The 57,392-nt window shown below is 39.3% G+C and carries 65 protein-coding genes and 4 pseudogenes (1 of these 69 running past the window's edge); 6 read left to right on the top strand and 63 right to left on the bottom strand.

Features of this window, described 5'->3' with window-relative positions:
* Positions 1-125, bottom strand: the 5' portion of a protein-coding gene (locus tag F601_RS0104915; RefSeq protein WP_018164555.1) for an alpha-galactosidase. 2,143 nt of this gene lie to the left of the window's left edge; 125 of the gene's 2,268 nt are visible here — the first part of the coding sequence; it begins with the start codon at positions 123-125; the stop codon falls past the left edge of the window.
* 279 nt (positions 126-404) lie between these two features.
* Between F601_RS0104915 and F601_RS0104910 the strand changes: the two genes are divergently transcribed.
* Together F601_RS0104910 and F601_RS0104905 are read left to right on the top strand one after the other, a co-directional pair.
* Positions 405-1,406 carry a LacI family DNA-binding transcriptional regulator gene (locus tag F601_RS0104910; RefSeq protein WP_018164554.1) on the top strand — a complete coding sequence of 334 codons (1,002 nt, stop codon included), beginning with the start codon at positions 405-407 and terminating at the stop codon, positions 1,404-1,406.
* A 7-nt stretch (positions 1,407-1,413) separates the two neighbouring features.
* Positions 1,414-2,019: a sugar O-acetyltransferase gene (locus F601_RS0104905; RefSeq protein ID WP_018164553.1), complete on the top strand. Its 606-nt coding sequence runs from the start codon at positions 1,414-1,416 to the stop codon at positions 2,017-2,019.
* Between the two features lie 206 nt (positions 2,020-2,225).
* Here F601_RS0104905 and F601_RS0104900 read toward each other — a convergent pair whose 3' ends face one another.
* The 10 genes and pseudogenes from F601_RS0104900 to lacA all read right to left on the bottom strand — a co-directional run bounded on the left by F601_RS0104900 (position 2,226) and on the right by lacA (position 11,327).
* A complete protein-coding gene (locus F601_RS0104900) occupies positions 2,226-3,836 on the bottom strand; it encodes a glycoside hydrolase family 53 protein (protein ID WP_018164552.1) in 1,611 nt (536 codons plus the stop codon).
* Positions 3,837-3,866: 30 nt separating this feature from the next.
* Positions 3,867-4,181, bottom strand: a pseudogene (locus F601_RS13685) (lactose/cellobiose PTS transporter subunit IIB); the annotation flags it as partial.
* A gap of 71 nt (positions 4,182-4,252) precedes the next feature.
* A pseudogene (locus tag F601_RS0104895) lies at positions 4,253-5,525 on the bottom strand (PTS transporter subunit EIIC); the annotation flags it as partial.
* Positions 5,526-5,617: 92 nt separating this feature from the next.
* Complete coding sequence (locus F601_RS0104890) at positions 5,618-5,929, bottom strand: PTS sugar transporter subunit IIA (RefSeq protein ID WP_018164550.1); 312 nt, start codon at positions 5,927-5,929, stop codon at positions 5,618-5,620.
* Between the two features lie 14 nt (positions 5,930-5,943).
* Positions 5,944-7,344: a 6-phospho-beta-galactosidase gene (lacG, locus tag F601_RS0104885; RefSeq protein WP_018164549.1), complete on the bottom strand. Its 1,401-nt coding sequence runs from the start codon at positions 7,342-7,344 to the stop codon at positions 5,944-5,946.
* A 9-nt stretch (positions 7,345-7,353) separates the two neighbouring features.
* Positions 7,354-8,190, bottom strand: coding sequence for a PRD domain-containing protein (locus F601_RS0104880; protein WP_018164548.1), 837 nt, complete (start codon positions 8,188-8,190; stop codon positions 7,354-7,356).
* A 243-nt stretch (positions 8,191-8,433) separates the two neighbouring features.
* Complete coding sequence (gene lacD, locus F601_RS0104875; protein ID WP_018164547.1) at positions 8,434-9,399, bottom strand: tagatose-bisphosphate aldolase; 966 nt, start codon at positions 9,397-9,399, stop codon at positions 8,434-8,436.
* A 6-nt stretch (positions 9,400-9,405) separates the two neighbouring features.
* Positions 9,406-10,338 (bottom strand): tagatose-6-phosphate kinase, encoded by a 933-nt coding sequence (locus F601_RS0104870; protein ID WP_018164546.1) that lies wholly within the window; start codon positions 10,336-10,338, stop codon positions 9,406-9,408.
* A gap of 25 nt (positions 10,339-10,363) precedes the next feature.
* Positions 10,364-10,879, bottom strand: a complete 516-nt coding sequence (gene lacB, locus F601_RS0104865; RefSeq protein ID WP_018164545.1) for a galactose-6-phosphate isomerase subunit LacB — start codon at positions 10,877-10,879, stop codon at positions 10,364-10,366.
* Positions 10,880-10,901: 22 nt separating this feature from the next.
* On the bottom strand, positions 10,902-11,327 hold the full coding sequence (gene lacA, locus F601_RS0104860) for a galactose-6-phosphate isomerase subunit LacA (protein ID WP_018164544.1): 426 nt from the start codon (positions 11,325-11,327) through the stop codon (positions 10,902-10,904).
* Positions 11,328-11,563: 236 nt separating this feature from the next.
* On the opposite strand from lacA, the gene F601_RS0104855 reads away from it, so the two are divergent.
* Positions 11,564-12,328 (top strand): DeoR/GlpR family DNA-binding transcription regulator, encoded by a 765-nt coding sequence (locus F601_RS0104855; RefSeq protein WP_018164543.1) that lies wholly within the window; start codon positions 11,564-11,566, stop codon positions 12,326-12,328.
* A 397-nt stretch (positions 12,329-12,725) separates the two neighbouring features.
* Here F601_RS0104855 and F601_RS0104850 read toward each other — a convergent pair whose 3' ends face one another.
* The 7 genes from F601_RS0104850 to treP form a co-directional block, all read right to left on the bottom strand.
* Positions 12,726-13,031 (bottom strand): type II toxin-antitoxin system RelE/ParE family toxin, encoded by a 306-nt coding sequence (locus F601_RS0104850; protein ID WP_018164542.1) that lies wholly within the window; start codon positions 13,029-13,031, stop codon positions 12,726-12,728.
* The gene (locus F601_RS0104845) at positions 13,031-13,333 is read right to left on the bottom strand and encodes a type II toxin-antitoxin system RelB/DinJ family antitoxin (protein ID WP_018164541.1); all 303 of its coding nucleotides are present in this window, start codon (positions 13,331-13,333) and stop codon (positions 13,031-13,033) included. The genes F601_RS0104850 and F601_RS0104845 overlap by 1 nt, the downstream gene beginning before the upstream one ends.
* Before the next feature lie 87 nt (positions 13,334-13,420).
* Positions 13,421-15,019 carry a glucan 1,6-alpha-glucosidase DexB gene (gene dexB / locus F601_RS0104840; RefSeq protein WP_018164540.1) on the bottom strand — a complete coding sequence of 533 codons (1,599 nt, stop codon included), beginning with the start codon at positions 15,017-15,019 and terminating at the stop codon, positions 13,421-13,423.
* A 319-nt stretch (positions 15,020-15,338) separates the two neighbouring features.
* The gene (locus F601_RS0104835; RefSeq protein WP_018164539.1) at positions 15,339-16,472 is read right to left on the bottom strand and encodes an ABC transporter ATP-binding protein; all 1,134 of its coding nucleotides are present in this window, start codon (positions 16,470-16,472) and stop codon (positions 15,339-15,341) included.
* Positions 16,473-16,682: 210 nt separating this feature from the next.
* Positions 16,683-17,540 (bottom strand): helix-turn-helix domain-containing protein, encoded by an 858-nt coding sequence (locus tag F601_RS0104830; protein WP_018164538.1) that lies wholly within the window; start codon positions 17,538-17,540, stop codon positions 16,683-16,685.
* Between the two features lie 93 nt (positions 17,541-17,633).
* Entirely contained in the window at positions 17,634-19,259 is a 1,626-nt protein-coding gene (treC, locus tag F601_RS0104825; protein ID WP_018164537.1) for an alpha,alpha-phosphotrehalase, read from the bottom strand.
* A gap of 94 nt (positions 19,260-19,353) precedes the next feature.
* Complete coding sequence (gene treP, locus F601_RS0104820; protein WP_018164536.1) at positions 19,354-21,375, bottom strand: PTS system trehalose-specific EIIBC component; 2,022 nt, start codon at positions 21,373-21,375, stop codon at positions 19,354-19,356.
* A gap of 333 nt (positions 21,376-21,708) precedes the next feature.
* Here treP and treR point away from each other — a divergent pair, with 333 nt between their 5' ends.
* Positions 21,709-22,419, top strand: a complete 711-nt coding sequence (gene treR / locus F601_RS0104815) for a trehalose operon repressor (RefSeq protein ID WP_018164535.1) — start codon at positions 21,709-21,711, stop codon at positions 22,417-22,419.
* A 647-nt stretch (positions 22,420-23,066) separates the two neighbouring features.
* On the opposite strand, the gene rplQ is transcribed toward treR, so the two are convergent.
* The 45 genes from rplQ to purD all read right to left on the bottom strand — a co-directional run bounded on the left by rplQ (position 23,067) and on the right by purD (position 55,612).
* The gene (gene rplQ, locus F601_RS0104810; protein WP_018164534.1) at positions 23,067-23,453 is read right to left on the bottom strand and encodes a 50S ribosomal protein L17; all 387 of its coding nucleotides are present in this window, start codon (positions 23,451-23,453) and stop codon (positions 23,067-23,069) included.
* Between the two features lie 14 nt (positions 23,454-23,467).
* The gene (locus tag F601_RS0104805; protein ID WP_018164533.1) at positions 23,468-24,406 is read right to left on the bottom strand and encodes a DNA-directed RNA polymerase subunit alpha; all 939 of its coding nucleotides are present in this window, start codon (positions 24,404-24,406) and stop codon (positions 23,468-23,470) included.
* A 47-nt stretch (positions 24,407-24,453) separates the two neighbouring features.
* Entirely contained in the window at positions 24,454-24,837 is a 384-nt protein-coding gene (gene rpsK / locus F601_RS0104800; RefSeq protein ID WP_001118387.1) for a 30S ribosomal protein S11, read from the bottom strand.
* Positions 24,838-24,854: 17 nt separating this feature from the next.
* Positions 24,855-25,220 carry a 30S ribosomal protein S13 gene (gene rpsM / locus F601_RS0104795; RefSeq protein ID WP_018164532.1) on the bottom strand — a complete coding sequence of 122 codons (366 nt, stop codon included), beginning with the start codon at positions 25,218-25,220 and terminating at the stop codon, positions 24,855-24,857.
* 17 nt (positions 25,221-25,237) lie between these two features.
* Positions 25,238-25,354, bottom strand: coding sequence for a 50S ribosomal protein L36 (gene rpmJ, locus F601_RS12880; RefSeq protein WP_000868345.1), 117 nt, complete (start codon positions 25,352-25,354; stop codon positions 25,238-25,240).
* A gap of 25 nt (positions 25,355-25,379) precedes the next feature.
* Positions 25,380-25,598: a translation initiation factor IF-1 gene (infA, locus tag F601_RS0104790; RefSeq protein ID WP_001040189.1), complete on the bottom strand. Its 219-nt coding sequence runs from the start codon at positions 25,596-25,598 to the stop codon at positions 25,380-25,382.
* 116 nt (positions 25,599-25,714) lie between these two features.
* Entirely contained in the window at positions 25,715-26,362 is a 648-nt protein-coding gene (locus F601_RS0104785) for an adenylate kinase (protein WP_018164531.1), read from the bottom strand.
* Between the two features lie 132 nt (positions 26,363-26,494).
* Positions 26,495-27,799: a preprotein translocase subunit SecY gene (gene secY / locus F601_RS0104780; protein WP_018164530.1), complete on the bottom strand. Its 1,305-nt coding sequence runs from the start codon at positions 27,797-27,799 to the stop codon at positions 26,495-26,497.
* A 15-nt stretch (positions 27,800-27,814) separates the two neighbouring features.
* Positions 27,815-28,255: a 50S ribosomal protein L15 gene (rplO, locus tag F601_RS0104775; protein ID WP_018164529.1), complete on the bottom strand. Its 441-nt coding sequence runs from the start codon at positions 28,253-28,255 to the stop codon at positions 27,815-27,817.
* A 216-nt stretch (positions 28,256-28,471) separates the two neighbouring features.
* Positions 28,472-28,654 (bottom strand): 50S ribosomal protein L30, encoded by a 183-nt coding sequence (rpmD, locus tag F601_RS0104770; RefSeq protein WP_018164528.1) that lies wholly within the window; start codon positions 28,652-28,654, stop codon positions 28,472-28,474.
* Between the two features lie 14 nt (positions 28,655-28,668).
* The gene (gene rpsE, locus F601_RS0104765; protein WP_018164527.1) at positions 28,669-29,163 is read right to left on the bottom strand and encodes a 30S ribosomal protein S5; all 495 of its coding nucleotides are present in this window, start codon (positions 29,161-29,163) and stop codon (positions 28,669-28,671) included.
* A 17-nt stretch (positions 29,164-29,180) separates the two neighbouring features.
* Positions 29,181-29,537: a 50S ribosomal protein L18 gene (rplR, locus tag F601_RS0104760; protein ID WP_026183112.1), complete on the bottom strand. Its 357-nt coding sequence runs from the start codon at positions 29,535-29,537 to the stop codon at positions 29,181-29,183.
* A 103-nt stretch (positions 29,538-29,640) separates the two neighbouring features.
* Complete coding sequence (gene rplF / locus F601_RS0104755) at positions 29,641-30,177, bottom strand: 50S ribosomal protein L6 (RefSeq protein ID WP_018164525.1); 537 nt, start codon at positions 30,175-30,177, stop codon at positions 29,641-29,643.
* Positions 30,178-30,354: 177 nt separating this feature from the next.
* Positions 30,355-30,753: a 30S ribosomal protein S8 gene (gene rpsH, locus F601_RS0104750; protein ID WP_002952146.1), complete on the bottom strand. Its 399-nt coding sequence runs from the start codon at positions 30,751-30,753 to the stop codon at positions 30,355-30,357.
* A 209-nt stretch (positions 30,754-30,962) separates the two neighbouring features.
* Positions 30,963-31,148: a type Z 30S ribosomal protein S14 gene (locus F601_RS0104745; RefSeq protein ID WP_001085697.1), complete on the bottom strand. Its 186-nt coding sequence runs from the start codon at positions 31,146-31,148 to the stop codon at positions 30,963-30,965.
* Between the two features lie 17 nt (positions 31,149-31,165).
* Positions 31,166-31,708: a 50S ribosomal protein L5 gene (gene rplE, locus F601_RS0104740; RefSeq protein WP_018164524.1), complete on the bottom strand. Its 543-nt coding sequence runs from the start codon at positions 31,706-31,708 to the stop codon at positions 31,166-31,168.
* 23 nt (positions 31,709-31,731) lie between these two features.
* Positions 31,732-32,037, bottom strand: a complete 306-nt coding sequence (gene rplX, locus F601_RS0104735) for a 50S ribosomal protein L24 (protein ID WP_018164523.1) — start codon at positions 32,035-32,037, stop codon at positions 31,732-31,734.
* Positions 32,038-32,115: 78 nt separating this feature from the next.
* Entirely contained in the window at positions 32,116-32,484 is a 369-nt protein-coding gene (gene rplN / locus F601_RS0104730; protein ID WP_018164522.1) for a 50S ribosomal protein L14, read from the bottom strand.
* 24 nt (positions 32,485-32,508) lie between these two features.
* A complete protein-coding gene (gene rpsQ / locus F601_RS0104725; protein WP_002885836.1) occupies positions 32,509-32,769 on the bottom strand; it encodes a 30S ribosomal protein S17 in 261 nt (86 codons plus the stop codon).
* A gap of 27 nt (positions 32,770-32,796) precedes the next feature.
* Complete coding sequence (gene rpmC, locus F601_RS0104720) at positions 32,797-33,003, bottom strand: 50S ribosomal protein L29 (protein ID WP_018164521.1); 207 nt, start codon at positions 33,001-33,003, stop codon at positions 32,797-32,799.
* A 9-nt stretch (positions 33,004-33,012) separates the two neighbouring features.
* On the bottom strand, positions 33,013-33,426 hold the full coding sequence (rplP, locus tag F601_RS0104715) for a 50S ribosomal protein L16 (RefSeq protein ID WP_018164520.1): 414 nt from the start codon (positions 33,424-33,426) through the stop codon (positions 33,013-33,015).
* A 3-nt stretch (positions 33,427-33,429) separates the two neighbouring features.
* A complete protein-coding gene (gene rpsC, locus F601_RS0104710) occupies positions 33,430-34,083 on the bottom strand; it encodes a 30S ribosomal protein S3 (protein WP_018164519.1) in 654 nt (217 codons plus the stop codon).
* A gap of 12 nt (positions 34,084-34,095) precedes the next feature.
* On the bottom strand, positions 34,096-34,440 hold the full coding sequence (rplV, locus tag F601_RS0104705; protein WP_018164518.1) for a 50S ribosomal protein L22: 345 nt from the start codon (positions 34,438-34,440) through the stop codon (positions 34,096-34,098).
* A gap of 15 nt (positions 34,441-34,455) precedes the next feature.
* A complete protein-coding gene (rpsS, locus tag F601_RS0104700) occupies positions 34,456-34,734 on the bottom strand; it encodes a 30S ribosomal protein S19 (protein WP_000533765.1) in 279 nt (92 codons plus the stop codon).
* An 86-nt stretch (positions 34,735-34,820) separates the two neighbouring features.
* Positions 34,821-35,654, bottom strand: coding sequence for a 50S ribosomal protein L2 (rplB, locus tag F601_RS0104695; protein WP_018164517.1), 834 nt, complete (start codon positions 35,652-35,654; stop codon positions 34,821-34,823).
* A 17-nt stretch (positions 35,655-35,671) separates the two neighbouring features.
* Positions 35,672-35,968 carry a 50S ribosomal protein L23 gene (locus tag F601_RS0104690; protein WP_018164516.1) on the bottom strand — a complete coding sequence of 99 codons (297 nt, stop codon included), beginning with the start codon at positions 35,966-35,968 and terminating at the stop codon, positions 35,672-35,674.
* Complete coding sequence (rplD, locus tag F601_RS0104685; RefSeq protein WP_018164515.1) at positions 35,968-36,591, bottom strand: 50S ribosomal protein L4; 624 nt, start codon at positions 36,589-36,591, stop codon at positions 35,968-35,970. Before rplD ends, F601_RS0104690 begins: the two co-directional genes overlap by 1 nt.
* A gap of 23 nt (positions 36,592-36,614) precedes the next feature.
* Positions 36,615-37,241: a 50S ribosomal protein L3 gene (rplC, locus tag F601_RS0104680; protein WP_018164514.1), complete on the bottom strand. Its 627-nt coding sequence runs from the start codon at positions 37,239-37,241 to the stop codon at positions 36,615-36,617.
* Positions 37,242-37,348: 107 nt separating this feature from the next.
* Positions 37,349-37,657 carry a 30S ribosomal protein S10 gene (gene rpsJ, locus F601_RS0104675; protein ID WP_018164513.1) on the bottom strand — a complete coding sequence of 103 codons (309 nt, stop codon included), beginning with the start codon at positions 37,655-37,657 and terminating at the stop codon, positions 37,349-37,351.
* Positions 37,658-37,932: 275 nt separating this feature from the next.
* On the bottom strand, positions 37,933-39,213 hold the full coding sequence (locus F601_RS0104670) for an MATE family efflux transporter (protein WP_026183111.1): 1,281 nt from the start codon (positions 39,211-39,213) through the stop codon (positions 37,933-37,935).
* 81 nt (positions 39,214-39,294) lie between these two features.
* The gene (thrC, locus tag F601_RS0104665; RefSeq protein WP_018164511.1) at positions 39,295-40,779 is read right to left on the bottom strand and encodes a threonine synthase; all 1,485 of its coding nucleotides are present in this window, start codon (positions 40,777-40,779) and stop codon (positions 39,295-39,297) included.
* A gap of 405 nt (positions 40,780-41,184) precedes the next feature.
* Positions 41,185-43,833 (bottom strand): bifunctional acetaldehyde-CoA/alcohol dehydrogenase, encoded by a 2,649-nt coding sequence (gene adhE / locus F601_RS0104660; protein ID WP_018164510.1) that lies wholly within the window; start codon positions 43,831-43,833, stop codon positions 41,185-41,187.
* A 517-nt stretch (positions 43,834-44,350) separates the two neighbouring features.
* Positions 44,351-46,135: an acyltransferase family protein gene (locus tag F601_RS0104655; RefSeq protein WP_018164509.1), complete on the bottom strand. Its 1,785-nt coding sequence runs from the start codon at positions 46,133-46,135 to the stop codon at positions 44,351-44,353.
* A complete protein-coding gene (locus F601_RS0104650) occupies positions 46,132-46,512 on the bottom strand; it encodes an MORN repeat-containing protein (protein WP_018164508.1) in 381 nt (126 codons plus the stop codon). The genes F601_RS0104655 and F601_RS0104650 overlap by 4 nt, the downstream gene beginning before the upstream one ends.
* A 10-nt stretch (positions 46,513-46,522) precedes the next feature.
* The gene (locus F601_RS0104645; RefSeq protein WP_018164507.1) at positions 46,523-46,957 is read right to left on the bottom strand and encodes a low molecular weight protein-tyrosine-phosphatase; all 435 of its coding nucleotides are present in this window, start codon (positions 46,955-46,957) and stop codon (positions 46,523-46,525) included.
* A 182-nt stretch (positions 46,958-47,139) separates the two neighbouring features.
* Entirely contained in the window at positions 47,140-48,141 is a 1,002-nt protein-coding gene (gene ruvB, locus F601_RS0104640; protein ID WP_026183110.1) for a Holliday junction branch migration DNA helicase RuvB, read from the bottom strand.
* A gap of 64 nt (positions 48,142-48,205) precedes the next feature.
* The gene (locus tag F601_RS0104635) at positions 48,206-48,454 is read right to left on the bottom strand and encodes a hypothetical protein (RefSeq protein WP_018164505.1); all 249 of its coding nucleotides are present in this window, start codon (positions 48,452-48,454) and stop codon (positions 48,206-48,208) included.
* 53 nt (positions 48,455-48,507) lie between these two features.
* On the bottom strand, positions 48,508-48,612 hold the full coding sequence (locus F601_RS13375; protein ID WP_018164504.1) for a quorum-sensing system DWW-type pheromone: 105 nt from the start codon (positions 48,610-48,612) through the stop codon (positions 48,508-48,510).
* 87 nt (positions 48,613-48,699) lie between these two features.
* On the bottom strand, positions 48,700-49,611 hold the full coding sequence (locus F601_RS0104625; protein WP_018164503.1) for a helix-turn-helix domain-containing protein: 912 nt from the start codon (positions 49,609-49,611) through the stop codon (positions 48,700-48,702).
* 214 nt (positions 49,612-49,825) lie between these two features.
* Positions 49,826-51,124 (bottom strand): adenylosuccinate lyase, encoded by a 1,299-nt coding sequence (purB, locus tag F601_RS0104620; RefSeq protein ID WP_018164502.1) that lies wholly within the window; start codon positions 51,122-51,124, stop codon positions 49,826-49,828.
* Positions 51,125-51,420: 296 nt separating this feature from the next.
* Positions 51,421-52,122: a hypothetical protein gene (locus tag F601_RS0104615; RefSeq protein WP_248678594.1), complete on the bottom strand. Its 702-nt coding sequence runs from the start codon at positions 52,120-52,122 to the stop codon at positions 51,421-51,423.
* A gap of 57 nt (positions 52,123-52,179) precedes the next feature.
* Complete coding sequence (gene purK / locus F601_RS0104610; protein WP_018164500.1) at positions 52,180-53,262, bottom strand: 5-(carboxyamino)imidazole ribonucleotide synthase; 1,083 nt, start codon at positions 53,260-53,262, stop codon at positions 52,180-52,182.
* Positions 53,249-53,737, bottom strand: a complete 489-nt coding sequence (gene purE / locus F601_RS0104605; protein WP_026183109.1) for a 5-(carboxyamino)imidazole ribonucleotide mutase — start codon at positions 53,735-53,737, stop codon at positions 53,249-53,251. Before purE ends, purK begins: the two co-directional genes overlap by 14 nt.
* 164 nt (positions 53,738-53,901) lie before the next feature.
* On the bottom strand, positions 53,902-54,357 hold the full coding sequence (locus F601_RS0104600) for a 2-thiouracil desulfurase family protein (protein WP_018164498.1): 456 nt from the start codon (positions 54,355-54,357) through the stop codon (positions 53,902-53,904).
* Positions 54,347-55,612, bottom strand: coding sequence for a phosphoribosylamine--glycine ligase (gene purD, locus F601_RS0104595; protein WP_018164497.1), 1,266 nt, complete (start codon positions 55,610-55,612; stop codon positions 54,347-54,349). The genes F601_RS0104600 and purD overlap by 11 nt, the downstream gene beginning before the upstream one ends.
* Positions 55,613-55,889: 277 nt before the next feature.
* Here purD and F601_RS12340 point away from each other — a divergent pair.
* Positions 55,890-57,119 (top strand): annotated as a pseudogene (locus F601_RS12340) (ISL3 family transposase).
* Positions 57,120-57,225: 106 nt separating this feature from the next.
* Positions 57,226-57,392 (top strand): annotated as a pseudogene (locus F601_RS13080) (IS5/IS1182 family transposase); the annotation flags it as partial.

Below are 57,392 nucleotides of genomic sequence, written 5' to 3'. Positions count from 1 at the left end.
ACTTTTTTACCAAAATATAAATGGCTGACTAGGCCACCGTCATCTATGGATAGTAGATAAGAAATATTATTGTTACTTAGGTGAAAGACCTTATTTTCTGAATCAAATCTAATCAAATCAGACATAGCACACCTCATTTTCTTTACTTAATTTTTTCACTAATTATTTTACTTTATTTTTACTAATAATTCAAGGCTGTTTTGCCTGTTTTTCCCCTTCTATTAAATCAGAGCCAATTAAAATTCCCTACTCTTAGCTTCTAACACCTCTTAAAGATACTTTAATCATCTGATATTTTTAAGTTTTTCACTTCATATCAATAGGTAGAATCCCTTCTTTTGTGATATAATAAAAGCAACAAGTATTTTTACTAAAATTCTGTTTTTTCTAAGGAGAGGATGAAAATGGCAACAATCAAGGATATTGCAGAACATGCAGAGGTTTCTATCGCAACAGTTTCTAGAGTTCTAAATAACGATGAGTCTATGTCTGTCAGTGAAGCGACACGCGCTAAAATTTTTAAAACCGCAGATCAACTAGGCTACACACGTTATAAAAAAAATCTCATTGCTAAAAACGAAAATAAAAAAGTCGCTATCATCCAATGGTACACAGAATCTGAAGAGATTAATGACCTCTATTATTACTCTATACGTATTGGTATTGAACGTCGTGCCATTGAGCTTGGCTATGAAATCATCCGACTCTTTAACGACTCTCCTTTAGATGATGCTCGATCAGCCGACGGAGTTATTGCCATCGGAAAATACAGCAACTCACAGATTAAAGATTTGGAGAAAATCAGCGATAACCTTATTTTCGTTGATAGTGATACGCTGAGCAGCGGTCATACCTGTGTGACTACTGATTTTACCAATTCTGTTATTAGCGCTTTGGATCATTTTATTAACAAAGGACAAACTAAGATTGGCATTTTAACAGGTGAAGAGATGACAGCTGACCATGAATTTCCTCTCATTGATCCTCGTTTCTATACTTTTAAGAATTACCTAACACAACAAAAACTCTATAACCCCGATTATGTTTTTATCGGTAAATTCTCTACAGATGACGGCTACCAATTGATGAAAAATGCAATTGAGACTTGTGGAGACAACCTCCCAGAAGCCTTCTTTATTGCAAGTGATGCCTTAGCTATCGGCGCCCTCCGTGCCCTACAAGAAAAGGACATCAAAGTCCCTGACCGCGTCAGCATTATTTCCTTCAACGATACCGTCGTAGCTAAACAAGTCTACCCACCGTTAAGTAGCGTCACTGTCTTTACCGAGGAAATGGGAATTCTCGCTATGAATACCCTCAATCAACAATTAGAGAGCTTCACACCTGAAATCCCAGTAATGATGAAACTAGCAACTGTTTTAACACTTCGCAGCAGTAGTAAATAAGAAGCTTATGAGAAATCCACTTCATTCCGGCGAACTCTACTTACCATCCGACCCTGACATTCTCAAGGAGCAAACACTTTGCCAGGAATTACTCTATGATTTCAATCAAACCAGACCTTCTGAGGGAGAAAAGCGCCAAGAACTCCTAGAGAAGATGTTTGCCCAGGTCGGAGAAAACGTCTATATTGAACCTCCCTTGCACGCTAATTGGGGCGGTAAATTCTGCAAAATCGGCAAAAATGTCTACGCTAATTTCAACCTAACTTTAGTCGATGATACCCAGATCACTATCGGCGACTACACTATGATTGGCCCAAATGTGACAATCGCTAGCGCAGGCCACCCTATTCTTCCAGAGCTGCGCCAAAAAGGTTACCAGTACAACCTTCCCGTGAGCATCGGTAAGAATTGTTGGATTGGAGCAAACAGCACCATCTTGCCCGGTGTGACCATCGGTGACAATAGTGTTATCGGTGCAGGCAGCCTTGTTACCAAAGACATCCCTGCAAATGTTCTAGCCTTTGGCAGCCCAGCCAAAGTTATAAGACCAATCAATGAAAAAGACCGAAAATATTATTATAAAGACAGGAAAATTGATTGGGAGTCAATCTGATTGCCATCATTTATCGGATTGATACGTCCCATTTGTAACAGATTATTGAAAAACAGTTCCAAGATTTTGTTTCAAAATAGCTCTTGTGCTCACTTAAAAATAGATGCAATAATAATCTCTTCAAAAAACAAAAAATCGAAAAAAAACATATAAGAAATAAACTATTAAAAAAAACATTCCCAAAATTTCTTTGGGAATGTTTTTAACTAGTCAACTTTAACAAGTCTAATATTATCAATCGAAACCCACTTGTTGGCAGATGATTTCACATAAACACCTACCTCACATTGTCCTTTTGTAATTCGAATATTATCAATGGTGTAGGTTTTCCATATAAGAGATTCTTTAAGAGAAATCTTTTGCTCACTACCTCCATAATTCTTTATATATAGTTGTGCAGTCTCAATATTAACATCCCCCATAGCATCTATACTTAATTTATAGGTCCCTGAACTGAGATTAAAAACATTTTGATAAACTGAACTTTCGAAGGCTTTATCTGACCAGAATGTAAGCTTATGACGAGAATCATCATATATTTCTGTTTTTATTCCAGCATTCTTATTGGCAGTCCATTTGTTCCAATTTGATGGACTTTCGGTATAACCATCCCATTCAAAGCTATTGTTTTGTATGAGATTTGTTAAATTAGAATAATTAAAAGCTTTTATACCGCGCAAAGCATTTCCTGAAAAATCAAAGACAGCTTGATTTTCCCATTCGTTTCCTGTCAAATCTGAAACACCAAGATAAGACATTCCTGCCTGTGTCGCCCAGGAAACATTAGCATTATACCAAAGAGGCTCCCAATAAAAGAAACCTAGGCCATTGTTTTTTTTAACATCTTTTATCTTATCGACTAAATCCGTCAAAAATTGGTACTGCCCATCTTGATTAGCCTTATAGCCACCACTATCTTCTTCATTTTTAGTGAATGCATTTATTTTTTGATCGAGGTTATTAAGTGTATTTGCATAAGCTGTTTCAACAACGACAACTTTTTTGTTGTAACGTTCACTAATGTTGTCCATGTTTTCAGCAAGATCAGCCAATGATCCATGCCAATATGGATAATAAGAAATTCCCACGATATCAAAATCAACTGATTGATTAGTAATCTCATATAACCACCATTGAAAAACTGATTTATCTCCGCCATCTGCTAAATGAAGCATTATCGGAATATCACTATTTTGTGTATCTTTTACAGCTTTCACTCCCGATTTTAAAAAAGTAGCTAGTCGGATAAACTCTTGACCATCCCCACCCCAACTTTTTCCATAAGGCCATAGTAGACCACTGTTCAATTCATTTCCTATCTGAATCATATCCGGATACAAACCTTGACTTTTCATCTTATTAAGAACATCAACCGTATAATGGTAAACACTCGAATTCAATTGCTCAAAAGTTTGATTTTCCCAAGATTTTGGAAGAGTTTGTTTTCCTGGATCAACCCAGAAATCACTGTAATGAAAATCTAACAAGACTTTCAACCCATTAATTTTGGCCCTTCTGGCAAGTTTAATAGTTTTGCTTAAATCATTTGTTCCAGCACCATAAGGATTTCCCGAGCTATCATAAGGATCAACCCAAAGTCGCAAACGAACATAGTTAACACCATTATCTTTTAATATGGTTAGGGGATCTTTTTGTTTACCGTTAACTTTGTATACAGCACCACTTTGTTCCATTTCATCTAGAATTGAAATGTCCGCTCCATTAATAAAGTCATCAGCCCTAACTATCTGAGTACTTACTGAGGTAAACCCAATAATTACCAAAACAAAAGTAATAATTTGTTTAAGTTCTTTCATAATTTATCCTAGCTTTATCCATGAAAATATTTAAGCAAAATATGACATTACAAATGCAACTGCACCTTTTGGATCGCGTGTTAATTTAATATATTCGGCACCTTTGGTTGCTGCTAGCTTAATACCTAAAGCATCAGTATCCTTCTTGATATCTTCATAGAAAGAGTTAACTTGCGGTGCCAAAACAACCATATCAAAGTTCTTCATAATTTCATAATGAGAGCCATAGGCACCAGCAGAAGCTGTAATCTTAGCACCTGTTTCTTGAGCACCTTCTGTTAGTGCATTAGCCAACATAGCACTTGTTCCAGCACCAGCACAAAGAACTAAAACATTAACATCTTTATCTGTTGTAACTTTAATTTCATCTTCTAATTTTTTTACTGGTGCTACTTTTTCTTCAAGAGTCTCTTTAGCTGCATTCTCTGCTTCTTCTTCCAAAAGAACTGCATCATAAGCTTTAACAAATGGGAAGTAAATGACAATATCAATAGCTAACAGAACAAACATCAAAACAATCGCTAGAAGGCTAACTCCTGTACCTAAAATAAGACCAATTGGTGCAGGAGTTGCCCAAGGAAGGACGTACATAAAGCTATTCATTTTCAAAACATCAACAAAGAATTTGAAGATGCAGACATTAACAATCGGAGTTAATAGAAATGGAATGAAGAAATATGGGTTTAAAATAATTGGCGTTGCAAACAAAAGTGGTTCATTTACCGCAAAACAGACTGGAATGAAAGAAGCTTTACCAACCGCTTTCAATTGTTTTGATTTAGCAAAAGCTAAGAAGATAAATGGTACAACAAGTGTTGCACCTGTCCCTCCCATCGTACCTACAAAGTTTCCAAGACCAGCCGTTAAGACGTTTGAAGCATGTTCCCCAGCTTTCATCAATTGCAAGTTAGCTTCAACATTTGTATAAATAACTGCTACAATTGCAGGCTCCACAATCGATGGACCATGAACACCTACAAACCAGAAGAGAGCCATTGCTCCCCAAATTATTGCAATTCCAAGATAACCATCAGCCGCTGTGAACAGTGGTTGCATCAAAGAGATGATGGCTTCCGCAAAGGAATGACCAAAGAAATAACGAATTAATGTATCAAGAAGAACAGCAGCAAATACTGCAAATGAGAATGGAAAGATATCTCTAAAAGTTTGCGAAATGGTACCTGGAACCTCTTTAGGCATCTTAATCGTAATATCTTTCAAAACACAGAATTTATACATGTTTACAGTGATGAAAGCTGCAACAAAAGCTGCAAGAATCCCTTTTGTTCCCATGTAGCCATTAGCAAAGCCACCATCAATTTGATCTGCACTTAGCAAAAGGAAGCTAGTGATAGAAGCCAACATAACTGAAACTGCATTGATTTTTTTATTAGATGGCATTTGTCGATTCATTGATTCTGCCAAACAGCGAGCTGTCGTAGCTGAAACAAGCAATGCTACAATTCCCATTGAATAGCCATAAACCTTCCATAACCATGTTGAAAAAGCAGCCGGCAAAGTAATTCCAAAAATCTCAGGAATAGCAGCAATCAAGATAAAGATACTTGAGAATAGAATAGCTGGCATAGCAGCTAAGAAACCATCACGAATGGCCCCGAGGTAAATATTGCGTGAAATTTTTTCAAAAAAAGGTTTCCCTTTTTCAATCTGTTGAATGAGTTTGTTCATGATAAAACTCCCCAAGAACCGAAGACTTAGTATATTAAGAGGAGATTGTGCTTCTACCAAGTCCGGTCCAAATCCTTTCTTCTTTTTAAAAATTAACGATTTTTATATAACTCAATAAAATCCTGAATTAAGTCACGTAATAACAAAGTTGTCATCAAATGGTCTTGACCATGAATGAAGATAAAACCTAGTTCCAAGTCTTCCCCAGCTGCTTCCTGAGCTAAAAGCTTGGTCTGTGCATTATGTGCTAAAGCCAAATTATCATCGGCTTCTTTCACAGCTGTTTCAATATTGTCAAAGTTACCAGATCTCACTTCTTTTAATAGATGCAACAAAGTGCTTCTTGCATCTCCAGAGTAGGCTACAATTTCAAATCCTAACATTTGTAATTCTTTTTTATCCATCTTTATAAATCCCCCTATTCTACTATTTTTGTATCACTAATATGTTTATACCAGTAAGCTGATGCTTTTGGATAACGCTTTTGAGTCTCAAAATCAACATAAAACAAACCATAGCGTTTATTATACCCATTTGACCATGAGAACAAGTCCATCAAAGACCAAAGAAAGTAACCTTTAACATTAACCCCTGCATCAATTGCTTTAGCAAGAGATTGCAGGTAAACTTTCAAATAATCAATACGTGGTTGGTCCATGATGATACCATCATCAAATTCGTCTTTATAGCCCATACCATTTTCCGTGATATAGATTTTATTATAATGTGGATAATCTGCTTTGATTCGAAGAAGCAAGTCATACAGACCTTCTGGGTAGATAATCCAATCCCAGTCCGTTCTTGGAATACCTTCTTTGTATATGCGTTCCCCGATGCCCTTGACTTTATATACTGATGTCCCCTTATCACCTGTACCGTTGTGATGAATGTCATTTTCACCATTATAGGCTTTGACAAAGTGACATTGGTAATGATTGATACCAAGATAATCGTTGCGGTGGCTGGCTTTTTTCATTTCCTCAAAGTCACCATCAAGGAATTCGTAGCTGGCATTGTTAGCTGCACAGATTTCGTTAAGCGCTTCCATTGTTTGCTTTGAATAATAACCTAGATAAGTTGCATCTAGTAAGAAACGAATAGATAGGGCATCATCTAAGAAAGCTGCATGTTTATCCTCTTCGCTATCACTAGCTTGGTATTTAGTTTCAAGGGAATGAACCACACCAATTTCGCCCTGATAACCACCATCTTTAAACAAATTAACTACACGCGCATGAGCATACATCATATTATGTAAACATTGGATAATCTTAGTAAAATCATATTTTATCCCTGGTGGAAAAATACCCAACAAATACTGATTAGTTGCGACTGGATAGATTTCATTAAAAGTGCTCCAATGACGAACTTCTGTAAATTCTTCAAAACAGAATTTAGCATAGTTAACAAAAGCTTCAATGGTATCGCGGTTTAAGAAATCACCGTTATCAAACAAAACTTTTGGTGTATCAAAGTGGTGTAAGGTTACAAAAACAGTTACATTTCTCTTCTTGCACTCAGCAAAAACATTATGATAGAAATCCACACCTTCCTGGTTCACTTTTCCACTGCCTTCTGGAAAAATACGGCTCCAAGCAATAGAAAGACGAAGTCCGTTGACACCAAATTTTTCACAAAGTTCAATATCTTGTGGGTATTGATGATAGAAATCACTTGCAGGATCTGGACTAAATCGACCTTGTTCTGCTAAAAACTCATCCCAAGCTACAGGTCCTTTACCGCCTTCTTTAGTAGCTCCTTCAACTTGGTAGGCTGCTGTTGCCCCACCAAAAATAAAATCTTCTGGTAATTGATACATTTTTTCTCCCTAATTTAATAAACGTTGAATATGCAAAACTAGATAAACACGCTCACTTCGTGATAAGTCTAGTTTAAATTCTTGTTCCAATATTCTATGAATAGCTTGTCCAATTCGAAATGCTTTTGGATAATCAGATTTTACAAAGTCTTCCATATTAACCAAAGAAGTCTCGTCTTGTTGACTAGTTTGCAATCGATTAATCAGATAGGTCAAATGGATCATCAAACGGTCATACAAGTTACTATTTTCGGCATTACGCCTAATACCATTCCTTGATAATTCCTCTTCAACTAATTCTAAAACTCGTTTTCTAGCACTTTCTTCTTGATTAGATGAAATCTCATAGTCTCCTTTGGCATTAATGAAATGCAGAGCCATACGTCCAATTTCATCATCTGGAAAGTTCACTGATAACTTATTACTTAAGATTTCAACTGCCTCTCTTGCCATAGAAAATTCAGTCACATATTCCTTGGAAATATCTGGTAAACGACTTTCCTGATAAGTTCCTTTTAGAAGCTTCTGATAAACTGAGTAAACATGATCAGTAAGTGTGACATACAAATATTCTTGAACAGGAAATTGATGATTTTGCACTAGTTTATCAATCATGTTGTAGGTCACCGTCAGGATATCAAGCGGAATATTTTTCAAAAGCATTAAAAAGTTTTCTTTCGATTCTTCGGTTTTCAAAGAAAATATTTTTTCCACCTGTTCTGGTCTAATGAGATCACCCTTTTTCTTTCGAAAAACGATTCCAAGTCCCATAACAACCGCTTGTTCTCCCTGCTCATTTTTAACTAAAGCTACATTATTATTGAGCGCCTGTATAATGCGGAACATTTTTACCTCCTTGAATATTTTTAGACAAATAAAAACCGCAAACAAACTAGGGTCTTCTCCCTAGATTATTTGCGGTCTTGCCTAATATCTTAGTTACAATCCACTCTTATTGAATTTCTACATTTTCATTATAACACGTTATTTTAAAATGTAAACCCTTTCTTTATGTTTTTTTGTTTATTTTAAACATTTTTAAAAAATCAAACATTTTAACCTTTTATGTTTTATAATTCAAATTTCTTCCTACCATGAGCTTGCTGTTTTTTCCAAGACTTTATTGAGCTCATTGATGTTCTTGAAGCCTTCTGTACGAAGCCAGTTGCGCGCTGCTTCTTCACCTTCTTCAATATAAACTTTGACAGAACCAGCCCAAGTAGCACGTCCACAGAGGACACCATTAAATTTCGCACCAGACTCTGCTGCAAAGACTAGAGTGTCTTGGAAGAGTTTGGCAGAAACACCTGCACTGAGGTAGATGTATGGCAAGTGACTAGCTGCTTCTTGGTCACGGAAGGCTTGTGCTGCTTCTTCTTTTGTGTACACAACCTCACCCTCAGCAAAACCTTCAACATATTTCATATTAACTGGCACTTCAACTTTGAGGACATCGATGCCAAAGCGTTCATCTGAGAAAACTTTCATGGCTTCATTGACTTTATGAGCTTTGACCTTGGCAAATTCCACGCTACCATTGTCAGCGATATTCTCATCGTAAGTTAAAATTTCAAGGAAGAAAGGAATATCTTCTGCTTTACATTCTGAACCGATACGTTCGATATAAGCTTTTTTCTGGAGGTTAACATAGTCATCTCCATCCACATCGTAATAGAGCAAGAACTTAACGGCATCTGCTCCTTCTTCTTTTAGCCGTTTGGCAGACCACTCAACCAAGCAATCTGGCAAGCGACTAGTTGTTGTCGCATCGTATCCAGTCTTTTCATAGGCTAAGAGAAGCCCTGCTTCTTGATCGCGAACTTTACTTGCTGGCAATCCATATTCTGGGTCGAGCAAGATTGATGAAGCGTACTTTGTCAATTCTTCAGAGACGAGAACTTTCAATTGTTCAATTTGCTCAACTGTTGGTTCTTCGGTTTGATATTGTGCCATCATGCGTTTGAGAGCACCGCGTTGGTCAAAGGCCAAGGCTGAAATAACGCCATTGCGACTAAGTTTTTCAAGATAACTTTGTTTTGCTTGTGTTAGTACCATTTGTTTTTATACCTCTTCTACTTGGATTTGATTGAATAACGTTTCGTAGCTTGACATATTGACATGCCCCGTCATTTCTTCTTGAGCATTTAACATACCTAGAACATTGGCTCGCTTGAGCAAATCAGCATCGGAGAAACCTTGAACCAAGGCTGATGCAATGCCTGCCACAGTGGAGTCCCCTGAGCCTACAGGATTGACGACCTCAATCTTAGGGATACGCACTCGATAAAACTTATCTCCATGCTTGGCAAAGGCACCTTTAGCACCTAGGGATACAATAATCCACTCAATACCATCAAATAAATCTTGGTTTAAAGTCGCCTTTAAATCCTCGATGTCATCCGTCACCTCTCGTCCCACTAATTGAGCGAGTTCTTCAGTATTGGGTTTGATGACGAATGGTTTTTCAGATTGGTCTAGGACATCCTGTAAGGCCTGGCCTGAACAATCCAAGACAACTTTTGTCTGGTTAGCATTGGCTAAGCTTATCACTGTAGCGTAATAATCTGATGGTAAGCCGGCGGGTAAGCTACCCGAAATAGCAATAACATCAAAGTCTTTGCTCAGTTCCTTAAAATGCTGAAGGAAGGCCGTCGCCTCATCAGGGGCTATGCTAGGCCCAGCTTCTAAGATTTCTGTTTGTAAACCTTCATGTAGGATAGCAATGCAGTTGCGCGTGTCTCCACGGATATCAAAGAATTGGTTACCAATCTTGGCTTGATCCAATTTTTCTTTGATGAAATCGCCAAGCTTTCCGCCTACCAAGCCAGTAGCAACAACATCTTCCCCAACCTCTGAGAGTACGCGGGTCACATTCAACCCCTTACCACCTGGTGTTTTACTAACCGTCGAGACGCGGTTAACCGTATCGAGCTTCAAGGCATCCAAGGGGTAAGAGATGTCAACCGAAGGGTTCATCGTTACTGTAAGAATCATCTTTCTTCTCCTTAAGCTTCAAGATTTAGTCGTGGTATTCTCCACGATCCCATTTTTCAAGGAATTCATCGAAGAAGTTTTGATCGGTTTGATTTTCGTTTACACTTTCAACTTGAGTGATTTTAGCAATCAATTTTTCATTTTCTGCTGTTGGTTTATACTCAGCTGCTATGAAGGCATCAATGATATCACACATGAGCAACTCACCTGTGATTTTGCCACCAAAACCAATCACATTGGCATTTAGTTCTTCTTTAGCATAGACAGCACTTGTCATGTCGCGGACAAGGGCTGAGCGAATGCCTGGCACTTTGTTGACAGCATTGTTAATGCCTACGCCTGTTCCGCAGATACAAACACCGAGGTCAACTTGACCACTGGCAACTGCTTCACCAACCCTTTTTCCGTAGATAGGATAATGCGTTCTCACATGGTCATAGGTTCCGCAATCAAGAACTTCATGCCCTTGACCCTTTAAGTAATCTACAACAGCCATTTTTTCATTTGTTACGATGTGGTCACATCCGATAGCAACTTTCATCTTATCTTCCTCTCATCTTTTCTTAGCACATTTTATTTAGCATATCGACACGAATTTGGTGACGGCCAGCATCATAATCAGCAGTCACAAATCCTTTGACAATATTCTTGGCAACTTCAACTCCGACGATTTCAGAACCAACTGTAATCGTGCGTGAGTTGTTGTGAGCGCGGGTCATGTAAGCTGACCGCTCGTCTGAAACCTCTGCCGCTACCATACCTTTGAGTTTGGTTGCCACCATGAAAGGTCCTGCGCCGTAAGCATCGATTACAATACCGAGATTTCCTTCTGATGCATTAACTGCATCGGCAACCGCTAATGTAATATCCACAAAATCTTTGCTTGTGTCAGTTACATCCACGACATCATAATCGTTTTCCAGAAGATAATCTTTGATGATTTCTTTGAGTTTACTTCCCTGTGCATCTGCACCAATAACAATAGCCATAAAAGTCTCCTTGTTTATATTTGTTTGTCTTTGATAAAAGACTAAACCTAAACAAACACTTTGTCAAGTTATTTTTGTTTAAAAATGTTTATTTTGTGCATTTTTTAAAAAACCAACCTTAACATACGTTAGTTTTTGGTAAATATCCCATATTAATGTGCGTTTTTTGTTTAAATTCAGTGCTATTTGTTTGTTTTATGTTATAATAGCATCATAAGCTATCAAGGGAGTAAGTCATGATAAAGAAAGAACGGTTGAATTGGATTCTAAATCGCCTTAAATACCAAAAAATTATTACAGTAAATGAAATTATTGAAGAATTAAACGTTTCTGACATGACTGTTCGTCGGGATTTAACTGAACTTGAAAAAGAGCACCTACTTATTCGTATACACGGAGGTGCCCAAAGCGTTGATACTTTAAATGTTGAAGAAAAATCAAATACTGAGAAATTATCACAACAGGTACCCGAAAAAAGAGAGATAGCCTCTCTTGCATCAAAAACAATACAAGATGGAGAAACTATTTTTATTGGCCCTGGGACTACTCTAGAGTATTTTGCAAAAGAGTTACGATATAAAAGCCTAAGGATTGTTACCAACAGTCTCCCTGTATTCAATATTTTAAAAGATTGTACAAATATTGATTTACTATTAATCGGTGGAGAATATCGTCCTATCACCGGTGCTTTTGTTGGAACATTAGCTAGTTCAAATATAAAATCCTTGAAATTTTCAAAAGCATTTATTAGTGCAAATGGTATCTTTAAAAATTCAGTCGCAACCTATAGTGAGTCTGAAGGAATTATTCAACAGCTTGCTTTGGATCAATCTCTAGAGAAAATCCTTTTAGTCGATCACCAAAAATTTGATGCCTATGATTTTTATGTTTTTTATGACACCAATAAATTTGATAAAATAATCACTGATTCAATACTTTCAGATAATAAATTGGAATCATATAGTAGCTATACAAAAATCATTAGAGCTTCCAATAAGTAAGTTTATAAGGTTCATTATCCATCCGATTCTCAAACAATTTTAAAAGTGAGCAGATTTCTTTTTCTGCTCACTTTTTAAGTTATAAAAATATTGGAAAACTAGTTTCGTTTCACACAAAAGGCATCCCAAGCTTTCCCAAAAGATTAGTACAATTTTTCTGTACTAATCTTTTTATTTATACTTTTAAAACCAACTATAGCTTAACTATTGAATGACACTACTGCAGTTAATACTCTTTGAAAATCAAAATGATACATCGTTAAGCCTCCTTGCCTACCTCCAGGTATGCCTTTGTCAGCTTGCCTTGTCTGATTTTGATTTTCTTTGAGTATAAGCTAAAATCCTAACTTTTTAAGCACAAAATAGCACCTCGCTACTAAGCAAGGTGCCAAATATTTTACCAATTATCCAAGTGACGTGAACCGTAAACAATACTTACGATTATCGCTTCATTACCGATAACATGGTAGATGATACGATATTTTTTTACAATTAATTGTCTAAAGGTATATCCACGATTTAAAAGTGCTTCTATGACTGAACAACGTTCTGGAAAAATAGTTAAAGATAGCATAGCTTTAGATAAACTTTCCATTAGACTTTCTGCTGCTACGGGGGCACAAAGTTCATTATGAATATAATTATAAATGTCTAATAAATCTTTTTTGGTCCCATCAGAGATACTTACCTTATATTCTTTCATCACTCACTTACCTTAAAGCTCGATAAAAACTCTTTCAATTCTTGGCGATTCCCAGATTTAGCATCTTCAAAACTAGAAATAAGTTTATCAAAATATTCATCTTTCGTCATGAAATCAGCATTAACATCTCGTGGTGCCTCAGGTAGAGAAACATCAAAAGGAATCCCACCTGTCATAATAACCTGATTCAAAAACATATCAATAGCAGTTGACATAGGGATACCCAAACGTTTTAAAATATCATCTGCCGCACGTTTCACATTATCATCTACTCTTAAATTTAAAGTTCCTGTTTTAGCCATGATCGCCCTCCTTATTGTAACGACATTGTACCACTTTTGCAAAGACGATTCAACTGAAAGATGGTAATGTCAAAAGTTACAAGAATATCACTCCACCTTCACACAGAAGGCGTCCCAAGCTTCCAATTTTCCTGAAGCAAAGATTGCTTCAACATCAGTATTGCTAATTATAATTTCCTTATAGTCACCAGCAAAATCTAAAGCTTGTTCTTCACCTGACAGATTAACAACAATCAGATAGTTGTCACGTTTATAGGCGAAAACTTTGTCAGCTGTATCCAAGAGTTCAAAACCTGCATCAACCAGCCAGTCATTGTCCTTGCGCAGCTGAATGAGTTTCTGATAGGTGTAGAAGATAGAATCTGGGTCAGCCAGCGCAGCTTCAACATTAATATCAGCATGGTTTGGATTGACTGGGAGCCAGGTCTGAGTGCTGCTGGAGAAGCCAGCATTAGCGTCAGCATCCCATTGCATAGGGGTTCTAGCGTTATCACGGCCAATCATTCGAATACTGTCCATAACCTGCTCTTGAGCTCTGCCATTTTCCATAGCTTCATGGGCATAGTTAAGGGATTCGATATCATTAAGCTGACTCAGGTCCTCAAAAGGATAGTTGGTCATGCCGATTTCCTCACCCTGGTAGATATAGGGAGTGCCCCTCATGAGGTGGAGGGCAATGGCTAGCGCTTTGGCTGATTTTTGGCGGTAAAGGCCTGTATCTCCCCAGATTGAGAGGACACGTGGCAGGTCATGGTTATTCCAGAAAAGAGAGTTCCAACCCTGACCCAACTCCAGTTCTGTCTGCCATTTGTTAAAGATTTCCTTGAGTGCGGACACATCTAATTCTTTAATATAATCCCATTTAGGAGCATCAGGCTTGTGCTGAAGTCCAATATGTTCAAATTGGAAGACCATGGAGAGTTCTTTTTCAGCAGGACTAGAGTACTGTTTGGCAATTTCTGGCGTTGCTCCCCAAGTCTCACCAACAGTCAGTAAGTCCTTGCCTGCAAGAGTAGCCTGGTGCATTTCTTTGATGTAGTCATGTAGTTTTGGACCATTCTCCTTGATTTTTTGATCCGGAATCTTACCAATAAGGTCTATGACATCCATGCGGAAGCCAGCAACCCCCTTATCAATCCACCAATTCATCATGTCATAAATCTTCTGACGCAGCTCCGCATTTTCCCAGTTCAAATCTGGTTGCTTCCTGCTAAAAAAGTGGAGATAGTACTGGCCAGACTTGTCATCATACTGCCAAGCAGAACCACCAAAGACAGAAACTAAGTCATTTGGCTGGTCTCGCCAGATATAGTAGTCTCTCTCAGGGCTATCAGGATTCTCACGCGCTTCAACAAACCAAGCGTGCTCGTCAGAAGTATGATTGACCACTAAATCCATGATAATTTTGATATTGTGTTCTTCTGCTTGAGCTAACAGTTCCTCCATATCTGCCATATCACCAAAAATATCAGCGATATCCTGATAATCAGAGATATCATAGCCATTGTCATCCATAGGACTCTTATAAACAGGAGATAACCAGATTGCTGTTATTCCAAGTTTTTGAAGATAATCCAACCTGCTAGTAATTCCCTTCAAATCTCCAATACCGTCACCATTTGAATCCATAAAGGATTTTGGATAAATTTGATAAATTGTAGCACTGTGCCACCACTGTTTTTCCATTATGATGTTCCTTCTTTCTTTACAAAATACACTGAACCTCAGACAAATCGAAAGATGTAATCATTTGAATTATCTTTGATCCATCGTCACTCTCGGCTTGCTATACCCCTGTTGAGAGAAAGATATTTCTTTAAATTCAAAACTCCAAGAATCTATCCCGGAGCATTGGAGATGTTTGCACCTCCGCTCCTTATCTGAATGCTAATTCAGTCGACCATAAATTTAGAAATAAGATTCTCTTTTTTGTTATGCAATCGATTGCACATCTTTTCAAAAGAAAATCCTCAAAAAACTTGAGGATTCCATTCTTTAGGAGAACTTAGCGAATAGCTTTTTCACTTTCAGCATCGAAGAAGTGTCCTTTTGCCACATTGAAAGTGAGAGATACTTTTTCACCTGGATTATGATAGTCACGCGCATCTACTCGAGAAGCAAATTCCGCGTTACCAGCTTTTACATAGAGCATAGTTTCAGAACCAAGCAATTCAGACACCATAACTTCAGCTGTTACAGTTGCATCTGGATATGTTTCTCGAACAACTGGATTGCTTGAGATGTCTTCAGGACGAATACCAAAGATAACTTTTTTACCGATGTAACCTTGTGCTTCAAGAACCTTAGCTTGTCCACCAGGAAGAGCCAAGCTGAAACCTTGATCGCTAACAAGACGATCTTTTTCAACAGTCATGTTAAAGAAGTTCATAGCTGGACTTCCGATAAAGCCGGCAACAAATTTATTAGCAGGTTGGTTATAGAGCTCTTGTGGAGTACCAATTTGTTCTACACGTCCAATAGTTCCTGAACCATCAGGGTTTTTAGTTGAAGACATGATAACGATACGGTCTGCAAGCGTCATAGCTTCTGTTTGGTCGTGAGTAACGTAGATAGTTGTTGATCCGATACGACGGTGAATCTTAGCAATTTCAGAACGCATTGACACGCGCAATTTAGCATCCAAGTTTGACAAAGGCTCATCCATCAAGAATACTTTTGCATCACGGACAATAGCACGACCCATGGCAACACGTTGACGTTGACCACCAGAAAGATCAGCTGGTTTACGTTGCAAGAATTCAGTCAAACCAAGAATTTGAGCAGCTTCTTTAACACGTTTATCAATATCATCTTTAGAGTATTTACGCAATTTAAGACCAAAGGCCATGTTATCATAAACAGTCATGTGAGGATAGAGGGCGTAGTTTTGGAAAACCATGGCGATATCACGATCTTTTGGTGCTTTATCATTAACAACTTCACCATCAATCTTGAGTTCACCCTCAGTGATATCTTCAAGACCAGCTACCATACGAAGAGTCGTTGATTTACCACAACCTGAAGGACCTACGAAAACGATAAATTCTTTGTCTTTGATATCCAAGTTGAAGTCTTCAACAGCGTAGTGAGTTGCATTTGGATATTTTTTGAAAATGTGATTTAGATTTAATTCAACCATGATCGGCTCCTTTATTTTTGGCTCCACACTTTTTCTTTTGGAAAATAGCAGAGCTTCTTTTCTTATTTGATGGTTTCATTGTATCAAAGATAGCGTTTTCACGATATAGGCAGCCCTGCCAAAAAAAATTGTGCAAGGTGACCAAAATGACACAATTATCTCAACTGACCAATCAAAACTAGAAAAACTCTTCAATCTATCTCCAAAAAATCATTCTGTCAAAATCAAAAGATAGCAAAAAGCCAAATCATCCAATTTCTTTAAATTTAAGCCTGAGAGGGCTAAAAACTTATCCAACTTATATTGCAAGGAATTACGGTGGATAAAGAGCTTCTGAGCAGTCTGCACAAGATTGCCATGTTCTTCCCACATGGCTATGACAATATCTCGAATATCCTTGGTATCATTGATATAAGAAAGCATCTTATTCTTCACCAAAGTGAGGTCGCTCTGCCTTGCCATTCCCCAGAGCAGAACCTGAGAAAAAGCAAACGTATTATCAACCGCCTTATAATTAATAACATCTGAGAACAGCCTATTCTCACTATCAAAATAAGCAGGTAATTCATCATCCTTGAGCTTAGCCCAGCTATTACCAAAGAAAATCGTTAACTTCATATCAAAGTCATTCTCAATAGTAGGCAAAATATCTTTGATCAAATCTTGAGCATCAAAGGACATATCCTGATTAAGCAAGAGAACTGTTCGTGTTGATGAGACTTCAACAATAGCTTCAAGATTAACTAAAAGACTAGCAAAAAAATCCTTTAAGTCTTTGGATAGAGGCAAGAGATGGTCTACATAAATAAACTGAACCTTGTCAAAGAGCTGAGGGGCATGTCCTTTCTTTTGAACAAGATAAGTTTGCCAGACATTTTTTTCTGCCTGCTCTGCTATTTCCAAAACCTCTGTAGACAGGCCTGAAAGCAAGAGCTCACGCTCAGATAAGCTCTCTTTTGGAAGGTAAAGATAAGACCCATTCAAGGTTAATTCTAGGTATTCTGAGGTTAGCTCCAGATTTCGCTCTTCCCGTACCAGACCCTCCGGAAACAATTGATTAATTTTCATAACGACTCACTTCTTTGAAAGATATGATTCCATTATAGCACAGTCTGTGAAAATTAAAGCAAGCCAAAACACAGGGTTTCAGCTTGTTATCTATTAATCAACTAAAATTGCTAATGTTTGGTATGGCATCAAGCGAATTTTTTGTGCCAACTCAGGAGCATCATAGTTGCTAATCAAGACTTGCCCAGCTTCATATCCAGCAAGCAAATCAAGCTCAACTTCTTGGCCAAAGAAATTATTCAGCACCAAGAGTTTTTGCCCATTCAGCTCACGCTCAAAGGCATAAACCTTATCACTATCCTTATAGGCCACCTTATAAGATCCTTCAGCAACAATTGGAGTTTCCTTACGAAGAGCAATCAATTTTTGATAAAAAGTAAAGATTGGTCCCTCTTTTTCATTGGCTACATTAATCTCTTGATAAGATTTACCCGCCTTTAGCCATGGTGTCCCTGTTGAGAAACCTGCATTGAGACTGTCATCCCACTGCATTGGTGTCCGTGAGTTATCGCGTGATTTTGCTTGGATAATAGCAAAGCTTTCCTCAGGCGACTTGCCTGCTGCAAGCAACTCATCGTAAGCATTAATGGACTCCACATCCACATAATCTGCCATTGAATCATAATCAGGATCAATCATCCCAATCTCTTCACCCATGTAGATGTAAGGTGTTCCACGTGACAAATGAATGCTGGCAGCTAACATTGTAGCCCCTTCATTACGGAAATTCTCGATGTCCACAAAACGGTTAAGGGCACGTGGCTGATCATGATTATTCCAGAAAAGAGCATTCCAGCCATTACCTAGGCTCATTTCCTCACCCCAAGTATGAAAGAGATTCTTGAGCTCTTCAAAATCAAAAGCCTTGCGGGTCCATTTTTGACCATTGTCATAATCAACCTTAAGATGGTGGAAATTGAAGACCATAGACAACTCATGATTATCTGGATTACTGTAGCCAATACAATTCTCAATAGTTGTCGAACTCATTTCCCCAACAGTCATGCTGACTTGATCTTGACCAAAAGTTGCTGCATTGAGCATCTTAAGGTAGTCATGAGTAATTGGTTTATCTGTGTAGGCTGGTTTGCCATCATCAACAGGACAGTCTTCCAAGACCTCATCTTTACCAATAACGTTGATAACATCGAAGCGGAAGCTATTGACCCCCTTATTACGCCAGAAATTAACCACTTTGAAAAGTTCTTCGCGTACATGAGGATTACGCCAATTCAAATCTGCCTGAGTTTTATCGTAAAGATGTAGGAAATATTTACCAGTATCCCCAAAAGGAGCCCAAGCATTTCCACCAAATTTAGAAAGCCAGTCAGTCGGTTCATCACGCAAGATAAAGAAGTCTTGATAGAACTTATCTCCTGCTAAAGCTTTTTGAAACCACTCATGTTCAATAGAACAGTGATTAAGAACCATATCTAGCATCAAATCAATGCCATGACTTTTAGCTACGGCAACAAGTTCTTCAAAATCTGCCATGGTTCCAAATAGCGAATTGATAGCAGTATAATCTGAAATATCATAACCGTTGTCACGCTGAGGACTTGGATAAAAAGGATTAAGCCAAATCACATCTACTCCTAATTCCTCAAGATATGGAAGTTTCTCAATGATTCCACGCAAGTCTCCAACACCATTACCTGTTGTATCTTTATAAGACTTTGGATAAATTTGATAAACTACTTTTTTCTTGTCGAAAGCCATTATCTCTCCTTCTCATTTTTATTCTAAGACTATTATAAAGCATTACTTTATGAAAACAAGCCCAGCTCATTTTTCCTACTGGGCTTATCATTTATTATAATTTTGTAGCTGTCATTAACTGACTACCACGACTAACATCTGCTGGAAGAGTAATCATATCAGTTGGCATGTAAGTATCTTGATTAGTCACGATTACTGGTGTCTCTACTACATAGCCTGCGGCTTTAATTGCAGCAATGTCAAAGCTAATCAACTTATCACCAGCTTTCACGTGGTCACCTTGAGCAACATGGGCTATAAATCCTTCTCCTTCGAGGTTTACAGTATCCATACCAATATGCATCAACAATTCCACACCATCACTAGAAACAAGTCCTACGGCATGTTTTGTTGGGAATAGAACAGACACAATACCATCAACAGGCGAAACCAACTCACCTTCCGTCGGATCAATAAGGACACCTTGTCCCATAACACCTTGTGCAAATACTGGATCATTTGCAGTACACAATTCACGCGCATTACCAGTTAATGGGCTTAGGATTGCAACTTTTGAACCAGATGCTGCTTCTTCAACTACTGGAGCTGAAGAAGTTGATAATTCCTCAGCACTTTCAAGAGCTTCATCCTCTGCCTTTGTCAAAATACCAGATTTACGGAAGAAGAATGTCAAGAACATTGGAACTATGATAGCTACAGCCATACATAGGAAGAATGGCACCATGTATTTAACATTGATAGCCATAAACCCAGGAAGACCACCAACACCGATTGAGTTTGCTTGAACATTAAATGTTGTAGATAAGAGACCTGCTACACCTGAACCAATCATCCCTGCAACAAATGGGTAAACATATTTCACATTAACCCCAAAGAGGGCAGGCTCAGTGACACCAAGATAAGCAGAGATAGCAGCTGGAAGAGAAATCTCGGCAGCACGTTCGTTTTTACGATTCATCAAATAATATGCAAATACTGCCGAACCTTGAGCAATATTTGAAAGAGCAATCATTGGCCATAAACCAGTTGTATGTGTTGCTGTATCAGCAATCAATTGTGTATCAATGGCATTTGACATATGGTGCAAACCAGTGATAACAAGTGGTGCATACAAAGCACCAAAGATAGCACCGAAGAGCCATTTAACAGGACCAGTCAAACCAGCAAGAACGACAAATGAGATACCCTTACCGATTGTCCAACCAATAGGACCAAGAACAGTATGAGCAAGGATAAGAGCTGGAAGCAATGACAAGAATGGAACGAAAATCATTGATACCACTTCTGGAATACGTTTACGCCAGAAGATTTCCAAATAAGAAAGACTCAAACCTGCCAAGAGTGCTGGGATAACTTGAGCTTGATAACCAATACGATTAACAGTAAAGTAACCAAAATCCCAAACCCAATTCTCAGCAATTTCAGCAGCTGATGTTCCTGCAACAGAATAAGCATTGAGCAATTGTGGCGACACCAGACAAATCCCCAAAACAATACCAAGAATTTGAGTAGTCCCCATTTTACGAGTTACAGACCAAGTAATACCTACTGGCAAGAAGTGGAAGATTGCTTCACCAGGCAACCACAAGAAATGGTTCACCCCATTCCAGAAAGTAGATACATTTGTGATAGTATTCCAAACTGGTTCTCCAGCAGCATCAAACTGTTTAACCCCGTCAACCACTTTTTGACCTAAGAACTCAAATCCAACACCTTCCAAAATATTACGAAAACCTAGAATAAGCCCCCCAACGATGATAGCTGGAATAATAGGTGTGAAAATCTCAGCCAACATAGTCATAACACGCTGGATTGGATTTTGATTTGACTTAGCTACAGATTTGGCAGCTTCTTTAGATACACCTTCAATGCCTGATACAGCAGTAAAGTCATTGTAGAAAATAGGAACATCATTACCAATAATAACCTGGAATTGACCAGCATTGGTAAAAGTACCCTTTACAGCAGAAATTTTTTCAATCCTCTTAATATCTGCCTTACCCGTATCATTCAAAACAAAACGCATACGTGTCGCACAGTGCGTTACAGCAGCAACATTTCCTTTACCGCCAATAGCTTCTAACATCTCGCGGGCTTCATTTTCAAATTTTCCCATGAGCGAACTCCTTTTCTTTTCTCTTGAGTGACCTCAAGTTTTTAGTTTGCCCTATGAAAATCAAAACTTAAAAGTTCAAGAGTTAAACATTTCTTGTTTATAAACAAATCTAGAAATATTTAACTTTATTAGTTAGTTACTATCTGTAACGAGATCTTAGTATTGACTTGCAAAGAGCGATGACTGTAAAATGGTCATAGCGACGCGATTCACAAGTATATTGTAAGCGTTTTTTGATTTGTAGGCAAGTTGTTTGCAAAAAATAATTTAAAAATATGGTAAAATATAAGTAGTTGTATGATAAAACAAAAACAACTTTAGAAGAAGTAAACTATGAAGAAATACGAAAAAATTTTTAAAGATCTTGAAGAACAAATTCTTAGAGGTGACTATCTGCCAGAAGACTATCTGCCAACAGAGAACGAACTATCCAAACATTATCAAGTAAGTCGAGATACAATTCGTAAAGCCTTATCCCTATTATCTGAAGCTAATCTTATCCAAAAACGCCACGGTTCTGGTTCTCAAGTCTTAAAACATGAGCAAATCAATTTTCCAGTATCAGAACTCACCAGTTATCAAGAACTCATAAATCAACTTGGTATCAATTCAAAGACAAACGTGATAAGCATTGATAAAATCATCGTTGATGACAAATTATCTCAACTCACAGGTTTTAAAACTAATAGCTTAGTCTGGCGTATCACACGACAGCGAGTCGTTGATGGAATTGCCTCAGTGCTTGATATTGACTACCTTTGTAAGTCAACAGTTCCAAATATTAGCCGAGAAATAGCAGAGCAGTCAATCTATAAATACCTTGAACAAGACCTCAATCTTGATATTTCTTACGCTCAAAAAGAAATCACAATTGACCAACTAACCGAGCAAGATAAAATCCTCTTAGACATTGGACCAGAACACCATGTCGTATCTATCAAATCAAAAGTATACCTAGCAAACAATCAACAATTTCAATTCACAGAGAGCCGCCATAAGCTTGAAAAATTTAAATTTGTAGACTTTGCCAGACGTAAAAAATAAAAATCAAATATATTCAATATAATCATATATTAACTGATTCTACTACATAGAATAATTAAAAAATTACTTGGACCCTAATCCAAGTAATTTTCAATTTAACCCATTAGACAGAGATGTGACTTAGTCCCATAAAAAGTACTACTGAAGCTACATTTTCCAAGTCATGACTAACATGCTTAGAACTATCCACAAATCGACTACACTGCGGAAGATGAGTCAGGGTAAAAGAAAAATTAGTAACCACCTAAAATATCATAAATAAGACCTCAATTCAATTGAGACAAAGCCTAATACTCTTTTAAAATCAAAATGACACACGGTAGTTTCGACTTGCCGTACCCTAGCACTTCCTCGTCTGATTTTGATTTTTTTGAGCATAATAAGTCAACTACTTAAGAGAAGACCAAACTAGACTGGTCTTCTCTAGATTTTAGCTATAAGTCACCCCACTACAGTTGACAAAGAAGCCTTAAGACGACAAAAAACGCCTGCTTATGAAGTGTTTCTAGACATAGAGACATTTCGTAAACAAGCGTTAATCATTACCAATATGATGAGTGTTACCGCCGAAAAAATCGGCGGTAGACCAGAGCTAGACTAAGGGTAAAACACCCCATCATCATAACACTCAACAAAATTGATAAAAATTATACTAATTCGATGATTGCCATTGGAGCAGCATCTCCACGGCGTGGTTCTGTTTTAAGAATACGAGTGTATCCACCGTTACGTTCAGCATAACGAGGTGCGATTTCATCAAAAAGTTTTTGAAGAGCAGTTTGTGATGTGTATTTATCAGTTGCTTCATCATAGTTTTCTGATGCGATTTCATTACGTACGTAAGCAGCTGCTTGACGACGAGCATGAAGATCACCACGTTTACCAAGAGTAATCATTTTTTCAACTGTTTTACGGATTTCTTTAGCACGAGCTTCAGTTGTTACGATTGATTCGTTGATCAAAAGATCTGTCGTCAAATCACGAAGCATTGCTTTACGTTGTGAGCTAGTACGTCCTAGTTTACGGTAAGCCATTTTGTCCTCCTATATTATTTATCGTTTTTTAATCCGAGACCAAGGTCAGCAAGTTTAACCTTAACTTCTTCAAGACTCTTACGTCCAAGGTTACGGACTTTCATCATTTCAGGCTCAGTTTTTTCTGTCAAATCAAGTACAGTATTAATACCTGCACGTTTCAAACAGTTATATGAGCGCACTGACAAATCAAGTTCCTCGATAGTACGGTCAAGCACTTTCTCATCGTTCACTTTTTCAACTTCCTTCATTACATCAGTTGCTTTAGCAACATCTGTCAAGTCAGTAAAGAGATTCAAGTGTTCAATCAAAACACGCGCAGAAAGACCTAGTGCATCTTCAGGAATGATTGTGCCATTTGTCATGATTTCAATAGTCAATTTATCAAAGCCATCATTGCTACCTACACGAGCAGGTTCAACTTGATAATTAACTTTATTTACTGGTGTGTAAATAGAATCTACTGCCAGTGTACCAACAGGTGCATCATCTTTTTTGTTTCCTTCTGCTGGAACGTAACCACGGTTAGTGTTTACAGCCATTGTAGCTTTTAAGCTATGACCTTCAGCAATAGTGAAAAGATAATGATCTGGGTTAACAATTTCGATGTCGCTATCTGTCAAAATATCACCAGCGCTAATTTCAGCAGGTCCTTCAACATCTAATTCGATAATTTTTTCGTCTTCGACATACGATTTTACAGCAAGACCCTTAATGTTAAGGATGATTTGCATCACATCTTCACGTACACCTGGGATAGTATCAAATTCGTGGAGTACTCCATCAATCTTAATTGATGTTACTGCAGCACCTGGAAGTGATGACAAAAGTACACGACGAAGAGAGTTACCTAGAGTTGTACCATAACCACGTTCAAGTGGTTCGATGACAAATCTGCCGTAATCTTTATTTTCATCAATTTTTGTTATTATTGGTTTTTCAAACTCAATCATTTATATACTCCCTCGAAACGAATCTTGTGTACTATTGACAATAATGATTACACACGACGACGTTTTGGAGGACGAGCACCATTATGTGGTACAGGAGTAACGTCACGGATAGCAGTTACTTCAAGACCAGCGGCAGCAAGAGCACGAATAGCAGACTCACGGCCTGAACCAGGACCTTTAACAGTAACTTCAACCGTTTTAAGACCATGTTCTTGTGCAGATTTCGCAGCAGCTTCAGCAGCCATTTGTGCAGCAAATGGTGTAGATTTACGAGAACCCTTGAATCCAAGAGCACCAGCTGATGACCAAGCAAGAGCGTTACCGTGCACATCTGTAATCATAACAATAGTGTTATTAAATGTAGCGTGAATATGAGCAACACCAGATTCGATGTTCTTTTTCACACGACGTTTACGTGTTGGTTTAGCCAATTTTTTAACCTCCTATTTTATTTTTTCTTACCTGCAATCGCAACAGCTTTACCTTTACGAGTGCGAGCATTGTTTTTAGTGTTTTGTCCACGGACAGGAAGTCCACGACGGTGACGGATACCACGGTATGAACCGATTTCCATCAAACGTTTGATGTTCAAGTTCACTTCACGACGAAGGTCACCTTCAACTTTGATTGCATCTACTTCGCGACGGATAGCGTCTTCTTGATCTGATGTCAAATCTTTAACACGGATATCTTCTGAAATACCTGCAGCAGCAAGAATTTTTTTAGATGTTTGAAGACCGATACCGTAGACATAAGTAAGTGAAATTACTACACGTTTATCGTTTGGAATATCAACTCCAGCAATACGAGCCATTTTTTCTCCTTTCTATCTTATCCTTGACGTTGTTTGTGTTTTGGATTTGTTGGACAAATAACCATAACACGACCGTTACGACGAATAACTTTACAGTATTCGCAAATTGGTTTAACCGATGGTCTTACCTTCATGTTTTAATCCCTCCAATTATTTCGATTATTTAAAGCGGTATGTGATACGTCCACGTGTCAAATCATATGGACTCATTTCAACAGTAACGCGGTCTCCAACCAAAATACGGATATAGTTTTTACGGATTTTACCCGAAACAGTCGCCAAGATTTGGTGTCCATTTTCCAATTCAACAGTAAACATTGCATTCGGCATAGTCTCAACAACTTTACCTTCAATTTCAATCACATCTTCTTTTGCCACGCAAAAGCACCCCCTAAATTTCGATTTGATTTCCTCTGAGCACAGAGGTAACAATTATAAGCCAGACTAGCCTATTATATCACGAGTTCTTAGCTTACGCAAGCTTAAAATACTATTTATTTTAATCCTGTGATTGCTTTTTCGACATCAGCAAAAACTGCATCGATTTCTTGATTACCTTCGATATCTGAAACAATACCAGCTTTACGATAGTGTTCAAGAATTGGTTGGCCTTGAGCAATATTAACATCTAAACGACGTTTAACTGTCTCAGGTTTATCATCCTCACGTTGGTAATAGTCATCTTCATTGTAGTTTTCATCTTTAACAGGTGGGTTAAAGACTTTATGGAAGGTTTCACCAGTCTTACGATTAATGATACGACCACTTAAACGTTCCAACAAACATGATGGATCTACATCAATATTGATAACACCATCCAACTTAATTCCCAAGTTTTCAAGAGTTTCATCTAAAGCATAAGCTTGTTCAATCGTACGTGGGTAACCATCAAGCAAAAAGCCTTTTTCAGCGATATCAGCTTGAGCAAGACGTTCTTTAACAATACCGTTTGTTACTTCATCAGGTACAAGCTCTCCCTTATCAATATATGATTTAGCAAGAACACCCATTTCAGTTTGATTAGCCATTGCTGCACGGAACATGTCGCCTGTTGAGATGTGTGCCACACCAAATTTTTCAACGATTTTAGCTGCTTGAGTTCCTTTTCCAGCTCCTGGTAAACCCATGATTAAAAGATTCATGATAGTCTCCTTATTTTGTTTTTAAATCAGTCAAGCAAATAACTGCTAAACTGATTTAAAAACAAAATAGAAGAACAAGGATATTTCCCCGATCCTCAATTTTGTGTTGTTAAGCTCTGAGCAATAGCTGCCCTAGTCTGCTGTATTCATAAATCCAACATACTGTCTCTTCAAGAGATATCCTTCAAGTTGTTTCATACCTTCAATTCCTGTAGAAATCAAGATAAGAAGACTTGTTCCTCCCAAGGCAATGCTAGAAGATAAATTTAATACCTGCTGTGCCATGATAGGAGTTAAGGAAATAAATGCAAGGAATACTGAACCAACCGTTGCCAATTTTTTCAATAACGATGACATATACTCTTCAGTTTCGCGTCCAGGTCTAACTCTTGGAATATAGGACGAACTCTTTTGCAAGTTTTCAGCTGTTTTTTCCGGATTTACTTGCACAAAAGTATAGAAGAATGAGAAGAGAATAATAAGAATAGCATAAATGACCATTCCTGTTGGTGTCTGGTAGTTAAGTAAATTTTGCAAAGTGGTTAACCAAGGAATCTCTTTTCCGTGTTGAAAGAATGGAATAATCGTACTTGGAATAGTTGTAATCGAGCTGGCAAAGATAACGGGAATAACGCCGGCTGGATTAACTTTCAACGGAAGATAAGAACTCGTTGGAGCACCTTGAACAAGTTTTGTATATTGAATTGGAATTTTATACTCTGCTTGTTGAACAAATGTCGTAAAGAAGACAATGGCCAATACAGCAAAGATTAGAATACCAACATAGATGTATGATGACAACATGTCTGTAGAACGCACATTAACAAAGAAGTCTTGATAAACGGTTGAAATAGCACTTGGAATAGATGAAATGATACCCGCAAAGATAATCATTGATACACCATTACCAAAACCTTTATCAGTAATTTGTTCTCCGAGCCATGTAACAACCATACTACCGGTTGTAAGCAAAGCACCAATCAATAGATAGGTCTTAATATTTGGAGTTTGTACCAATGCCACTGATGACAAAGTATTAAATCCAGCAGTAATCCCCATTGATTGAATAAAAGCTAATACAAGTGAAATGTAACGAGTTGCCTGATTAAGCTTACGACGTCCAACTTCACCTTGTTTACCCCATTCAACAAACTTAGGTAAAATATCCATCTGTAAAAGTTGAACAATGATTGATGCTGTAATGTAGGGGCTAACACCCATAGAGAACACAGAAAAGTTTCTCATAGCATTTCCAGACACCAAATTCAACATATTTAGAAATGGTAAATCACTAAGTTGTTCTAGGCTTTTCACGTTGATTCCTGGAACTGTAATATGAGTTCCGATTCGGAATACGAGAATAATGAACAATGTGTAGAAAATTTTATTTCTAACATGTTTCACTTTTAAAGCATCTTTTAGTAGTTTAAAGAACATCTCGAGTCCTCCATATTAGATGACTTCGACAGAACCACCTTTTGCAACGATAGCTGCCTCTGCAGATTTAGAGAATTTAGCTGCTTTAACAGTCAATTTCTTAGTCAACTCACCATTACCAAGAATTTTAACGCCTGATTTTTCTGCGCGAACGATTCCAGCTTCTTTAAGAACAACTGGAGTTACTTCAGCACCATCTTCAAAAACGTTCAATTGATCAAGGTTAACAAGTGCATATTCTTTAGCGTTGATGTTTGAGAATCCACGTTTTGGAATACGACGGAACAATGGAGTTTGTCCACCTTCAAAACCAAGACGAACACCGCCGCCTGAACGAGCTTTTTGACCTTTTTGACCACGACCAGAAGTTTTACCGTTACCTGATGAAGTACCACGACCTACACGGTTACGAACTTTACGTGAACCTTCTGCTGGTTTCAATTCATGAAGTTTCATTATTTATTTTCTCCTTATTTGTAAAATGCTAGCGCCCTTATGAGGGGAAAGGACTCCCCATAAGAACTCGCCTATACTTTTTTGTTTTGCCCATTAAAAATGGACAAGTCTTTTTATACGCATTAACCGACTGGCAGTTTGCAACTGAATGTTTGCAAGCAAGCTAGTCGGCTTAGCGAGGTTTAACAAGATGTACTATACTTCCTGTTTTACCAATTATTTAACATCTTCAACAGTTACCAAGTGAGATACTGTGTTAACCATACCACGGATAGCAGGAGTATCTTCTTTTACAACTGAAGAGTTCAATTTACCAAGTCCAAGGGCAACAACTGTTTTACGTTGTGCAGGAATGCGACCGATTGGAGACTTAGTCAAAGTAATTTTAATTTGAGCCATTATTATCCCCTTTCTTATGCCAAGTCAGAAACTGAGATGCCACGAAGAGCAGCTACTTCTTCTGCACGTTTAAGTTGTTTCAAACCTTCAACTGTTGCACGAACAATGTTGATTGGAGTGTTTGAACCAAGTGATTTAGATGTAACATCTGCAACACCTGCCAATTCGATGACGGCACGAACAGCACCACCAGCGGCAACCCCAGAACCTTCTGCAGCTGGTTTCAACAATACTTTAGCTCCACCAAATTCTGAACGAACTTCGTGAGGAATTGTTGTACCAACCATAGGTACTTCAATCATGTTCTTTTTAGCAGCTTCAACTGCTTTACGGATAGCTTCTGGTACTTCTTGAGCTTTACCAGTACCAAAACCTACGTTACCGTTACGATCACCAACAACTACCAAAGCTGCGAAACGAAGACGACGTCCACCTTTAACAACTTTAGTAACACGGTTAATCGCAACAACGCGTTCTTCAAGTTCAACTGCGTTATCTTTAAAAGCCATTTCTTAGTGTCCTCCTATTAGAATTTCAATCCGTTTTCACGAGCTGCATCAGCCAAAGCTTTAACACGTCCGTGATAGAGATATCCACCGCGGTCAAAGACCACTTCAGAAATACCTTTAGCTACTGCGCGTTCAGCAACAAGTTTGCCGACAACAACGGCTTGTTCTGTTTTAGTTCCTTTAGAAACTTCTTTATCAAGAGTTGATGCACTTGCGAGCGTTACACCCGCTACGTCATCAATAACTTGAGCGTAGATGCCTGTATTAGAACGGAATACGTTCAAACGTGGGCGTTCTGCAGTTCCAGAGAGTTTACCGCGCACACGACGATGGCGTTTTTGGCGGATTTTGTTTTTATCTGGTTTCGAAATCACAATTTTCACCTCTTAAATATTTATTAAACTTGTCTAATGACAAGGTATTAGTTTAAATAGCCTACACCAGCGAGAATAAATCTCGCTAAGCAGATACAAACTATTATTTACCTGTTTTACCTTCTTTACGGCGTACGTATTCACCAACGTAGCGGATACCTTTACCTTTGTAAGGTTCTGGTGCACGAAGGCTACGGATGTAAGCTGCTGTTTGACCAACAACTTCTTTGTTGATACCTTCAACTACGATTGAAGTTGGGTTAGCCAATACAAAAGTGATACCTTCTGGAGCTTCAACTTCATCTTGGTGAGATTTACCAACTGAAAGAACAAGTTTTGTACCTTGCAATTGAGCACGGTAACCAACACCCTTCATTTCAAGTGCTTTTTTGAAACCTTCAGAAACACCAATTACCATGTTGTTCAAGTTAGCACGTGAAGTACCATGGATAGTTTTCATTTCTTTTGAGTCGTTTGGACGGTGAAGACTAACTTCAGTTCCTTCAACTTTGATTTCAATGTTTTTGTTGAACTCACGAGTGAGTTCGCCTTTAGGTCCTTTTACAGTAACAACATTGTTGTTGTTAGTGATTTCAACACCAGCAGGCAATGTAATTACTTTATTACCAATACGTGACATTTTATTTTTTCTCCTGTTAGATTGTCAAGCCGCTATGAGCGACAAGTTTTCACGGGGCCGATGATAATTTTGTGGGTTTCAAGTCCTAAATATATGTCTAGGCAGAAGGTCGTAGACAGTACTGACGTACGATAAGACCTTCTAACGAAGACAGATGACGAAATTGAAAGTCACAAATTACCAAACGTATGCGATAACCTCACCACCAACGTTCTTTTGACGAGCTTCTTTATCTGTCAAAAGACCTTCTGATGTAGAGATGATTGCAATTCCAAGTCCGTTAAGAACTTTAGGAATATCTTCACGTTTTGAGTAAACACGAAGACCTGGTTTTGAGATACGTTTCAAGTTAGTGATAACACGTTCACCGTTTTGTCCGTATTTCAAGAATACGCGGATGATACCTTGTTTGTCATCTTCGATAACTTCAACGTTTTTTACAAAACCTTCACGTTTAAGGATTTCAGCAATCCCTTTTTTGATGTTTGATGCAGGTACTTCAAGTACTTCGTGTTTTGCTTGGTTAGCGTTACGAATACGTGTTAAAAAGTCTGCAATTGGGTCAGTCATAACCATTTTATAGTTTCTCCTCTTACTAGTAGTTTGCAAGTTGCACTTGCTAGTTAATGTGCCCCTAGGGGCGGTTTGTTCTCACAGCAACATGATGTGCCAATTTGAACTCGGACTACGGCCTGTGTGAAAATGATACATCCACCTAGAACGCTTGCGTTCTTCGCTGGATTTCCTATTTTCACTTGGTCCGTTACGTCCTTAGTATCATAATCTTACCAAGACGCTTTTGTTACGCCTGGGATTTGACCTTTGTATGCTAATTCACGGAAGCAAACACGGCAAAGTTTAAATTTGCGGTAAACTGAATGTGGACGTCCACATTTTTCGCAACGTGTATAAGCTTGCGTAGAGAACTTCGCTGGGCGTTTGTTCTTAGCAATCATAGATTTTTTAGCCAATTTATTTACCTCCTAGATTATTTTGCAAAAGGCATTCCAAGGCCTTTAAGCAATTCGCGTCCTTCTTCGTCAGTGTTAGCTGTTGTAACGATAACGATATCCATACCGCGTACTTTATCAACATCATCGAAGTTGATTTCTGGGAAGATCAATTGCTCTTTCACACCAAGTGTGTAGTTTCCGCGTCCATCAAATGATTTTGTTGGAACACCGTGGAAGTCACGTACACGTGGAAGTGAAACAGTAACCAATTTATCCAAGAATTCGTACATACGTTCACCACGAAGGGTAACTTTTGCACCGATCGCAACACCCTCACGAAGACGGAAGCCAGCGATTGATTTCTTAGCTTTAGTGATAAGTGGTTTTTGACCTGAGATAAGTGCCAACTCAGCAGCAGCTTTTTCAAGGTTTTTAGCGTTTGAAACAGCATCACCAACACCCATGTTAAGAACGATTTTCTCAACTTTTGGCACAGCCATTACAGATGTGTAGTTAAATGTTTCTGTCAACGCAGGAACTACTTCTTTAGTATATTTTTCTTTTAAGCGATTTGCCATTATGCTTCTCCTTTCCTTCGTGATTAATCAAGCACTTCGCCTGATTTTTTGTTGTAACGAACTTTTTTGCCGTCTACAACTTTGTAACCAACACGTCCTGCAACACCGTTCTTGTCAAGAACTTGAACGTTTGATGCGTGGATTGCAGCTTCTTTCTCAACGATTGCTCCTTGAGGGTTTTCGCTATTTGGTTTTTGGTGTTTTTTGACGATAGCAACGCCTTCAACAACAACTTTGTTAACTTTTGGAAGAGCTTTAAGAACTACAGCTTCAACGCCTTTGTCCTTACCAGCAATAACGCGAACTTTGTCGCCTTTTTTTACAAACATTTGAGTTATTCTCCTAATTTTTTCTTACGCCCTTAAGGGCACCCTGACCAAGGCCAGGGGACTGAGTTTGTGTTTAGATTAAAGTACTTCTGGTGCAAGTGACACGATCTTCATGAAACCACCGTCACGCAATTCACGTGCAACAGGGCCGAAGATACGAGTTCCGCGAGGGTTTTTATCTTCACGGATGATTACAGCAGCATTGTCGTCAAATTTGATGTATGAACCGTCTGGACGGCGAGCACCAGTTTTTGTACGAACGATAACAGCTTTAACCACGTCACCTTTTTTAACTGCTCCACCAGGAGTAGCTTGTTTTACAGATGCAACGATGATGTCACCGATGTTAGCGAATTTACGTCCTGAACCACCAAGTACTTTGATAGTAAGGATTTCACGGGCACCGCTATTATCAGCAACTTTCAAGCGAGTTTCTTGTTGAATCATTCCAATATTCTCCTTTTAGTTTGATTAGATAATAACAGCTTCTTCCACAACTTCTACAAGACGGAAGCGTTTTGTAGCTGAAAGTGGACGAGTTTCCATGATACGTACGATATCGCCTTCTTTGGCAACATTGTTTTCATCATGTGCTTTGTATTTTTTAGAATAGTTGATACGTTTACCATAGACTGGGTGGTTACGTTTTGTTTCAACTACAACTGTGATTGTTTTATCCATCTTGTCAGATACTACGCGTCCAACAAGGGTTTTACGTTGATTACGTTCCATTATTAGAATTGCTCCTTTCCCAATCTATTATTTAGTTTCAGATTGCACAGTTTTAACACGTGCAATTTGTTTTTTAACTTCGTTCAAACGAGCAGTTTGATCAAGTTGACCTGCTGCAGCTTGGAAACGAAGATCAAAAAGTTCTTTCTTAAGTTCGTTTTCTTTCTTAGCAAGTTCTTCTTGAGAAAGTCCACGAAGCTCAGCAACAAAATCTTTAATTTCTTGAAGTTTCATGTTTTCTCCTTATTCTGCTTCACGTTTTACGAATTTGCATTTAACTGGCAATTTGTGGCTAGCAAGACGAAGTGCTTCACGTGCGATTTCTTCAGAAACGCCAGCAATTTCAAACATAACTTTACCACGTTTAACTGGTGCTACCCAACCTTCAGGTGCCCCTTTACCAGAACCCATACGTACACCGATAGCTTTAGCAGTGTATGATTTGTGTGGGAAGATTTTGATCCAAACTTTACCACCACGTTTCATGTAACGCGTCATAGCGATACGGGCAGCTTCGATTTGGCGGTTTGTAATCCATGAGCTAGTAGTAGCTTGAAGACCATATTCTCCAAAGTCTACTTGTTTTCCACCTTTTGCTTCACCGCGCATTTTTCCACGGAATTCGCGACGGTGTTTAACACGTTTAGGTACTAACATCTGTTATTTGCCTCCTTTAGTGTTTTTGCGAGCTGGAAGAACTTCACCACGGTAGATCCAAACTTTAACACCTAGTTTACCGTAAGTAGTATCAGCTTCTTCCCAAGCATAATCGATATCTGCACGAAGTGTGTGAAGTGGAACAGTTCCTTCTGAATAACCTTCAGCACGAGCGATATCTGCACCGTTCAAACGACCAGATACTTGAGTTTTGATACCTTTAGCACCTGCACGCATTGTACGTTGGATAGCTTGTTTTTGAGCACGACGGAAAGCAACACGTTGCTCAAGTTGACGAGCAATGTTTTCACCAACAAGGTGTGCATCAAGATCAGGTTGTTTGATTTCAACGATGTTGATGTGTACTTGTTTTCCAGTCAATTTGTTAAGTTGAGCGCGAAGAGCGTCAACGTTTGCTCCACCTTTACCGATAACCATACCTGGTTTAGCAGTGTGAAGTGAAACAATAACTTTGTTTACAGCGCGTTCGATTTCGATAGTTGAAACTGAAGCGTCTGCCAATTCTTTGTTAATGAATTTACGGATTGCAAGATCTTCATGAAGGTAATCCGCGTATTCTTTTTCAGCATACCATTTCGCATCCCAGTCACGGATGATTCCGACACGCATACCAATTGGATGTACTTTTTGACCCACGATTTTACCTCCTTATTTTTCTGCAACTACTACAGTGATGTGTGTAGTACGTTTATTGATTGGTGATGCTGATCCTTTCGCACGTGGACGGAAACGTTTCATTGTTGGTCCTTCGTTAGCGAATGTTTCAGATACTACCAAGTTAGCTTTTTCCAAACCAAAGTTGTTTTCAGCATTAGCGATTGCTGAGTTAAGAACTTTCTCAACTTCTGTAGCAGCTTTAGTTGGAGTGAATTTCAAGATTGCGATTGCGTCAGCAACTTTCTTACCACGGATAAGATCAAGTACAAGACGTGTTTTACGAGGTGAAACACGCACTGTACGAGCCATTGCTTTAGCTGAAGTAATTTCTGCCATTGTGTCCTCCTCCTATTAACGACGTGTTTTCTTATCGTCTGCAGCATGACCTTTGTAAGTACGTGTTGGTGCAAATTCACCAAGTTTGTGACCTACCATGTCTTCTTGGATGTAAACTGGTACGTGTTTACGTCCATCATAAACTGCGATTGTATATCCGATGAAACTTGGGAAAATCGTTGAACGACGTGACCAAGTTTTGATTACTTTTTTCTTTTCGTCATTTGCTTGAGCTTCAACTTTTTTCATCAAATGCTCATCGACGAAAGGTCCTTTTTTAAGACTACGTCCCATTTTGTAGTTTTCTCCTTTAAATGTAGTACCACAACGGCCTGCCTGCTTGAAGCAGGCTACCGAGCTGGCGGATGATGTGAGCTAAATTATTTTTGGTTACGACGACGAACGATAAGTTTGTCTGATTTAGCTTTCTTGTTACGAGTTTTAAGACCAAGCGCAGGTTTACCCCAAGGAGTAGATGGCGCTTTACGTCCAACTGGTGCTTTACCTTCACCACCACCGTGTGGGTGATCGTTAGGGTTCATTACAGAACCGCGAACTGTAGGACGGATACCCATCCAACGGCTACGACCAGCTTTACCGATGTTAACAAGTGATTGTTGTTCGTTACCAACAGTACCGATTGTAGCACGGCAAGTACCAAGAATCATACGAACTTCGCCTGATTGAAGACGAACAAGTACGTATTTACCTTCTTGACCAAGTACTTGTGCAGATGCACCAGCGGCACGGATCAATTCAGCACCTTTACCTGGTTGAAGCTCGATATTGTGGATAACTGTACCAACTGGGATATTTGCAAGTGGAAGTGCGTTACCAACTTTGATATCCGCATCTGGACCTGAGATGATACGTTGACCAACTTCAAGACCTTTTGGTGCAAGGATGTAAGCTTTCACACCGTCAGTATAATGTACAAGAGCGATGTTAGCTGTACGGTTTGGATCGTACTCGATAGTTTTAACAACTGCTTCAACGCCATCTTTGTTACGTTTGAAGTCAATCAAACGGTAATGACGTTTGTGTCCGCCACCTTGGTGACGTACAGTGATGCGACCGTTGTTGTTACGACCAGCTTTGTTTTTCAATGAAACAAGCAATGATTTCTCAGGAGTGCTTGTAGTGATTTCAGCAAAATCCAAAGAAGTCATGTTACGACGGCCATTTGTCGTTGGTTTATAAACTTTAATACCCACGTTAATTCCTCCTTTGATTATTCAGCTTCAACTGCAAACAACTCGATTGCTTTTGAATCAGCTGTAAGAGTGATGATAGCTTTTTTAGTTTTGCTTGTGAAACCAGTGTAACGACCTACGCGTTTAGCTTTAGGTTTAACAGTTACAGTGTTCACGTTTGCAACTTTAACTCCGTCAAATGCTGCTTCAACAGCTTGTTTGATCAAGAGTTTGTGTGCACGAGTGTCAACTTCAAAAGTGTATTTCCCTGCTTCAAGTTCAATCATTGATTTCTCAGTGATAACAGGTTTTTTGATTACGTCGTACAAATTCATTATGCAAGAACCTCCTCGATTGTAGAGATTGCTTCTTTAGTAACAAGAAGTTTGTCTGCGTTCACGATGTCAAGAACACTTGCAGTTGTTGCAGTAGCAACAGTTACGTTTGGAAGGTTACGTGCAGAAAGAGCTGCAAATTCATTTCCTTCTTCAAGGATTACAAGTACTTTTGAGTCAACGTTAAGTGCTGAAAGTACGTTTGCAAATTCAGCAGTTTTTGGAGCTGCAAATGAAAGGCTTTCTACAGCTACAAATTTATCTTCAGCAACTTTTGCTGAGTAAACTGATTTCAAAGCAAGGCGACGAACTTTTTGTGGAAGTTTGTATCCATATGAACGTGGAGTTGGTCCGAAGACAACACCACCACCACGCCATTGTGGTGAGCGGATAGAACCTTGACGAGCACGTCCAGTTCCTTTTTGACGCCATGGTTTACGTCCACCACCAGATACTGCTGAGCGGTTTTTAACTGCGTGAGTACCTTGGCGAAGGCTAGCACGTTGGCTGATTACGACATCAAATACTACTGATTCGTTTGGTTCGATACCGAAGATAGCGTCATTCAATTCAACTGAGCTAACTTCTTTACCAGTTTGGTCAAATAGTTTTACGTTTGCCATTTTAACTGTTTTCTCCTTTCTTATTATTTAGCAGCTTTAACTGCTGATTTGATAGTGATAAGAGATTTCTTAGCACCTGGTACGTTACCTTTGATAAGGATAACGTTTTTCTCTGGGATAACTTGTACAATTTCAAGGTTTTGAATTGTCACACGGTTACCACCCATACGTCCTGCCAAGTGTTTGTTTTTGAAAACACGGTTAGGCGCAACAGGTCCCATTGAACCTGGACGACGGTGGTAACGAGAACCGTGAGCCATTGGACCACGTGATTGACCATGGCGTTTGATAACACCTTGGAAACCTTTACCTTTAGATGTACCAGTTACATCAACAACATCTCCAGCTGCGAAAGTGTCAACAGTGATTTCTGCACCAACTTCCAAGCCTTCAATGTTTTTGAATTCACGAATGAAGCGCTTAGGAGCTGTGTTAGCTTTTGCTACATGGCCTTTGGCAGGTTTGTTGCTCAATACTTCGCGTTTGTCATCAAAACCAACTTGAGTTGCAGCATAACCATCAGTTTCAACAGTTTTCACTTGAAGAACAACGTTTGGTGTTGCTTCGATGACAGTAACAGGGATAAATTCACCAGCTTCAGTGAAGATTTGAGTCATTCCCACTTTTTTCCCTAAGATTCCTTTTGTCATGAGAAAATATTTCCTTTTCTTATTTGTATTTTAAAAAGTTTTTTATGAGCGTTTTTCATGCTCAAAAAAGTTTTTAACGAGCGTTTTTTGTGCTCAATCAAATCCTATTAGAGTTTGATTTCTACGTTAACACCACTTGGAAGATCAAGTTTCATCAAAGCATCAACAGTTTTTTGTGTTGGGTTGATGATGTCGATCAAGCGTTTGTGAGTACGCATTTCAAATTGTTCGCGAGAGTCTTTGTATTTGTGAGTCGCACGAATAATTGTGTAAAGGCTACGTTCAGTTGGAAGTGGAACTGGTCCAGCAACTGTAGCGCCTGTACGTGTTGCAGTTTCAACAATTTTTTCTGCCGCTGTGTCAAGTATACGGTGTTCGTATGCTTTCAAACGGATACGGATTTTTTTGTTTGCCATCTTTTTCTCCTTTTTCGTCTATTTAAGATAATAGGCTAGCTCCTCAAGAAAACCAACACACCTTGCGTGGCAATGCAACCGAGTGTGTCGCAACCTCTTGTATCATAGCTAAAGCTGTTGTTTCACAGCACCATATTAGAATACCACACACCCGGTGGCATTGCAAGGGATTTTACTCGTTTTTTTAGTTTTTTTCAAGAAAGTGTTTTCACCCGTGCATTTCAATCTTTTACAATTCTTTTCCTATAAATAGAAAAAAACCGGAACTTTTCCAGCTAATTTCGATTCATATATTTATTGTATTTATAATGAAGGTAGGTCCATCTGAAGATGTTATCCATAAGAGTTGCAAGCCAGACACCCGTTAGTCCCATGTTAAATACAATCCCTAGTAAGTAGCCAAAAGCAATTCGAATAAACCACATACCAAAGCTAGTTGCATAGAAAGGTAATTCTGCATTTCCAAATCCTTGCCAAGTTGCGGTGTATATTAAAGTACCAGCTGTCGCCAGACTTCCAAGAAAAGAATACAATAGAACTACTAGACTAGCTTGGATAGCGCCAGCATTTCCCGTAAAACGCGAAATCAGAAAAGGACCAAAGAGGTAACTAGAAGAACTGATCACTAGCATAAAAATCGCTGAAATCAGGTAAGATTTTTTAACTAATTCTCGAATTGCTTGATAATTCTGCTCGCCTAAGCTATGAGCTACCAAAATTACTGTCGCAGTAGCAACGCCCATACCGGGCATATAGTTAAACTGACTTAAGGTTTCGCCTATAGCATTCCCTGCGACTACCTCCGTCCCGAATCTAACAATTATAGCCACGACAACAATATCCCCCGCCCGCATCATCAGACGTTCTGCCGCAGATGGTAGAGCTAGCTCAATAAGATTTTTATCAATTCTAAGACGAACTCTGCCGACTATAGTCTTAATTGGTAGCTGACTTGCCAAGAGAAATACACCTAGAGTTCGAGAAAAGATTGTAGCCCAAGCTACACCAAGAATTCCCCAATTTAGCACAAAGACTGCCAAGGCTGATAAAAGAGCATTGCAGATGTTAATTAACAAACTAATATAAAGAGGCAAGCGAGCTTTCCCCAGGGCTCTCATGAAGGCACTTAGAGTCGTAAACAACCCCAAACTCAGGATTCCTCCACCAACAATAGCTAGGTAGTCTCCTCCAACCACAGATACAACCTTATCAGCTCCCAAAAACTCTAAAATCGGAACTCCCAAAAATAGGGAAATCAGCCCCAATAAAAGACTTACGATTATGGTAAGAGATAGAGCGTCAGCCTCATAGGTTAGAGTCTGTGCTTCATTTCTTTGCCCACGACTTTTGGCGATTAGGCTGGAAATAGCTGCGCCTAGAGCAATAAATAGTGCTTGATAAAGGGTTATGATATTGTTTGCCACTGAAACACCTGACACCGCAATAAGGCCAAGCTGAGCAACTAGATAGGAATCAACTACCCCCATAAGCATCTGCAAAAGATTTTCTCCCATAGCAGGCAAGGCCAGTCGTAGAATTTTTCTTGTCATCGTCATGAATTCTATTATATAAAAAAGAACACCGTGAATGCAATCACGATGCCTTTTTCATTATTTCTATTTTGACTGAACTAATAATTATAGTCCCAAGTAGTCTTCAACTGCTTTTTGCATTTCAGCAGTTGCAACCACAGTCTTATGACGAACCTCAGCTGTTTCAAGACCGTTGACTGCTGCTGGAATAGCAACCCCTGAAAGTTCATGTAGCTCTTCTACAGCCTTAAAATCATCCCCTGAATCTTTCCCAGTGACTGCTGCTACAGCTACACGAGGGAATTTGTAAGGGCTAGCTGTTGAAGCAATAACTGTCGGTGTATTGTCGCCTGTTCTCTCTGCATAGGTTGTGTAAACAGCAGACGCTACGGCTGTATGAGGGTCTTCAATATAGTTAGTTTGGTCATAGACACGTTTGATTTCCGCTGCTGTTTCTTCTTCTGTAGCGAAGCCAGCTGCAAACAAGTTTAAGATGTCTTGATCTGCATCAGTCAAGGTGTATTCACCTGCAGATGCTAGGTTCTCCATAAGTTCCTTGGTCTTAGCTGCGCTATTTCCCAAAAGATGGAAAATAAGGCGTTCCAAGTTAGATGACACTAGGATGTCCATAGATGGGCTAGTCGTTACTTTAAAGTCACGTTTTTTGTCGTAAGTGCCAGTTGTGAAGAAGTCTGTAAGAACATTGTTCTCATTTGAAGCACAAATCAGTTTTCCTACAGGAACACCAATTGCTTTAGCATAGTAGGCTGCCAAGATGTTACCGAAGTTACCAGTCGGAACTGTAAAATTGACCTTATCTCCCTTTTGGATATCACCTGATTTCACTAATTGAGCATAAGCATAAACGTAGTAGACAACCTGTGGCACCAAGCGACCAACGTTCATAGAGTTAGCTGAAGAGAATTGTGTCTTATTAGCCAACAATTTTGCACGCAAATCTTGGTCATTGAACATACGCTTAACATCAGTTTGAGCGTCATCAAAATTACCATCAATAGCAATAACGTGCGTATTGTCACCAGTTTGAGTGGTCATTTGAAGTTCTTGGATTTTTGAAACACCGTCTTTTGGATAGAAGACAATGATTTCAGTTCCTGGAACGTCTGCAAAACCTGCCATAGCAGCTTTACCAGTGTCTCCTGAAGTTGCTGTTAGGATTACAATCTTGTTATCAACACCCTGCTTTTTAGCAGAAGTTGTTAAAAGATAAGGCAAGATAGAAAGCGCCATATCTTTAAAGGCGATAGTTGAGCCGTGGAAGAGTTCAAGATTGTACTGATTGCCCAATTTAACTACAGGAGCAATGACAGGCGTATCGAACTTGCTATCATAGGCATTATTGATACAGTAATCTAGTTCTTCTTCTGTGAAGTCATCCAAGAAGGCTGACAAAACAAGTTTAGCCACTTCTTGATAAGAAGCATCTTTGAGCTGGTCAAAATCAAGGTCAACTTGGGGTGTTGTCAGCGGTGTAAAGAGACCGCCATCTGTTGCCAGGCCCTGCAAGATTGCTTGACTAGCTGTAACTTTATTATTTTCATCACGTGTTGATTGGTATACTAATGTCATCTTCAGTCCTCATTTTGATAGTCTTTTTAGCATTATACCACAATTATCAGAAAATTTGCGAAATTTATCAAGAAAAAACCATCCCAAAATTGGGATGGTTGCAAACAGCCCTAATTACCCCAACGGGAATCCATTCCAGCAATGGAAATCCAAATGGTCGCTAACACTTCATAAAAATGGTCAGCCATATCCTCGCCCCTCCTTTTATAACACCTTATGTCACCATCATTATAACGCTACAAAAGCTTATTGTAAAGCCTATTTATAAGGTTTTTTAAAATAAATTTTATGTATTGTTTTCTGACATCAAAATGTTAAAAAATACCTACTACAGTTGACGAAAAAATGCCAAAAAGACCTTATCGACTGCTGATAAGGTCTTTTGGGGTGAATTATGTCTTTTAATTATTTACGGCGTCCTGGACGTTCTGCATAACCATAGTATGCATCAGCCATAATTTCTTCCATATCTGCTACCATTGGTAAGCGTGGGTTAGCTGGTGAACATTGGTCTTCATAAGCAAGAAGAGCAATTTCATGCAAGCTATCTTTCCAAGTTTGCTCATCAATACCAAAGCCTTTGAAGTTCATTTCGATACCTACTGCAACACCAAGGTCGTAAACTGCTTTAGCATATGCTTCAACAGCTTCTTCAGGAGTTGAGTGTGGCAATCCAAGCATTTTAGCGATGTCTTGGAATTTTTCATCAGCTTTCCAGTAGTTGTATTTAGGCCATGTAGTAGTTTTAGATGGGCGAGTACCGTTGTAACGGATAACGTATGGAAGCAAGATTGCATTTGTACGTCCGTGAACTGTGTGGTGAACCCCACCAATCTTATGGGCCATTGAGTGGCTCATACCAAGGAAGGCATTGGCGAAGGCCATACCAGCCATTGTAGAAGCGTTATGCATTTTTTCACGTGCTTCTGGGTCAGCTGTTTTAACTGATTTTTCAAGGTATTGGAAGACTAACTTGATTGTTTGAAGGGCAATACCGTCTGTGTAATCGTTAGCGAAGTTAGATGTATATGCTTCAGTTGCGTGAGTCAATACGTCCATACCAGTATCAGCTGCGATGAAGTCTGGAACTGATTCTACCAAAGCAGGGTCAACAATAGCGATTGTTGGTGTCAATGAGTAGTCAGCAAGTGGGTATTTACGGTTATTTTTCTTATCAGAGATAACGGCAAATGGTGTTACTTCAGAACCTGTACCAGATGTTGTTGGAATACCGATATATTTAGCTTTCTTACCAAGTGATGGGAATTTGAAGGCACGTTTACGGATATCCATGAATTTTTGAACAAGGTCACGGAAGTCAACTTCTGGTTGTTCGTAGAAGAGCCACATAACTTTAGCAGCATCCATTGGTGAACCACCACCGAGTGCGATGATTGTATCAGGCTCGAAAGCTTTCATCACTTCAGCACCACGTTCTACAGTTGTGATATCTGGATCTGGTTCGATGTCTGAGAAGACTTGGATTGTCACTTTATTGCTGCGAGCATTCAATTGGTCGATAACACGTTGTACAAAACCAAGACGTTCAATAGATTTGTCAGTAACGATCATAACGCGTTCAAGATCTTCAACTGTTTGAAGGTATTGGATTGAGTTACGTTCGAAGTAGATTTTTGAAGGAACTTTAAACCATTGCATATTATTTCTACGTTTCCCTACTTTCTTAATGTTAAGAAGGTTGATAGCAGATACGTTATCACCAACTGAGTTGCGTCCGTATGAACCACATCCAAGTGTCAATGATGGCAAGAATGCGTTGTAAACATCCCCGATACCACCAAATGTTGATGGTGAGTTCCAGATGATACGCATAGCTTTCATTTCTGTACCGAAACGTTTAGCAAGTTCTTCATCTTTAGTGTGGATAGCAGCTGAGTGACCTAGACCGTTGAACTCAACCATTTGACGAGCTTTTGTCACACCATCTTCAGTATCTTCTGCTTTAAGAACAGCAATAACTGGAGAAAGTTTTTCACGAGTCAATGGTTCGTTTGGCCCAACTTCAGCACATTCTGCAGCCAAGATATTTGTTCCTTCTGGAACTGTGAAACCAGCTTGTTCAGCAATCCATGCTGCTGGTTTACCAACGATATCAGCGTTCAATTTAGCACCAGCACAATCTTTGCTGTTTGCTTTTACACCGAAGCAGAATTCTTCAAGAAGAGCTTTTTCTTTCTTATTAACGAAGTAAGTTTTGTATGATTTGAATTCTTCTACAAATTCTTTGTAGATTTCTTTGTCAATGATAACCGCTTGTTCAGATGCACAAACCATACCGTTATCGAATGATTTAGACATAACGATATCGTGAGCTGCTTGACGGATATCAGCAGATTTTTCAACATATGCAGGAACGTTACCAGCACCTACACCAAGAGCAGGTTTACCACATGAGTAAGCTGCGCGAACCATGGCATTACCACCTGTTGCAAGGATAGTTGAGATACCGTCGTGGTTCATGAGTGCATTAGTCGCTGCGATAGATGGTTCTGTAATCCATTGGATACAGTCTTTAGGAGCACCTGCTTTAACAGCTGCATCATAAACGATTTGTGCTGCATGAGCTGATGATTCTTGTGCTGATGGGTGGAAACCAAATACGATAGGGTTACGTGTTTTCAAAGCAATCAATGATTTGAAGATTGCAGTTGATGTTGGGTTTGTTGTTGGAGTAACACCACAGATTACACCAACTGGTTCAGCAATTTTAGTCAGACCAGTAATTGGATCATCTTCGATAATACCAACTGTTTTTACACCACGCATATTGTTAACAACGTGTTCACAAGCAAAAAGGTTTTTAGTAGCTTTATCTTCAAAGACACCACGACCTGTTTCTTCAACAGCATGAGCTGCCAAGATACCGTGAGCATCCAATGCTGCTACTGATGCTTTTGCGACGATATAGTCAACTTGTTCTTGATTTAATTTACGGAATTCTTCAAGAGCCACTAGACCTTTTTGGACAAGTCCGTCAACGTGTGCTTGAGCTTGTGCTAATTTTTCTTCTGGTGTAACAGTTTTTTCAGCCATATGATTCTCCTTAAAAACTTTTGTTAAAAGTTTCACAAATTTATTTACATGTTAATTATATCACAATAATTTTCTTTGTAAACAGTTTCATGCAAAAATTGTGAACTTTTTTTCAAACTTATTTGTATTAGAATTCTTCAAAGATTCAAAAACCATTGATACAACAGCGTTTAGAGGGTGTTTAATTCTTACAAAAAAATTTTTTATTTTTTTAAATTATTTCTGCTCCATATCCTCTAAGAAATTTATTTGATTAGTTTCATGAAAATTTCAGAAACCAAAAGAATAATTTGCATTGCTTTTCTTAGGTCTTCTATTTGAGTTTGAATAAGACCAAAACTAAATATGGCTTTAAAGTTATAACTAAGCTCCGTATAATTTTGTTAACTGATTAGCAAATTAATTCTATTTTGAGCACAATAAAAACGAACGACTTCTTATTCAAATTTTTCAAAGAAATCGTTCGTTTATTTTATTGATTTGACAAAAAAAACATCAAAATTTTTCTAGGAGACAATCATTCACCTTTAGCTGCTTTTTTAGCTGCTTTTTGAATGGCTTTTTGAATTGTTTCAACATAGAGGGTCGCCCCAGTAGTATCACTATCACTATAATGAACACCGTCAGTGCCACTCCAGATAGCTGGATTCTCAACTGATACCTTGTACCAGTCAGCGATAGTTACAAATGAGTAAGTTTTTGCCAATGACAATTCATATTCCCTTACTTCAGCTACTTTTGCCGCATTAGCCGCGTTGTAAGGACTGACAAATACCATACGATAACCATCCGGTAACTTATCAATGAATTGTTGCAAAGATTCCTGGTAATTTTCTAGTGAATTAACACCTACCGCCAGAACTATGGTACGAGATAAGGTTTGTGACGCAATATGATTTTCAAAAATACTATAAGCATCATCGAAATTTCGACTAACTGCAGCATCAAGCTGCGCTTCTGGCATCAGTTGTGAAAATGCTGCTGATGATCTAAGGGCAACTGAATCTCCAATAATACTGATGCTACTTAGGGCATTGGCATCACCCGCAGCCAGAGTATGAGTTCGGTTCATATTATTTTGAGCTTGATGAAGAGAGTCAACTAAAAGTTCTGTCTCAAAGCGACCCACTTTTGGAGCTGTACTAGCTGTTATAACTGTTAGCAAACTTAGGAGTCCAACAATTCCAAATACCCATTTTTTATAAGGTTTTATATCAATCTTCAATCCCAGTAGAATTGGTATTTTTCCTATAATGAAAGGCTCGATGACATAATATGATAGACTTGCTAAAATGATTGAAAAAAGCAAGGTCATCAGCACTGCTATTGCATTGCCAAATACTTGACTAAATATAATGTAAAATGGCCAGTGGAATAAATATATACCGTATGAAATATCCGAAAAGAATGTGATGATTGCTGGTTCTTGAAGCTTAGGAGTCTGCTCATGTAAAACACGCGCTGCATAAATCATAAGTGATGCAAACAAGCTGGCTAAAACAAAACCAAAAAGATATGTAAACTGGTGATTAAAATCAAGCAAGAAGGTTAACAAGAACAAAAGTGCAACACACCCTGCCATTGATAAAACCACACGTCTTTGAGACCAAAGTTTTACATTCTTAGAAAAACGCTTAGTCGTCTCTTTAACTCCGGTCATTGTCGCAAACATAGCACCCAAGAAGAAAGGGAAACTATGCGATAAGGTAGAGAAATAGAGAACAGAAACATTTTCTGTAAAGAAGCTTCTGACAAACATGGATAGGAAACTAAAGGTAAAGAATCCAGTCGAAATCATAAAAACCAAACCACGAAACTGATTTGACGTCATTGAACGCTTAGATATTAGCCAAAGTAAAATCCCCCAAACAAGGTAGAAATGTACCTCAATGGCTAAGCTCCATGTATGAACAAAGAGATGCGGAATAAATTGACTTTCATAATTTCCACCTGTCATCACCTCATAAATATTTGTCACAAAACCCAGAGCAGCTGCAATTTGTGGTCCAATACCAGCACGAAAATCGTTACGAACTAAGAAGGTGAAAGGAATGATGAGCAAAATCATCATCACCAATGGAGGTACTATCCGATAAAAACGACGCTTTAGAAAACTGAGCAATTCAATTTTCTCGCTTTTAGCGTATTCGTCAATCAACAAGGCGGTAATAAGATAGCCTGAAAATGTGAAGAAAATATCGACACCGATAAATCCGCCCGGAAAGATTTGTTTGAAGAAATGGTAGAGCAAGACAAGCAGTAAACCTGTCACGCGCACCAGTGAAAACCATTTTATTCTCATTTTTGATAAATCCCCTGTTTAAATCTTCCCTTATAGACCTTTTTATCTTGAGCTGTTAGGATACCTTGACCATCTGCCTGACCCTTCTTGAATTCTCCAGTGTAGGTCCAACCTGTACTCGATGTAAAGGTCCCTTCCCCCTCAAAAACACCATTAACAAAGTCGCCTTCATAAGTGTCACCATTTTCAAAAGTCAGTTTTCCTCGACCGTTCATTCGATGATTGACAACACTGCCGGTATAGGTAATCTTCCCATGATCATATCGAAGGTTCGTTTGGGACTTTAAATTTAGCGTAAAGACAGACAAAGCACAGCATACAATCACAATGACAGCGATCAGCTCCAGATGTCCTCTTGTTAGTTGTCTTATTTTCATTTCTTTTCCTTTATTTTTGTGCCAATAGCTGCGCTAGCCATTTTTCACAACCGGTGGTTACCAAGTCATATGTTTCGTCAAAATCTCCAGTAAACCACGGATCGGGAACACCAGACTCTCTAAAGATAAAAATTTTGTGATCAAATTGACCTCGTGAAAGTCTCTTTAAATCTTTAACGTTCTGAGCATCCATACCTAAAATGAGGTCAAAATCTTCCAAATCTTGACGAGAAATCTGCTGAGAACCTTTCTGCTTATCAAAAGAGATAGAATGTTTTTTCAAGGTCTTTTGAGTTCCTGGATGAATGGGATTTCCATGCTCCCAATTAGACGTTGCACGGCTCTCAATATGAATATTGTAGTCTTTCGCAAGATCCTTCATAACAAATTCTGCCATGGGACTGCGACAGATATTTCCCAAACAAACAAAAAGAACTCTTTTCATATTCAACCTTTTCTTCTATGACAATTCTAATAATAATATTACCTTATTTTGTCCGCTTTTTCCACCTAAAAAGCCCTTCACATCGAAAGGCATGAGATTAAATTTATTCTTTTGGAAAGCATCAAAATGTTTTGGCAAACTTAGACTATTTAGGGAAATCATCAGAGAGCTTCGAGAGGTGCTTATCCCTTATCTGATAAAGGGTAGCCTAAGTGTTCGTATGCCTTAGCCGTTGCCACGCGTCCTGTTCTAGTACGCATGATAAAGCCTTTTTGAATGAGATAGGGTTCGTACATGTCTTCAACGGTATCACGTTCTTCTGCGATGTTAACTGATAGAGTGCCCAAACCAACTGGACCACCGTTATACATTTCGATCATGGTTCTTAGGATCTTCTGATCAACATAGTCCAATCCCTCGTGGTCTACATCTAACATGCTTAGTGCTTTATCAGTAATCTGGGCTGTGATGATACCGTCTCCCATAATCTGGGCATAGTCACGGACGCGTTTTAGGAGTCTATTTGCAATACGGGGTGTTCCGCGGCTACGTCTTGCCAGCTCTTGCGCAGCTTCATGTACGATTTCCATCTCAAAGATAGCTGCGGTACGTTCAACAATCTCTGTGAGGTCAGCTTCTTCGTAGTATTCCATATGGCCCGTAATACCAAAACGTGCTCTTAATGGATTAGAGAGCATCCCAGCTCGAGTCGTCGCACCAATTAGGGTAAAGGGTGGCAAATCCAAGTGGACGCTGCGACTGGTTTCACCAGCGCCAATCATAATATCAATATAGAAATCTTCCATGGCACTGTAGAGGACTTCTTCTACAGCCATGGGCATGCGGTGGATTTCGTCAATAAAGAGGACATCACCAGGTTCTAAGTCGTTAAGGATAGCCACCAAGTCACCAGCCTTTTCAATGGCAGGACCTGAGGTCTGTTTGAGGTTAACACCTAGCTCATTAGCGATAACAAAGGCCATGGTCGTCTTACCAAGCCCTGGAGGACCAAAAAGGAGCACATGGTCCAGAGACTCATCACGAAGTTTGGCCGCTTCAATAAAAATCTTGAGCTGGTCCTTAACCTTATCCTGTCCAATATATTCTCGTAAATACTGGGGACGCAGGGTACGTTCTACGTACTCTTCATCTCCCATCAAATCATTATCTAAAATTCTAGTCATACAGTTATTATAGCAAAAATTTAGCTGAGCTGAGACTATTTTTAACCTAGCAGGAGTGTTTTGGCTAACTAGTAACCTGAACTTGTTCTGTTAAGAATTCAAAATGCCTTGACATACGATGATAATCTGAAGATTTAAATTCATAAAAGGGGCTGCGATCACGAATGATAACAGTCTGATTATCTTCAAAAACCAAACTCCTAGTTTCTCCAGCTTGTAAAAATGTTAAATGATGAGATTCAGGCTTATCTTTTAGAATAACCCATATTAGCTGGTTAATGTAAGTCTTATTTTTGATGCGTAAGATTGGCATGAGATTACTCCTTTACTATGAAGTCAGTAATATTTAACTGATAATTATAACTATTAACCGATACGCCACCAATCAAAATCTTTGAGTAACACAGCAGTTCTTACAATGACTGTGGCAGCAAAAAGTAAAATTAGTTGATATTGTTTAAGTTTTTTCATAGTAACTTAACTCCTTTAATTTTTATATTGTCATTATACCTATTCTATTAAAAAAACAACATGACATCCTTGTCATGCTGCAAATTATTATTTCCCTAAATTATCCATCTCCCACTCTTTTTCCAATTTTTCAGCTAAATGGATATCATTCATCATCTTGGCAAATAATATTGATTGGTTATAATGATTTTCTGCCTGAACATAATTATTTTCTCCAAACAAATAGTATTCCCACATCAACATATTATAGATTGGCATTTTTTGAAAATCCTGAATCTTAGTCATTAAAGAATGACTAGCGGAAAGTAGATTACTAAGTAAATTAAATTTTTCAAGTCTTACAGAGGCATCTGCGCAAACAAGCAAAACACTATTTAATAGTGGTAAATCTTCTATTGGAAGATATTCACTTTGTTTAATAAGATTAGATGACAGCAATTCATAGATAGCATTATCAAAAAGATGTGACGTAAAATTCGACACAATTGAACATGTTAAGAATAAATCAATTAACACTATATCATTTAATGTGTATAACTTCTTTTTTTGAACTTGCTTAAAATAATCTTCAATAACATCCGTTCCAAATTCAGTATCTCCTGTTTGATAAACTTCAAACTTTGATTGGATAAATGTTATTGTAAGCTGCTCATCTTCAGGTAACTCTTCATAAAATTTCTCGTAAATCTCATCAAACTGCTCTTCTCTGATTCTTAATCGTTCTGCATCCATGTAAGTTGGTGTTCTTAATATTAAGTACTTCAACTCAGTATACCTCTTAGGAAGCTCCAGACTTTTTCCGTCTGTTAGTTCTCCGAGTCCTACTCCTAATTGTTGAGCTATAAATTGTGCTCTGGCTAGATTAGGGGTGGATTTCCCTGATTCTATTCTGGCCAACTGGCGGATTGACAATTCTGTTTCATCTCCACAAAACTCTTCACGAGTCAGTTGTTTCCCTTCTCTAAGCAATCTGACTTTTTCTCCAAATGTCTCCTTCATTTAGCACCTCATTGTGAACGTTTTCTTTTTAATATTATAGCAAATATAGATACATTTAGTAAACTTTTGTTTCACTTTGTGTGAAAAATATATAATTGCTAAGTATTGCTATCACAACATTTTCTACTTCCTTCAAAAAATAAGAGGTTTGACTTAAGATAGATAAAAAACACCTCAACTTTTCAGCTGAGGTGCTCTGCTATTTTTCAAAAGATTAATCACCAAGACCGATACGATCAAAGACTTCATCCACGCGTTTTGTATAATATACAGGATTAAAGAGTTCGTCGATTTCGTCTTGAGTTAGGCGAGATGTCACGGCTTGGTCAGCCTCAAGGAGAGGTTTGAAGTCGACTTGATTGTCCCAAGAGTGAGCTGTTTTCGGTTGAACAAGGTCATAAGCCTCTTCACGAGTCATGCCTTTTTCAATAAGTTTAAGCATGACACGCTGGCTGTAAATAAGACCGAAGGTTGAGTTCATGTTGCGAATCATGTTTTCTGGGAAAACAGTCAAGTTCTTGACGATGTTTCCGAAACGATTGAGCATGTAGTTGATGAGGATAGTAGTATCCGCCGCAATGATACGCTCTGCAGATGAGTGAGAAATATCACGCTCATGCCATAGAGAAATGTTTTCATAGGCAGTGACAGCATGACCACGGATAACACGCGCCAAACCGGTCATGTTTTCAGAACCGATTGGGTTGCGTTTGTGAGGCATGGCAGAGCTGCCCTTTTGACCCTTGGCAAAGAATTCTTCCACTTCACGCTGTTCAGATTTTTGCAGACCACGGATTTCAGTCGCCATACGTTCAATAGATGACGCAATGATGGCAAGAGTTGAGAAGTATTCTGCATGGAGATCACGTGGCAAGACTTGGGTTGAAATTTCTTGAGCACGAATGCCTAATTTGTCACAGACATATTTTTCCACAAATGGTGGAATATTGGCAAAGTTACCAACGGCACCGGAAATCTTACCTGCTTCAACTGCTTCAGCTGCACGCTCGAAACGCTCGATATTGCGCTTCATTTCGCTGTACCAAGTTGCCAATTTGAGACCAAAAGTTGTTGGCTCAGCATGGACACCATGGGTACGACCCATCATGATGGTCATCTTGTGCTCTTTAGCCTTTTCACCAACGATGTTTTTAAAGTTTTCCAAGTCACGACGGATGATGTCATTGGCTTGTTTGTAAAGGTAACCGTAGGCTGTATCCACCACGTCAGTTGATGTCAAACCATAATGGACCCACTTGCGCTCTTCACCGAGCGTCTCAGAAACCGCACGGGTAAAAGCCACCACATCGTGGCGGGTTTCTTGTTCAATTTCAAGAATGCGGTTGATGTCAAAGTCCGCTTTCTCACGGATTTTAACCACATCTTCCTTGGGAATTTCACCCAACTCAGCCCATGCTTCGTCTGCGAGGATTTCAACCTCCAACCAAGCACGGTACTTATTTTCTTCCGACCAAATATTCGCCATTTCAGGGCGAGAATAACGTTCTAGCATGATTATGATACCAAGGGCGACCAGAAAGCGACTGAATTTTAGGAAACCAACGACGGGCGCTTGCGCCCTATGCGGTTTATCTAAATTCCGAGCTTTCCGCCCGGGTTCAGTTCAGCAAATATGATGCCCTAGTCCTTTCTAAATTTGTGGAACAGAGACGCCCGTATTCAGTTTCGAGAATACAGGGAACTCAGTATTTTTAATTTTTATTAATTTTGTCAGAATTTAGTTAAACGGACACGAATTACCTATGCTTTTCTGACATACAAACATAATAAGCTATTAGATAACAAAACCTAATTATTAAACCAATTTATAATTGATTTTGTCACAATTCTCACAGGGTTTTGCTCAATATGATAAAATGCATATCCCAGTAAGATTAATAAGGATATACAATAAAAGGCTACAAAACCTTTAGATGAAACTTTTAGATTTTCTTTTTTCTGAAATATAGAAGTTCCTTCAAAAAATAAAACAAATAAAGTCATTAATAAGGTAGCAAAAATCGAAATATTCCGGACCTTATCCTCTTCAAAATTTGTAAACAATTTAACAAATTCAGGAAAGGGGGCTAAAATTGATTCTATAGAGGAGCTTAGTCCAGTAAATTTACCAAAGTCAACTTTGATGTTGTTTTCCCAAAATTCATTTACATTAGTTGGTACAAAGTTCAACGAATAAAATGCTAAAATGCTTATTATTGGTGGAATTAATTCAATTCTGAAGTCAATTCCTAAACGCTTGTACCGAATGATTTTTATTAAAGCAACTACCATGATTATAAAAATCATTAATTTTCCTATCAAAGAGTAAAAAAGATAGGTCCCAAACAGTATGATCATGGCAAAAATTACAGGTCCGTAGTCACTTTGACTTGTTGAACTCTGACTACTTGTCACATTGGTATTCTGAGCAAAATAATATTTATCTCCAACTCCAATATGAATTGATGGTTCCGTTGGTTTAAATAGAAAAACAACTCCAGTAATTGACATTATCAATTCTAAAACAGGAACCACATAATTAATGAAAAAATCCAAATTTAAACCCCTTTAAAATTCCACACCTTTCCCAAACTCTTCCGCATCCTTCGCAAAGAGGGTCACATGCCCCATCTTGCGGTTGTGCTTCGCTTCTAGTTTACCATAAAGGTGGAGGTGGGCGCTAGGGTTTTCTTGGATAAAGGCTTGTGCTTTTTCCATATGCTGACCTAGTACATTGAGCATGACTGCTGGTGCGTGAAGCTTGATTGGCGGTAGCGGTAAACCGAGCACTCCCAGAATGTGAGTGTCGAACTGAGAAAAATCACAGGCTTCGATAGAATAATGTCCTGAGTTGTGAGGACGAGGTGCGATTTCATTGACGATGATGTCATGGTCAGTCGCAAACATTTCCACACAGAGGGTTCCTGACAGCTCCAATTTTTTGGCGATTTGCACTGCCATGGCTTGGGCTTTTTCAGCCAATTCATCTGAAATGTGGGCTGGCACAATCGTTTTAGAAAGAATATTGTTGCGGTGGATATTTTCCTGGACTGGGAAGACGGTCACATCTTGCCCATTGCCTGATACGATGACTGAGATTTCCAAATCAAAATTGACGAATTCTTCCAAGACGCAGTCAGCTGAATCCGCTAATTGGTTCGCGTCAGCCAAATCCTCTTGAGACTTGATGACCACTTGTCCATGTCCATCGTAGCCGCCTGTTGCGGTTTTGAGGACATATTTTTTGGACAAATCTAGGTCTGCCAAATCGTCACTTGATTTGATAACTTTATAAGGAGCCACCACAACCTGAGCTTTTTGAGCCAGGAAATCTTTTTCGTAGATACGATTTTGAGAAATGCGCAGCAAATCCGTTCCCTGCGGCAGCTGATTTTCCTTAATAACCGCATCGAGACCATCCGCATCCACGTTTTCAAATTCGTAGGTCAGGACATCGCAGCGCTCAGCTAGTTGACGCAGAGCATCCACATCATCATAGGCAGCTACGATGACTTCACTAACGCGAGAGGCTGGGCAGTCCGCCGCTGGATCCAGGGTGATGACCTTGTGCCCCATGTAGATGGCGGAAATGGCCATCATCTGACCCAGTTGACCGCCACCGATAATTCCGATTGTTTTAGTCCAGCTCATTGGTTGACTCCTCTGCGATACGGCCTTGTTCGGCGTGGAAATCCGCAAGGGCTTGGGCGATTGCTGCATCTTCAATAGACAGGATGCGAAGGGCAGTCAGAGCAGCGTTAGTTGCGCCTGCTTCTCCGATAGCCATGGTCGCTACTGGGACGCCGCCTGGCATTTGAACGATAGAGTAGAGGGAGTCAAGACCAGACATGGCACGTGATTTTACGGGTACGCCGATGACTGGCAGGGTCGTTTTAGCTGCTACCATACCTGGCAAGTGGGCAGCGCCACCTGCACCTGCGATGATAACCTTGATGCCACGACTACGCGCTTCCTCCGCATGCTTGAACATGAGGTCAGGCGTGCGGTGGGCAGAGACGACTTTCTTTTCGTAGGGGATAGCGAAGTTATCCAAAACATCTGCTGTTTTTTTCATAGTGGCCCAGTCAGATTTTGAGCCCATGATGATAGAAATTACTGGTTTCATAATATAAGATACAAACGCCGTTAAGCGACACACAGCAAAATAGGAAGTCTGACGACGAGGCACAGGCCTCTAGGAATGACTTATCTTTTTGCACAGTATCGTAGGCGTGTTCAGTTCCTTTCTTCTTTCTTTTCAGAGAGCGACTTCGTCGCCTGGCTTTATCTTTATTCTGTACAAGACTCTAGATAGTCTTTGAAATCTTCTACATCAAGAACTCTATAGCCGAATTCTTTGAGTTTTCGGGCAAAGAGGCCGCTGCCTGCTATTTTCTTGCCTGTGAAGCTGCCATCGTAAATTTGGTTGACACCACAGGATGGGCTTCGGGATTGAAGGATGGCTAGATCAATGTCCTTTCCAGCCATGCTGGCAAGGGTGCGGTCAATTCCTGCTTGAAATTCCTGGCCATAGTTCTGGCCATGGGCATCAAAGACCTGACCATCTGATATTTCAACAGGATTTCTTGGGACAGGGAGTCCGCCTGCTACTTCTGGACAGATGGGAATGACGTCTTTGTCTGCGACAAAGTCAATGACAGCTTGGTTATAATTATTGCCGCCGTTGTACTTGCAATTTTGACCTAGCAGGCAGGCGCTGACCAAGACACAGGATTTATTTTCCAAGGGCTTTGCTTCCGATATCATTTCTGTAAAAGAGTCCATCTGTGTTTTGAGTTTTCAGTTGAGCGTAAATTTTGTCCTGCGCAGCTTGGACGGTATCTGCTGTGGTGACCAGCATATATACGCGTCCGCCGTTTGAGAGCAGTGCTTGGCCATTTTCATCAAACTTAGCCCCTGCATAGTAGGTGATGATGTCGCCGTCGGTCTTAGCTGGCAGCACCACGCCTTTTTCGTAATCGAGGGGGTAGCCGTTGGAAGCGACAACCACGCCCAGTGTCACGCCTTGGTCGGTCCAGGTCACCTCAGTCGGCACCTCATCCAAGATATCGCTGATGTTTTGAGCGAAATCGGAAGTCAGGCGAGGGAGGATAATCTGGGTTTCAGGGTCGCCGAAGCGGGCGTTGAACTCGATGACCTTAGGGCCATCAGCCGTCACGATGAGGCCGCAGTAAAGGATGCCTAGGTAAGGGCGGTTTTCGGCAATCATGCCCTTGAGGACTGGCTTGACGATGGTCTCGATGGACTGGTTGATGAGGTCGTCAGTCAGGTGGGGAACAGGCGCATAAGCCCCCATACCACCCGTGTTTGGCCCCTTGTCGCCATCGTAGGCACGTTTGTGGTCCTGAGCCGTCGGCATGATGTAGAAGCTGTCTCCGTTGACAAAGGCAAAGAGGGAGAACTCCTCGCCGTCCAGGAACTCCTCGATGACCACACGGGCACCTGAATCGCCGAACTTGTTGTCCAAAAGCATGTCACGAGCCGCTTCTACCGCTTGCTCCACGGTTTCTGCCACGACAACGCCTTTACCCAGCGCCAAACCGTCAGCCTTGACTACGATTGGAGCGCCATGCTCTTCGATGTAGGCCTTAGCTTGATCGAAGTCGGAAAATGTGCCATAGGCTGCTGTCGGAACGCCGTATTTGACCATGATTTCCTTAGCAAAATCCTTAGACCACTCCAGCTCCGCTGCCAATTTGCTTGGACCAAAAGCCTTGAGACCAGCTGCATTAAAATCATCCACGATACCAGCTGCTAGCGCATCATCCGGACCGATGAAGGACCAGGCAATGTCATTTCCCTTGGCAAAATCAATGAGTTTGGAATGTTCGGAAATAGCAATAGGAAGCAAATCCAGACCATCCAAGGTCATGCCGTCATTTCCAGGAGCCACAAAAACCTGCTCCACCTGCGGAGACTCCAATAACTTCTTAGCAATGGCGTGTTCACGACCACCTGAACCAACAACTAACAATTTCATAGCTACAATACCTCAATATAAAGAAAAACGTTTGGAATGGACCAAAATCTGAGTTAGGTTCGCAAAACAGATGAATTTTACGAATTATACAAGAATATTATAACATATTTGTTCGTGATGACACACTGACGACTACATTGATAAAAGAAAAAGGCTCCATAATTTCTGTAGTGGGTAAATCCACCGCAGAGATTATGGAGCCTTTTTGAGTGTATACAAAAAGTCCCATATGACCTATAATGAAAAGCGACCAAACTATCATTTTAGAAAGACTCATATGGAACAACTAAATTTTTTAATAAACTTACTGGGAATTAAAGATGAGAATATCAGCATTTTGGAATATCTAGATGCTGGAACACATAAGGAAATCTTCACTAAGCTTGATTATCCAGCTCCTAAATGCAACAGCTGTCATGGTCAGATGGCTAAATATGACTTCCAAAAAGAATCTAAAATCCCTTATCTGGAATGTGCTGGTTATAAGACCTTGATTCGTTTAAGAAAAAGACGCTTTCGCTGTCAGGCTTGTGGAAAGATGGCGGTCGCTGAGACCTCTCTGGTCAAGAAAAACCTCCAAATCGCAACCGTTGTCAACCAAAAAATCGCACAATATCTTATTGAAAAAGCATCTATGACAGCCATCGCTGAAAGCTTAGCCGTATCTACCTCCACGGTCATTCGAAAACTTAAAGAGTTCCAATTCAAGACTGACCTGGCTACCAACCAATATGAGCTGGGATGAATACAGCTTCAAGAAAGGTAAAATGAGTTTCATTGCTCAGGATTTTGACTCTCTCAAGATACTGGCCATCTTGGATGGACGAACACAAGCAACCATTCGCAATCACTTCCTGCGCTACACAAGACAGGTCAGAAGCCGTATTAAAGTCATCACCATGGACATGACATGTTCAGTCCCTACTACGACATCGCTAAGAAACGCTTTCCAAAGGCCAAAAGCGTTCTCGATCGTTTCCACATTATCCAACATTTGAGTCGGGCTAGGAATCGTCTTCGTATCCAAATCATGAACCGATTTAACAGAAAATCTATCGAGTATAAGTCACTAAAACGTTACTGGAAGCTCATCCAACAAGACAGTCGTAAACTCAGCGATAAACGATTTTATCGCCCGACTTTTCGCTTGCATTTGACCAACATAGAGATTTTAGAAATGCTACTCTCTTACTCACAAGAACTTCGAGAACACTATAAACTCTACCAAATCTTACTCTTTCATTTTCAAGAGAAACAAGCCGACCATTTCTTTGGTCTCATTGAGAAGACGCTTTCCATTGTAAATCCTATCTTTCAAACTGTTTTTAGAACCTTTTTAAAAGACAAAGACAAGATTGAACTACCTTACTCAAATGCAAAGCTAGAGACAACAAACAACCTTGTCAAAGTCATTAAACGAAATGCCTTTGGCTTTCGGAACTTTGACAACTTTAAAATAAGAATTCTCATCGTTTGGAACATCAAAAAGAGGCTGGGCAAAAACTAGCTTCAGAACACAAAAAAAACGGGCATTTCCGCAGTTGGAGATGCTCGTTTTCCTATGTCATGGTTTATAATTATAATAACGACAAAACAATTAGAAAGCCATGACTATGTATAAAGAGTATAACACAAATCAGTTAAGTTTGGAACTAAATCTTGCTTACGATATTCCCATGAACCATGAAGTTAGACTCATCAGTCTTTTCGTGGACAGTATCCCTAATCATGTTTTACTGGAAGAAAAGTCTCATACTGGCCGACCAGCCTTCCATCCGGC

It is taken from the genome of Streptococcus henryi DSM 19005, from assembly GCF_000376985.1.
Classification (GTDB): domain Bacteria; phylum Bacillota; class Bacilli; order Lactobacillales; family Streptococcaceae; genus Streptococcus; species Streptococcus henryi.
This window is presented reverse-complemented; position numbering and strand designations above follow the sequence as displayed.

Coding starts and splice junctions, on each gene's coding strand:
- F601_RS0104910 (WP_018164554.1), top strand. CDS start 405: ATGGCAACAATCAAGGATATTGCAGAACATGCAGAGGTTTCTATCGCA.
- F601_RS0104905 (WP_018164553.1), top strand. CDS start 1,414: ATGAGAAATCCACTTCATTCCGGCGAACTCTACTTACCATCCGACCCT.
- F601_RS0104900 (WP_018164552.1), bottom strand. CDS start 3,836: ATGAAAGAACTTAAACAAATTATTACTTTTGTTTTGGTAATTATTGGG.
- F601_RS0104890 (WP_018164550.1), bottom strand. CDS start 5,929: ATGGATAAAAAAGAATTACAAATGTTAGGATTTGAAATTGTAGCCTAC.
- lacG (WP_018164549.1), bottom strand. CDS start 7,344: ATGTATCAATTACCAGAAGATTTTATTTTTGGTGGGGCAACAGCAGCC.
- F601_RS0104880 (WP_018164548.1), bottom strand. CDS start 8,190: ATGTTCCGCATTATACAGGCGCTCAATAATAATGTAGCTTTAGTTAAA.
- lacD (WP_018164547.1), bottom strand. CDS start 9,399: ATGGTACTAACACAAGCAAAACAAAGTTATCTTGAAAAACTTAGTCGC.
- F601_RS0104870 (WP_018164546.1), bottom strand. CDS start 10,338: ATGATTCTTACAGTAACGATGAACCCTTCGGTTGACATCTCTTACCCC.
- lacB (WP_018164545.1), bottom strand. CDS start 10,879: ATGAAAGTTGCTATCGGATGTGACCACATCGTAACAAATGAAAAAATG.
- lacA (WP_018164544.1), bottom strand. CDS start 11,327: ATGGCTATTGTTATTGGTGCAGATGCACAGGGAAGTAAACTCAAAGAA.
- F601_RS0104855 (WP_018164543.1), top strand. CDS start 11,564: ATGATAAAGAAAGAACGGTTGAATTGGATTCTAAATCGCCTTAAATAC.
- F601_RS0104850 (WP_018164542.1), bottom strand. CDS start 13,031: ATGAAAGAATATAAGGTAAGTATCTCTGATGGGACCAAAAAAGATTTA.
- F601_RS0104845 (WP_018164541.1), bottom strand. CDS start 13,333: ATGGCTAAAACAGGAACTTTAAATTTAAGAGTAGATGATAATGTGAAA.
- dexB (WP_018164540.1), bottom strand. CDS start 15,019: ATGGAAAAACAGTGGTGGCACAGTGCTACAATTTATCAAATTTATCCA.
- F601_RS0104835 (WP_018164539.1), bottom strand. CDS start 16,472: ATGGTTGAATTAAATCTAAATCACATTTTCAAAAAATATCCAAATGCA.
- F601_RS0104830 (WP_018164538.1), bottom strand. CDS start 17,540: ATGAAAATTAATCAATTGTTTCCGGAGGGTCTGGTACGGGAAGAGCGA.
- treC (WP_018164537.1), bottom strand. CDS start 19,259: ATGGCTTTCGACAAGAAAAAAGTAGTTTATCAAATTTATCCAAAGTCT.
- treP (WP_018164536.1), bottom strand. CDS start 21,375: ATGGGAAAATTTGAAAATGAAGCCCGCGAGATGTTAGAAGCTATTGGC.
- treR (WP_018164535.1), top strand. CDS start 21,709: ATGAAGAAATACGAAAAAATTTTTAAAGATCTTGAAGAACAAATTCTT.
- rplQ (WP_018164534.1), bottom strand. CDS start 23,453: ATGGCTTACCGTAAACTAGGACGTACTAGCTCACAACGTAAAGCAATG.
- F601_RS0104805 (WP_018164533.1), bottom strand. CDS start 24,406: ATGATTGAGTTTGAAAAACCAATAATAACAAAAATTGATGAAAATAAA.
- rpsM (WP_018164532.1), bottom strand. CDS start 25,220: ATGGCTCGTATTGCTGGAGTTGATATTCCAAACGATAAACGTGTAGTA.
- rpmJ (WP_000868345.1), bottom strand. CDS start 25,354: ATGAAGGTAAGACCATCGGTTAAACCAATTTGCGAATACTGTAAAGTT.
- F601_RS0104785 (WP_018164531.1), bottom strand. CDS start 26,362: ATGAATCTTTTAATCATGGGTTTACCAGGAGCTGGAAAAGGAACTCAA.
- secY (WP_018164530.1), bottom strand. CDS start 27,799: ATGTTCTTTAAACTACTAAAAGATGCTTTAAAAGTGAAACATGTTAGA.
- rplO (WP_018164529.1), bottom strand. CDS start 28,255: ATGAAACTTCATGAATTGAAACCAGCAGAAGGTTCACGTAAAGTTCGT.
- rpmD (WP_018164528.1), bottom strand. CDS start 28,654: ATGGCTCAAATTAAAATTACTTTGACTAAGTCTCCAATCGGTCGCATT.
- rpsE (WP_018164527.1), bottom strand. CDS start 29,163: ATGGCTTTTAAAGATAACGCAGTTGAACTTGAAGAACGCGTTGTTGCG.
- rplF (WP_018164525.1), bottom strand. CDS start 30,177: ATGTCACGTATTGGTAATAAAGTAATTACATTGCCTGCTGGTGTTGAA.
- rpsH (WP_002952146.1), bottom strand. CDS start 30,753: ATGGTTATGACTGACCCAATTGCAGACTTTTTAACACGTATTCGTAAC.
- rplE (WP_018164524.1), bottom strand. CDS start 31,708: ATGGCAAATCGCTTAAAAGAAAAATATACTAAAGAAGTAGTTCCTGCG.
- rplX (WP_018164523.1), bottom strand. CDS start 32,037: ATGTTTGTAAAAAAAGGCGACAAAGTTCGCGTTATTGCTGGTAAGGAC.
- rplN (WP_018164522.1), bottom strand. CDS start 32,484: ATGATTCAACAAGAAACTCGCTTGAAAGTTGCTGATAATAGCGGTGCC.
- rpsQ (WP_002885836.1), bottom strand. CDS start 32,769: ATGGAACGTAATCAACGTAAAACCCTTGTTGGACGCGTAGTATCTGAC.
- rpmC (WP_018164521.1), bottom strand. CDS start 33,003: ATGAAACTTCAAGAAATTAAAGATTTTGTTGCTGAGCTTCGTGGACTT.
- rplP (WP_018164520.1), bottom strand. CDS start 33,426: ATGTTAGTACCTAAACGTGTTAAACACCGTCGCGAATTCCGTGGAAAA.
- rplV (WP_018164518.1), bottom strand. CDS start 34,440: ATGGCAGAAATTACTTCAGCTAAAGCAATGGCTCGTACAGTGCGTGTT.
- rpsS (WP_000533765.1), bottom strand. CDS start 34,734: ATGGGACGTAGTCTTAAAAAAGGACCTTTCGTCGATGAGCATTTGATG.
- F601_RS0104690 (WP_018164516.1), bottom strand. CDS start 35,968: ATGAATTTGTACGACGTAATCAAAAAACCTGTTATCACTGAGAAATCA.
- rplD (WP_018164515.1), bottom strand. CDS start 36,591: ATGGCAAACGTAAAACTATTTGACCAAACTGGTAAAGAAGTTAGCTCA.
- rplC (WP_018164514.1), bottom strand. CDS start 37,241: ATGACAAAAGGAATCTTAGGGAAAAAAGTGGGAATGACTCAAATCTTC.
- rpsJ (WP_018164513.1), bottom strand. CDS start 37,657: ATGGCAAACAAAAAAATCCGTATCCGTTTGAAAGCATACGAACACCGT.
- F601_RS0104670 (WP_026183111.1), bottom strand. CDS start 39,213: ATGACGATGACAAGAAAAATTCTACGACTGGCCTTGCCTGCTATGGGA.
- thrC (WP_018164511.1), bottom strand. CDS start 40,779: ATGACATTAGTATACCAATCAACACGTGATGAAAATAATAAAGTTACA.
- adhE (WP_018164510.1), bottom strand. CDS start 43,833: ATGGCTGAAAAAACTGTTACACCAGAAGAAAAATTAGCACAAGCTCAA.
- F601_RS0104655 (WP_018164509.1), bottom strand. CDS start 46,135: ATGAGAATAAAATGGTTTTCACTGGTGCGCGTGACAGGTTTACTGCTT.
- F601_RS0104650 (WP_018164508.1), bottom strand. CDS start 46,512: ATGAAAATAAGACAACTAACAAGAGGACATCTGGAGCTGATCGCTGTC.
- F601_RS0104645 (WP_018164507.1), bottom strand. CDS start 46,957: ATGAAAAGAGTTCTTTTTGTTTGTTTGGGAAATATCTGTCGCAGTCCC.
- ruvB (WP_026183110.1), bottom strand. CDS start 48,141: ATGACTAGAATTTTAGATAATGATTTGATGGGAGATGAAGAGTACGTA.
- F601_RS0104635 (WP_018164505.1), bottom strand. CDS start 48,454: ATGCCAATCTTACGCATCAAAAATAAGACTTACATTAACCAGCTAATA.
- F601_RS13375 (WP_018164504.1), bottom strand. CDS start 48,612: ATGAAAAAACTTAAACAATATCAACTAATTTTACTTTTTGCTGCCACA.
- F601_RS0104625 (WP_018164503.1), bottom strand. CDS start 49,611: ATGAAGGAGACATTTGGAGAAAAAGTCAGATTGCTTAGAGAAGGGAAA.
- purB (WP_018164502.1), bottom strand. CDS start 51,124: ATGCTAGAACGTTATTCTCGCCCTGAAATGGCGAATATTTGGTCGGAA.
- F601_RS0104615 (WP_248678594.1), bottom strand. CDS start 52,122: ATGTCAATTACTGGAGTTGTTTTTCTATTTAAACCAACGGAACCATCA.
- purK (WP_018164500.1), bottom strand. CDS start 53,262: ATGAGCTGGACTAAAACAATCGGAATTATCGGTGGCGGTCAACTGGGT.
- purE (WP_026183109.1), bottom strand. CDS start 53,737: ATGAAACCAGTAATTTCTATCATCATGGGCTCAAAATCTGACTGGGCC.
- purD (WP_018164497.1), bottom strand. CDS start 55,612: ATGAAATTGTTAGTTGTTGGTTCAGGTGGTCGTGAACACGCCATTGCT.